The organism is Sciscionella marina DSM 45152 (assembly GCF_000379465.1).
Classification (GTDB): Bacteria; Actinomycetota; Actinomycetes; order Mycobacteriales; family Pseudonocardiaceae; genus Sciscionella; species Sciscionella marina.
Genome location: NZ_KB905400.1, coordinates 1 through 57,671 on the forward strand (window position 1 = coordinate 1; position 57,671 = coordinate 57,671).

Below are 57,671 nucleotides of genomic sequence, written 5' to 3' on the forward strand. Positions count from 1 at the left end.
AGAGATCGTTTCAAAATGATCGGCGTGTCGTTTTGGTTGGGGTTGAGCCATGTTGAGACCCTTTGCGGGTGATTACCGATCTTGTTCCGGACGAGTTGTGGGCGCGTGTCGAGCCGGTGCTGCCGCCAAGGTCGGTTCGCAGGCAACGGTTCCCGGGACGGTTACCAGTGGACGATCGGGCCGCGCTGGCCGGGATCGTGTTCGTGCTCAAGACCGGTATCACCTGGCAGCAGTTACCACGAGAGGTCTTCGGTTGTTCGGGGATCACGTGCTGGCGCAGGCTCCGGGAGTGGACGGACGCGGAGGTGTTCGACATCGTGCACGAAATCCTGCTCGACCACCTGCGCGCACTGGATGTGCTCGAGTTGGAGACTGCAGTGGTAGACGGTTCGCATGTGCGGGCGTTAAAGGGGGCGACGCTGTCGGGGCCGTCTCCGGTTGACCGTGGACGCCCCGGATCGAAGCACCACCTGATCACCGACGGCACCGGCATTCCGCTCGCAGTTACACTGACCGGCGGCAACGTTCACGATAGTACCCAACTGTTCCCACTCATGGATCAGCTTCCGGTCATTCGAGGGAAACGCGGTAACCCATTTACCCGGCCCCGATGGCTGTTCGCCGACCGCGGCTACGATTCCGACCCCCACCGCGCGAGGCTCCGGAACCGAGGAATCATCCCGAAAATCGCGCGCCGCAACACCAAACACGGCTCCGGACTCGGCAAACACCGCTGGGTCGTCGAACGCGGATTCGCCTGGCTACACCAATACAAACGCCTCCGCACCCGCTACGAACGCCGAGCCGACATCCACTACAGCCTCCTCAAACTCGCCTGCGTCCTCATCTGCCACCGAACACTCACGACATCATTTTGAAACCATCTCTCAGTAGTTTCGCGGGAATCATGGCACTGACATAAGCGCAAGCCAGATTCGTCGGACCGGGTTCCCTACAGCCCCACACCGCGAAGACGCGCCGAATGACGGCCGCGACGTCGTGATTTCACCGGGCCGCTCGTGCCGTGGCAAATCCGCAGGCGCTCCAGCTGGCGGTTCGCCACGGCAATCCGGTACCACCCCAATCGGCCAGAACCAATCAACCGAAGGATCCGAACGATGAACACCGCCGCACAGGTCACCGTGGCGATACGGAGCACCGGTGGGCTTGCCATCTACGGCACCTTCGACGCCCGTGACGACGCGGCCCTCACCGGCGAATGGCTGATCGGAAACGGGAACCTGGCGTTCGCGGTTGGACTCCACCGACCCGACGTCGATCCCACTACCGCCCGCGCGATCGTTGATGTCACCGGAGAAGTCATCGAACTACCTGGACGCGTCGCGCTCACACTCACCGACACGGAACCCGTGATTCCCAATCATGGCAAGGCAGTCGTGTCCCTGCTACTCCGGCGACCGGCACGGTGTCTGGCGTTGTTCATCGGACCATTCGCGACCGCCATCCAGGCGCAAGCCTGGATCCAACCATCGACCCCTCGTGTCACCGGGGACGAAGAGGGAACCGCGATCCACATCCACCCGTTACAGCATCCCGGCGTGATCGTCCCAACACAGCGCTCCCGCCCGGTTTCTGGATCCGCTACCCGTGGATACACGCGTGGCACGGACGGGCAGAATGCAACACGATGATCTCCCCCGCATGACCCTCGGCGCACGACGTCGAGTGTCTACACCGGACATTGCGCGAGCAGTGATCGCTACCTACCGTGCCCCGCAATGGACCGCACCGTTACCCGGCTCGCCCGGAGTGCTCCGACACTGCCGACACGACTGCGAGCTACGAATCCGCACCCACGACGGCACAGTATGCTTCGTTACGTTCCATGCCATCCTCGAACCTCGCACGCCACGCCCAACACCAGCGCCGACCGCACGCACCCGCCGCCGACGGGACGGCGCCGGAACCCGCTGGCCTACCACATGGCGCGAACTACGCGCCCGGCTCCGCGCGGCCGGATGCCAGCCCTACAAGCGCGGTAAACACTGGCACGCCGACCTCCCCGACGGGGTCACCTACACCTTCGCCAGCACCGCCTCCGACCATCGCGCCCTACGCAACGCCGCGCACGATCTCGCCGCCCACGGCGTCGACACCCGCCGTCCCAACGGCCGATAGCAGCGTCCGACTGCCCTGACCTGTCCTCACTTGACGCGTGGATCGCTGGTGGTGCCACACCAGGCAACACTCCGGGTGCAAGGGGTCGGTTACCGACGGCCCACGCAGTCAGAACGAGCGACCTTGGTCGAGCGGCCCGGGGCATTTCAGCCCCGGGCTCTCACAGAACCGTGCGTCGACTGAAATCGCAGTCGTTCACCCGATGGTGTAAGCCTAGTCTCCAGTGTCATATGGCCGGGTGATCACAGCGACAGTTTTGTCAGACCCCGCCGCTAGCATGCTCGCTCATGTCAACGCAACAAATCTCTCCGGCACTACGCGGTAATCTTCGCCCGGTTCGTCTCGGCATCGATGTGGGTACCTATGGCACCGGCTATGGCTGGACGATCCTCGACCCAGACGGTGGTGGTAGCGGTCAACGCGAAATCACGAAGAGGCGGAACTGGCCTGGCGCTCCGCAGGACGCGGTCAAGACACTGACTCGCCTGCTGCTGGATACCGAGGGCGAAGTGGTGGCGTTCGGATACGACGCGCAGCAGAAGGGTGAACTGCGCAACGCTGGCGGTAAAGACTCCGGGCTCCGTTTGGTGGAGAGCATCAAGATGCTGCTGGGGCGTACCCCCGACAAGGCCGTGGACACCACGGTCACGATGGGCCAGTACACTGACCTGCCCGAACGCTACCTTGCGTTGTTTCTCAAGCAGGTCTATCGGCTTGCCGTGACCGACATCGCCAGGGCCGGGTACCGCGAAGACCAGATCCAGGTCTGCATCACGGTGCCGGCTGTGTTCAGTGACCATCAGAAGCAACTGGTCCGCGAAGCGGCCTACGCCGCAGGAGTCTCCCAGGATAAAGGCGCCCTGATCCTGGCGCTGGAACCAGAGGCCGCGGCCCAGTACGCCCTCACCTCAGGCGTACGGGTCGGGACAGGCGTCGATGCTGTACCTGTGGACCTCACCGCGCCGGGCACGCGGTTCGTAGTTGTCGACTGTGGCGGAGGTACGATTGACATCACCGCCTACCGGCGCGACACCGACGGCATGACTGAGATCGGCAAGGTGCGCGGCGCATGGCGTGGCAGCGTGTACCTCAACATCGCATTCGAGAACCTAATCCTCAAGCCACGATTCGGAGGAGACAAGGCATACGCCAAATTGCTCGACCGGTGCCCGGCTGCGATCCGCAGCATGCGCGACGCCTGGGAACAAGCGAAACGTCACGTCACCGTCGACCATTCCGACCCCCTTTATCTGCAGATTCCGGCCGAGGTCGCGCATCACCTCAGCCCACGCACCAAGAAGAACCTCAAAGACCAGCAAGGCGGCCAAGCGACCCAGCTCATCGTCACCGCCGACGACATCCACGATGTCTTCGCTCACGTCATCCCACAAATCGTCGAACTGGTCGAGCAGCAACTCGTTTTTTTGATTGACGAGTTCGGTCAGCTAGAACAGCCGGAGAATGTCCTGCTCGTAGGCGGGTTCGCCGAATCGGACTATCTGCGACAAAGCCTCGTCGACCACTTCACCGGAAGGGCGACGATTCTGACCCCACCCGACCCCAGCGGCGCCGTCGTCGCAGGTGCCGTTCGCTTCGCCTGCGAACCAGATACCCGCGCTCGCCGCGTCCGATACTCCTATGGCGCCAGTGTCACCGATGATTTCGACATCTATGCCGGCCACCGCGAGGAGTACAAGATCTTCGTCGACGGTAAGCCTATGTGCCACAACATTTTCGCGTCATACGCGCGGGCCGGCGACATCGTACCAACTACACAGGAAGTGTCTGGGATCCACTTTCCTGTATACGATACTCAAACCGCCATCGACTTCGATGTGTACCGCTCGACATCACGAAACCCGGAATTTGTGACAGACCCGTCGTGTGAGTACATCGGGACCTTGCAGGTCAGCGTGAGAGACGTCGTGAAACTTGACATGGGACGCCGGGGCGTAGAGGTGCGCTTCAGGTTCGGAGAGACTGAGATCGATGTCTGGGCGTACGTCATCGAGACCGGCGAGGCCGTGCACGCGGAGTTCGACTTCGTCAAACTTGAAGCACTCGCGGTGTGACATACCTGCGAGACCTTTGGCGGCAGGACCGTCGCATTTACAGTCGCCTCCTCGGCTGCGCTTTACGTAGTGGCTAGGCTGACACGCCCCCGTGCCGCCAATTACAGGAGGCTGGGGGTGTGTGCACCTTTCCGCAGTACCTGACCAATAAATTGGATGCCTGTCACCTGCATCCGGAAGCTGTCATTCTTGCGCGGAAACTACAAGGGATCCTACTTCGACGGTCGTGAAGCTCCGTAGTAGTCGTCGCCGGGGTGGCGGTATGGGCTGATTTGCACGGGTTGGCGGTAGTCCGGGGCGTTGATCATTTTGCGGTTGCCGAGGTATAGGCCGACGTGGTGGATGTTGGTGTCGTTGCCGTAGTAGACGAGGTCTCCGGGCAGGAGTGGTTGTCCGGGCGGGACCGGGTGTCCGGTGTCGTGTTGGGCGCGCGCGGTGCGGGGGAGGTTGATTCCGGCGGCGTGGTAGGCGGCTTGGGTCAGACCGCTGCAATCGAATCCGGTGTCCCCGTGCTCAGGCCCGTTGCCGCCCCACACGTAGGGCAAGCCTCGTTGGCCGCAGGCGTAGTTGATGGCGGCCATCGCGGCGGGTGTGGGTGCTTGAATGTTGGCGCATGCCCCGGTTCCGGTGGTTGGTGTGCTGGTGCAGCGGGAACCGGACACGGCGGCGACGACGGTGTGGGCGGTTTTTTCGTGTTGTGCGTAGGCGTTCGGTGTTCCGGAGCGTTGCACGGCTTGGGCGGCGTCGTTGACGCTCATGTGCTGCCAGCCGGGTGTTGCCTTCAGGTGGCGGTAGAACTGGGTGGCGGCGTAGGTGGGGGTGGTGATCTGGTTTCGGGTGCCCCATCCCATGGAGGGGCGTTGCTGGAAAAGCCCGAGGCTGTCGCGGTCACCGTATTCGAGGTTGCGTAGCCCGGATTCTTGGATGGCGGTGGCGATCGCGACGACCCAGCCTTTCACGGGGATGTGGAGTTGTTTGCCGACGCCGATGATGAGGGCGGCGTTGTGGAGTTGTTCGGGACCGTAGCCGGGAACGCTGTGCTTCGGTTTGCCATCTGCGGGGGCGGTGTCGGTGGTCGTGCAGGTGAGGCTGCTGGTGGTGCTGGTGTTGGCGATGACGGGAGTGATGGTGGCGACGCTGGCGATGATGACCACGAAGATCGCGGCCACGAGCGCGGCGGCGCCGAGTCCGATTTTGAGGCCCATGGAGGGGTGTCTCCCTCGCTGCTGCTTGAGCGGTCAGGAGCGGGTTCTGGCGAGCCTGTTCGGGCTGGCCGGTGGCGGTATCGGGGTGGGAGCGGGCAGTCGGTAGGGCGAGGCGGTGCGTTCGCTGGTGCCGGCGGGTTCGGGCCCGCCGGGTTCGGTGCTCGCCGGTGGTGCCAGTGCGGGCCAGGAGTAGCGGAGGTCTTCGAGTGCGCACCGTGTCGCGGTGGCCCCGCCACCTCGTCGTGTGGTCAGGGGGAGCCAGACGGGTTGGGCCGGGCTGGGGTGCCGCGAGCGGGGATCGAAGAGTTCGGCGGCGGCGGTGGCCACCGGCACGGCCTCGGGGTGGTCGAGGTCGCGGTGAATGTGGGTCAGGGCGGTGCGCGCGCCGGTTTCTCGACGGGTGGTGGGAAGCCATACTAGGACCGGGGTCGCGATGCGGGTGGTTTCGGCCAGTCGTGCGTAAGCGAGGAGTTTGCGGCCGAGTTTGGTCAGGGATTCGGTGCCGGTGTCGTATTCGAGGAAGAACTCGAGCTCGTGCTCGCCGGTGTGCCAGCGTCCGTAGGCGTCGGGGATGACCAGATCGCCGAAGTGGCGTGCGCAGCGGGTTTCTGACCACCAGACGGTGAGTGCTTCCCGCCTGGCGGCGTGGGTGTTCTGGCGGGCGTGGGCGATCAGGGAGGTGAAGAAGTCGGCTACGCCGACGGTGTGAGTCAGGCGCTGGTTGTGGGCGATGGCCATGGCGCGGTCGTGGCGGTAGCCGAGGTCTTTGACTTCGAGGCCGTGTTCGGCGGCCAGGACCGCGGCACCAGCGGGACCGAGGACGTAGTGCATGGGCGCGGAGCCGAGTTGCTGGAAAGGTTGGAATCGCGACACGGCACGCCAGAGATAGAGCTCGCGCAAGCGTTGACGTGTCGAACGCCCCGACGGGAACGCGGCGTCGCGGATCTGACTGCTGGTCAGCACCCGGTGTTCGTGCAGCAGCGCGAGGATCCACTTGTCGCGCGCGGTCAACCGGGCCGCGAGAACAGCTTGGTAGTCGGCGGAATTCGCCGCCCGGGTGGTGGCGCGACCGGGCAGTGTTTGGCGCATCGTGTGCTGGCGTGTGGTGGTGGTGATCATGAGGTTCTCCATTCACCGGCTCTTCGGCATGCGACAGCGCGCGCCAGTTCGGCGCCGAGTCCTGCGACATCGGCTTGTAGTCGCGTGGGTGTGGTCAGGGACGGGCGCGGCGTGGATCGGTCTTGGGCGCGCGCGGACGAGGCCGGGCGGCGGGTGTGGGTGTGCCGGTGTTCGTTGCTGTGACTGTGTTTGGTTGTTGTGTGCGGCGTTTGTGGCGTAGGGCGGCGCGGATGTCGCGGGCACGCCCGGGAATTGGGTCGGGCAGGGGTGTGGTGGTCATGGTGAACGGTTCGGTTTCTTCGCCGTGCACCACGAGGCGTGTGGCGGTGGTGTAGGCGCCGAGGTGGGCGAGGTCGTGATCGGTCAGGCGTGGGGTGGTGTGGCGGGAGAGTTCGCGGGCGTCTTCGGGGCTGGCGTTGAAGAAGATCTTCGAGCGGGCGTTGGTGGAGATGCCTTCTTTGAGTTCGCGCGGGAGTTGTCCGAGGTGCTGGTGCGCGAGGGTCATGGCGACGCGGAATCCGCGGGCTTCGGCGAGCATGTCCTCGAGGGGGTAGGGGAGGTTGAGGAAGTTGTGGCATTCGTCGATCACCAGGGACGCGTCGGGGCGCAGGCGTTGCGCGATCGCGGCGCGGGCGGTGGTGGCCTGCCAGGTGCGGGCCACCACCAGGGAACCGACCAGGCGGGTGGTTTCCTCGCCGAGGGATCCTTTCGGGATCCGCACGAGGCAGATACCGCCGTTGTCGAGGACGTGGCGCATGTCCACGGTGGAGGTGCCGCCGGCGATGGCTTCCTTGACGAAGGGGCGGAGCAGGAACGCGCGAACTTTGTTCATCAGCGGCGAGATGACCTGGGAGCGGCTGGAGTCGGTAAGTTGGTCGTACCACTCCCAGAACCCGGTCAACACGGGATCGGTGAGCCCGGTGGTGATGCGGGACCGGAACGCTTCGTTGGCCAGGAGTTTCGGAATGTCGGCCAGAGTGGGCACACCCTCTTGCGCGCGCAGGGTCAGACAGGCCGCGCGCATGAGGTCGTCGGTGCGTGGTCCCCAGAACGCGGAGTACACGCGGCGAAACACCGAGACGAGGTTGTCGACCTCGCGGTCGGTTTCCCCGCCCTCGAGGGGATTCAAACAGGGTGGGCGGTGCCGGGAGTCGGCGTCGAAGAGCACCACGCGCTCCGCGGCGGCGCGGGGCAAGCGGTTGAGGATGTCGGTGACCAGGTCGCCTTTGGGGTCGATGAGCACGAGCCCGCGCCCAGCGGCGGCGTCGTCGAGGATCATGTTCCCGAGCAGGGTGGATTTCCCGCTCCCGGTGGCGCCCAGCACGTGCAGGTGATGCCGCGCGTCGGCGACGCGCAGTCCGATCGGGCGGGCGTGGCCGGTGTCGGTCGTCCCGAGGGGTTTGGCCTGGGGGCCGGGGGTGGCCACGCCGGGTGGCGGGGAGACCGCGCGGGCTCCGGCGCGTTCGACACCGGGGATTTCGGCGTCGGTAGGCAGGTGCGCGATCGCGGCCAGCTCCGGTACTGAGAGCAGGTCACCGTGATCGAACCGGCGTGAGGCCAGGGCGTGGGCGGGGTGGCGGAGGTGGCGTCGGGTGTAGTGGTTGTGTTCGGTGAACGCCGCGAAACTCGCGGCCAGGGCGTGCGCGCGGCCGCGGGCGGTGTCGCGGGCCCGGGTCAGCTCACCGGTGGACGCGTTCGCGGCGAGGTCGGTGGCCACGGCATAGCGCACGACGGTTTCGTATTGGGCGCCGCGTTGCTTGGTGACGATGGCCTTGTTCTGGGCTGCGTATTCCAGCGAGGTCTGCGGATCCTCGCTGATCCGCCGCGGATCCCGGGTTCTTCCGCCGCGGGCTGTGTTGGTGCCGGGGGTGAGTACGTCGAGGACCTGCCCAGCGAGGTGGGTCGAGGAACCGTGGTGGACCCGGCGCGCGGCGCGGCGGGCTTTCGCGACGCGCCGCCCGGTCACCGGGCGGGCCAGGATTTGCACGCAGGCGTGTTCGTCGCGGCCGAGCCCGATCGGGGCGCCGAGCAGCGCGCGGATCGGGTCGGCGTCGAACCCGGTCCGGATCGGGAGCGCCTCGCTGCGGGCCAGCCGTAGTTGCCCGCCGACGGTGATCCGTCGCCATTCGTCGGCCAAGCGCGGCAGCGGGGGCTTCGCGGGGGTGGTGCGGGTGTGCGCGCCGGGCCAGGCGGCTTCGACGGCACGCTCGACCAGCGTGGGGGGAATCACCGCGGGGACCCAGAATCCGAGGGTGACTCCGTGTTCGGAGAACACGTACTCGAACCCGAGGTGCGGTTGGCCGGCCAGGAGGCGTTTCCAGGACGGTCGCAGGAGACCGACGAGGTTGGACCACACCGCGGCCCCGCCTGCCGGGTCGACCGCGGGCGGGGCGAGCACGGCCGCATACCGCGCGTCAGCCTGCAATCGCTCTTGTCTGCGGGCTCGCCACCACCGGCGTCCGGCCACATAGCCGGTCAGGACAATCGCGGCCAGCGGAGCGAGGATCGGGCCCCACGTGGTGGCCCAGTCCTGTAACGCGAGCAGCAGGGCGTGGGTCGTGCCGCCAGGGTCACGCAGGTAGTCACCGATCCACCCCTGCCGGACCGTTGAGGTGCCGGTCGACATGCCGACCGTTCCCTTCGTCAGGACCAGAGCGCTGGGAGGGATCTGTTCAGGACTCATCGAGATCGACCTGCTCATCCGCGACGGCGAATTCGCCGTGTGTGGTGGGATTCGTGTTGGTGGGGCCGAGATCGATGTAGGCTTGCGTGAGTCCGGTCTCGGTCGCGGCGGGGTCGTGGTCGGCGAATCCGGCCAGTTCCGCCGGGTCGGTGGTGATCAGGAAGTTCTCTCCTGGTGAGGCCAGCGCCTGGAAGGCCACACGCTGTGTCCCCGAGGACAAGAGTCCTTGGCCGCGGTCCGCGGAGAGCAGGAATTGGCGTTCCCCGGCGGAGAGGTCGAAGGTCTCGGCGATCTCGTCGATCGCCTGGGGTGCTTGGCGTAGCAGTATTTGGGTGGCGGCGTTGGCGATGACGGCCTTGCCCAGTTCGCTACCGAGGACATCGGCGGTGTCCTGGGTGGCCACGGTGAGCCCGGCCCAGTGTTTGCGCGCGGCTTTGGCCATCCGGAACAGAAACCGTGCCCCTTCGGGCTGTTGCATCAACAGCCACGCCTCATCGACCACGACCAGCCGGGGGCGCCGGTGCGCGGGGGTGGACACCCGCCGCCACACGGCATCCAGGGTCAGCAGCGTGCCGATCGCTTTGGACTCGTCGGGCAGATCCCGCAGGGAGAACACCACCAGATGCCCGTCCGGGGTGGTCGTGGTCGGCCCGTCGAACAAATCCGCGAACGTCCCGTCCACGTAGGGATGCAGGCGCGCGGCCAGATCGGCGGCCACCGTGTCCCCGTGGTCGCCGGTGGCGGCGAGCACGTCGCGCAGATCGCGCAACAACGGAGCCGGGCGGGTCCAGGTGCGTGGATCGCTGGTGATCCCGGTTCTGGTGTAGGTGTCGATGATCGCGGTATCCAGTACCGCCCGTTCGGCGGCGGTGACCGGTGCGCCGAACAGGACCGCGAATACCGTGTGCAGGAACAGGACCCGCCGATTCAGCGCGTCATGCGGCGCGGTGCGCCGCCCGCTCGCCGTAACGTGGATGGGCAGGTCGAACGGGTTCAGGCGCACGCCTCCGGCACCGAGGTGTACGTAGGTGCCGCCGACCTGGGCGGCCAGGCGGGCGTATTCGTCTTCGGGGTCGATGATGAACGCCTGCACCCCCTCGGCCGCCCACCCACCACCAGCATCGGAATCATTGGTGCGGATGTGGCGGTAGAGGCTACGCAGGGTTTCGAGTTTGACCAGATACGACTTCCCAGACCCGGAACGCCCGAGGATCACGGAGTTGAAGTTGTCGCACGCGAAGCGGTCCCAGTGCACCAGCCCCGAGGAGCCGACGTTGTAGCCATACAGCACCCCCGCGGGTGCGGTGGCGCTCGGGTCCGTGGGTGGCAGATCCGGGGAGGTGAACGGATACGCCGCCGATACGGCTGCGGTGTCGAAGGTGCGTTTCAACCCCAGCGAATCAAGCCCGAGCGGCAAGGTGGAGACCCAGCCTTGCAGGGCGCGGTAGGTCGCGGGTTTCGCGTCGAGCAGCAGCGAGGCGCACAGCGACCGTAGCGCCGAGACTTCCTCGGCCAGGGTCTTCTCGTCCGGGGCATGCACAGTCAGGTAGAGCCCGAATTTGAACAGGCGCCCCTCACCGCGCGCGATCCGACGGGAGAGCTCGGCGGCGTCTTCGGCGGCGGCATCCAGATCCGGGTCGTCGAGACGATCCTCGCGGGCGTTGTGCCGACGCGAGGATTCCAGTTTCGCGCGCTGTTTCCGTAGACCGCTGGCCGCGGTCGCCGGATCCACCGGTGCCACGTGCACCGACACATCCAAACGGGCCGGGTAGGTCAACAGCGGTGCGAGCCAGCCGGGATACACCTCCTGTGGATAGCCGGTCACCCCGAACGAGGCGACCCATTCGTTGCCGACTTCCAGATGCCGGGTCCCGACCGCGAGCGAGTCCGGGGTGAACGCTCCCGCCGCATACGCGGAACGACTACGCGCCATGTCACTCACCTGCTCTCGAAACTGCTGTCGTCGTCGATTGCTTGCTGGGGACGGGTATGGGGTTTTTGGTCGGCGAGTTCGTCGTCGTAGTCCCAGTCGTCCTCATCCGAAAGCCACGGACCCGCCTGCGATCGCGGGGCAGATACGGTGTTGCGGGGCGTGTGGGGAGTCGCCCCGTGCTGGCGGGGTGAGTGAGCCGGGTCGGTGCCCGTTGCCCGAACACCCCCGCCGCCTGTGCTCGGCGACAACGGCTGTGTCGGGTCGGTGGGTTCGTCGCTGCCGTAGAGGTCGGTGAAGCTGGTGGTGCTGGTGACTACGTCGTCGGCGGCGGCCAGCCCCGCCGACGGGGGCAGAAAGGTGTCGGGGTTGCACGCGGTGGCCAGCACCCCGGTCGCGGCCGAGGCATCCAGGGCGGTGACCACGATCCCGGCCGGAGACAGGAGTTCGACGGCCTCCCCGAGGCGACGGAGGAGTCGTTGTTCGGCGGCCTGGCGCGCGTGCCCCTCGATCTCCTCGTCGCTGTGCTGGCGGCGACGTCGTTGCAACACGGCGGCCAGGCTGAAACCGTGCTGCCCGGTCATCCCGTCGCTGGGGCGCAGGTTTTCGCGCAGGACCAGCAGTACCTGCCGGCGCAGCAGATCGGTCTGAGCGGCGAGGTCGGCGAGGTAGTCGGCGTGATCGCGGGCGGCGGCTTCCAGCGCCGGGTGCGGCAGCCCACCGGCCCGGGCCCGGAGTTCGGCGATTTGTGGGGCCAGATCGAGGCGTTCGGCGCGGACCAGGATCTGCACCGGGGCGGTCAAACTGTGCAGGTAGCGGGCGAACGCGGCGACCAGTGCTTCCTGCTCGCCGGGGGTGCGCAGCGAAAAGTTCACCGTGGAGCACACGGCGATGACCGCGAGCCCATCCGCGCCGAGATCGACCACACCGGTGTGCGTGCTGGTGTCCTCGATCCCGGTCGCGGGCAACTCCAACGGCACCGGCGCCACCCCCTGGCTCACAGCTCGGTGGCCGCGCTGAATGGAGCCTTCGGCGGTCAGCCAGGACGGGGCGGGGCGCACCCCTTCTGGGGCGGCGACCCGATGCGCGGGGGCCAGGCGTTGGCGGATCGCGGCGAGTAGGAGCTTGTCCAACGGCAGTCCGTCACGCTGCCCGAGGGCCACGACAGTGGCCGCGATCCCGACCGGGATCGCCACGATCAGAAACACCGCCAGCGGCAGGAAAGGGCGGGTCGCGAGGTAGAACAGGTAGAGCACGACACCGGCGCTACCGAGGATCAGGAGTTGACGGGCGGTCAGCGGTCCCAGGACACGATCGGGGCGATCGACATCGGCGGGAATTCTCACGGGCGTGGTCACGGGTATCCCTCACTTCTTCCGGTTCCGGCGCGTGGGCAGATCCAGCGGCAGCGCCAACTGGCTCCCGGTCCGTTTCGCCGGACTCTGGGACGGTGGGCTCTGGGGTGGTGGGGTCGGTTTGGGTTGGCGCTTGACACCGAGGGGCAGCGGGTATTGGCCCGAGGCCAGCGGGCGGTTACCGCTGTAGGGATCCGGGGTGCGTTTGCGGGGTGCCCGGGCGGCGCGGCTGATCTGTCCGGACGGTGTGATCAGGCCCGGCCCGGTCTGCCGTGGCGACGGCGGTGGGGTTGGGGTGGCGAGCTCATCGGCCAGACTCGTCTGGGAGGGGCGTGGGGCCGCTGGGCGCAGCTGGATCGGCAGCATGCCGGTTTCGGGTGCGATCAACGCGTTCGGCATGCGCGCGGGTGGGCGCGCGTTGCGGTTGACCCGCCCATCCGGAGTCAACAAACCCTGTTGCGCGACCGGCTCGGCCCCACGCCGGTCGCGTGCGGCGAGGTCGTCGGCCAGGGACCTCCGCCCGACCCGGTCGGGGTCACGTCGCACCGGAAACGGGAGCCCCAGCTGATCGCGCGGCAATGCGTTCGGCAGGTCCCGCAGCGGCAGCGCGCGCGGGTTCGCGTCGACACGAGTCTTGTCTCCACTCCCGTGCGGGGTGAACAACGACAACTGCCCGGGCCCAGGACGGCGATCCGGCTGCACAGGAGAAGTCCGGTCGCTGAGGCGTTCCCCGCGCCGGAGGGGATGGCGGGTGCGGCGTAGCCGCATCGGGAACATGAACTGGTCCGCCCGGGTCGCTGGTGGATCCGCCGGCACACCGCCGTCGCGACCGCCACGATCGGACTGGACGGGTCGGCGCTTACGGGGTTTCGCTTTGCCCCGGGACTTGCCGCCGAGCAGCCCCATGGCTTTGTAGGCGATCGCGCCGCGCACCAGCGATCCCAGCATCGACCGGCCGCCTCCGCGCAGTGGTTGCAGGCACCAGAACGGGATCTTGATCAGCACCCAGATCAGCGCCAGACACAGCAGCAGATGCACCAGCCCACCACTGGATTGCCCGAACAACGGGACACCGCCGGGAGCGAAAAACAGGCGCAAGGCGGTCACCAGCGCCAGCGACTGTCCCAGCTGAATGGCCAGCACCCCACCGAAGGCTTTCCACCACATGCGTGCGATGCCCTCGGTGTGCGGGAGAGCGTGCCACATCAACACGATCGGGGCGGCGGCGATCAACAGGATCGTCACCATGACCCGCACGATGAACGTGACCAACAGGATCACGATCATGACCACCAACGCCAGCGCGATGAACACCAGCCACCAACTGCCGTTCGTAACCGCGTTGAGAATCATCAAGGCCATGGCCGCCGCGGCGGTGTGCGGATCGACCCCGCTCCCGGTGACCGCCAGCGCCAGCGCGTTGGCCATCTGGATGGCCTTCGTCGCCACGAACAGCGACAGCGCCCCGGCCAGAAACCCGACCGCGATACGCGGGCCGATCTCCTTGACGGTGTAGCGGGCCTGCATGGTTTCGAAGCTCATGATCAGGATCCCGGCGACGAGCACGATGATCCCGTACACCGCGACCAGAATGTGCCACATCTGCGTCCACATCTGGCCCAGAGCCGGCAACGAACCAGGTTCCGGTGTGGTCAACAGTGTCTGTCCGAGCAGACCCAGCAGCGGGTTGAGCGCGCCGATCACGAACGCCATGAACCAGCCGTTGACGCCCTGCCCGACACAGGCGGCCACGTTGGTGATCCCGCACTCGGTGCCGCGCGGATCGAACGACGAATCCGGCCCCCGACGGGTGTGGTCGGGCGGTGACGGGTCGAACGAGGGCGGATGCGGAATACAGTCCGGCCCGGCACACGGCGCAGGCGCGTCCGGCGCAGGTGGAGTCGCCGGTGGCGCCGAGGAAGACGGCGAAGGCGGTGGCGGTGTCTGGGGTGTGGCCGACGCGGACAGCGCGGACCCCATGGTCAAGGCCAGCAACGCGCCCGGCACCGCCAGACACACAGCGAGACGGCACCAGCGACATGCGAAAAGACCACGGGAGTGTGGGCGGGCGTGTGTGAGGGGCATGGTTCACACCCCGCCCACGATGTTCTTGAGGATCTCGACCACCAGCGGTGCCAGGGCGGCCAGACCGAAACCGATACCGGCGGCTTTGAACGCGCCCTTGGCTTTTTCGATCTCGCCGGGCTCCCCGGAAGCCATCAGATACCGCAGGCCCCCGATCGTGAGGAACACGACCGCAACCCCGGCGAGGATGCCCATGATCCAGTTGCGGATATTGCCCAGCACATCGTCGACCGACCGGGCGAGCGCGAACACCTGGACCGTCTCGGCATGCGCCGACACGCTCAACAACAACCCGAGCGCGACCAGCTCAAGCACCAGCCAAGCACGATGCTGGCGTCGTTTTTCGAATCGCCGTGTTCCCGATTCGGGTGTGCGGTGGTCGCGGTCGGGTGTGGTGCTCGAGCACGCAGCCACTCGGTTGGTGGTGCGCCGAACGCGGCTGCGAGCCAGGCGAGCAGGGCGTGTTCCTGGGCTTGCCGGTGGACGGGTCGCTGCGCGGCGACGGCTGTTCGACAGTGTCGGGTGGGGGTAGCGAGTCAGTCGCATGAGGGGGCCTCCTGGCTGGGCCTCACGGGCGTCGACGACCGGCGGGCGGGTCCGTGCGAGCGGTGCGGTGCTGGTCGTGCGGGCACTCGGGTCCCGCGCCCCCTAACTCCGGATTTCGGGCCGTCTGGATGCACCGGGCGCGGGAATTTCTGCGCCAGTTCCGGACTGGTGCGTGTCACGTTGCGTAGTCGCACCCGGTGCGTCGACGAGCGCCACGACAACGGGCGCACGACAGTGCCGGCCTGGTGTTCGCCCGCCTCGCGCGCTGGTGTTGGCGCGGTGTCCCCGCGGGAGTCGTCATCGTTGTCCGTACCGCGCTCGGCTAGATACGACGCCAGCTGAAGTTCGGCGCGATGTCGGGCCTTTTGAGCCGCCTTGTAACTCTGGCCACGCGCATGGGCGGCTTCGATCAGCGACAACTCGCCGAAACGGGTCGCCGAGATCAACGCGGCCTCCGCAGCCGTGATCACGCCCGCGCGCACGGCGGTCGCGAGCACGAGGTCGGGGTGACCGCTCGGGGGCTGTGGTGGCCGGGACCCGAAGTCGTTGACGTCATCGACCGGGGTGGCCGCGTCGAGCGCTTCCCGCAGCGCGGCGGCGCCCGTACGGTAGGCCGCCCACCGCAGGCGCACGAGGATTGCTGGCCGGTCCAGATCGATCTCGCCGAGCGCTTCGAGGAAACCGCTCAACACGGCGGCGTGGATCTCGTGCCAGTCGCCGCGCAACCGTTTGGTCAGCGAGGCCGCGACCGGCACCAGAACCGGTAGTGCGAGCCCGACACAGGCCACGGTCCAGGTGCGGCCCTCGGCGCGAGCGCGGACGATCAGATACGTCCACGTGGCATCACGGGTCGCTTGCGTGCAGTCCTTGTGCAGCAGGAGCGCCCCCAGCTCATCCACGGGCACTGGCCCGGACGGGAGCCCGGGGATCTCGCTGCCCTGGACGCACACGGGATGCGGCCCGGTCACCAGCCACTCGAAACTGGCGCCAGCGATATCGAACACGCCGTCCTCGCCCACGTATTCGGGAGTACGGCGAAACGCGAAAACCCGCGCGTCGGGATCGTTTTCCGACAGCGACAAATCCATGTCGACCACTCCTGGAAATGGCGGAATCAGTGCGGCCCCAAGAAAGCCATCCCGACCGCCCCAGAAAAGCCTCACAACCGCCCCGTTAGCGCCTCAACCTCGCCCCAACAGCGCACCCAACCCAGCCGCGGTCCCCACCGATGACCGTCGCGCCGATGACAGTGCATCCTCGAGTTTCACGAGTGCGAGACACCGCGCGACACCTGGTGAGCGGCGATGAAACGCCCCGCTCCAACGCCGACCGCAGGGGCCGTCTCACGTAACGAACGCGAGAACCTGACCTGGGACCACGCCGCGACCACAGGGCGTGGGAGCTCGTCGACCACGTCCGCGCGAAACCGGCCTCCCGCCCGTCGACGTGGAGCCCAGCGAATTCGCGTAAGGATGCTTCTCAGGCCACTAGCCAACGTTTGGCGTGGCCCGGCGGGACCGAGAAGTCGTCCAATTTTTTTCTGTTTCCGGGTGTCTCCAAACGGCCGATTTTCCGGAGTTAGGGGGTGACAGCAAAAGACAGCCGGATCTCCCGTCCGGTGACCGCCATTTGGGAGGCACCCATGGCCCAGCGCTCGCAGCCCTCGGCCGACCGTCCAGCCAACCGGCCGCAGGCCCGACGCGACACGACACGACCGCCCCGCACCCGCCGCGGTGGCGACCGCGCGCCGTATCCGGGAGCTCCGTTCCCGACCGCGCGCCCCGCACGAAACTCCCGTACCGCCACACCCGCACGCCAGCATCCGAACCGGGCACGAGCGACTCCTCGAACTGGTGCACCGAACCCGATCCCGGCCACCGTGTGGGCGACCGGCTCAGAACCGATCGATCCGCACGACCCGTGGCCCACACCGATCGTGCAGGCCGCGACAACCACCTTCACCGACCCCGCGGACCGGGTGCTGATCCTGCCCTGGCCCACCGTCGACAACACCCCCGACAACGACCCCGACCAGAGCACGACCACACCACCACAAAAGTCAACCATGGTTGACGCTCCGGTTGCTGCGTGCCGGGTCGTCACCGGTCTTGGTCGCAGCGCCGAGACCGTGCAACCCGACCCGCATCGGGTTGCTCCCCGGCGGTCGCCGCGGCCGTTCTGGGACGAGTTCATCGACGAATCCCCCGCGCAGGCTCCCGGTGTACCGGCACCCCGGAGGCAGTCCCTCACCGAGGAGCACGCCGCCTCGGATCACGCGGTCACCGCAGCGACCGCGAACAACGCGGACGGTGCGGAGTTGGTCCTCACCTCACTCCCGAGTACCGGCGGATGCGAAGGCTCGGCGGATCGGATCGCGCGCGCCGCGGCGCGGTTGCTGCGCTTCGGCGGGATCCTCGCGGTCTATACCCACAGTGACTGGAATCAAGGCCGGCTGACGGACCCGACCGGCCCGATGATCGCCGCCGCGCAGAACGCCGACCTGCTCTACCTCCAGCACATCGTCACCCTGCTCACCCCCGTCCACAACGGAGCGCTCGCTCCCGCCGCCCCGCCACCCGGAGACGACGAGCAGACCCGCTTGGTCCACCGCGCCCAGGTCCGCGGACTGCCCGTACCGCACGTGCGCACGCACGGAGACCTGTTGGTCTTCGCTCAAGCCCACCCCCACCCCGCCACACCGGGCACACCCCAGTGACCCCTCCGCGCCCGCGCGCCAGCGCACTGGCCACCGCGCCCACTCCGCCACCCATCCCATCCAGTCCGTCGAAACGTGCGAAAGACAGGTGCCCCATGCCGCACACCCCAACCCCCGCATCGGCCACGAACACCACAGCACCGGCGAACACCGGAACCGGTATCGCGGCCGAGTTCGCCGGAGACGACACGCCCACCGTGCGCATCCCGCAGACCACCAAGACCAACGCCGGTTCCCCGGGCGCCGATACCACCCGCACCGGCCAGTTCGACGGTGGCGACCCGGTCGCACCGATAACCGCGACCACCCATCCCGATGGGCTGCCGGGCTCGGTGTGGGCGACCGCGCAAACCTCCCCGACCGCGCAACGTAAAGGTCGTTATGTCTCGGACTCGACCGCGCACCCGGCCAAGATGCTGCCCGCCGTCGCCGCGCACGCGATCACCCACTACACCCGGCCCGGCGATCTCGTGTTCGACCCTATGGCGGGATCCGGTACGACCCTGGTCGAGGCAATCGACGCGGGACGCCGCGCGGTCGGGATCGAGTACGAACCGCACTGGGTCCGCGTCGCGCAAGCCAACCTCGAGCTCGCGCGCGAACGCGGCCATGGGCACGACGGCCAGGTGTTCACCGGCGACGCCCGCCACCTCGAAACCCTGCTGCCCGCCTACTATCACCAGCAGGTGGCGTTGGTGGTGACCTCTCCTCCGTATGGGCCCTCGGTCCACGGGCAGGTCTCTACCGCCGGCACCGACTCACATGACGGGAAAGTGCATAAGTTCCACCACCGCTACGGCTCCAGTCTGGATCGCGGCAACCTCGCCAACGTCGGCCACCACCGTCTGCTCGCGGGATTCACCCGCATCCTCACCGGCTGCGCCACGGTGCTGCGCCCGGGCGGGCACGTCGTGATCACCGCCCGGCCCTGGCGCGAACATTCCGAACTGATCGATCTGCCCAGCCAGATCATCGCCTGCGGCCACCGGGCCGGACTCATCCCCGTCGAACGCTGCGTCGCGCTGCTGGCCCGCGCCGCCGACACCGACCTCGTCGCGCGCGGTTCCTTTTTTCAACGGGAGTTCATCCGCAAACAACGCGAACAAGGCTTACCGCTGCACCTGATCGCCCACGAAGACGTGATCTGCCTCCGCAAACCACTCCACCCCCACCCACCCCACCAACCCCGCCACTTCGCCCCGCCGGACAAGCTGCCGCGCCTGACGCACGTGCCCGGCAGGGGGTGGCAGGCATGAGCGCCCTCGTGCATTGCCGCGACTGCGGCTGGGAAGCCCGCTACCGCCGTGCCGCCGCCGCGCACCGTGCCGTGACCCGGCACCGCTGCCCGCACCCCGACGACCACGCCACGCGCCAGGCGCGGACACGGGAGGCCCAGCATGTCCACTAAACCAACCCCCTCCAACAGCAGCGAAACCGAGGCAGCCGAGGCCCTGCGGTTCGTGTCGAGCGAGGGACCGGTGATCGGGTCACTGTGCACCGGGGTGGCCGGGCTCGACCTCGGCGTCAGCGCCGTGCTCGGTGGCCGGATCGCCTGGTACTGCGAACCCGACCCGCACGCCGCCACCATCCTGGACGCTCGACTGCCCGGCATCGCCAACCTCGGCGACCTGCGCGCCGTGGACTTCGCCTCCGTTGAACCGGTCGAGGTACTCACCGCCGGGTTTCCGTGTCAGGACATTTCCGCGGCCGGTCGGCGCGCGGGCATCGAGAAAGGTGTACGAAGTGGACTCTGGCACAGCATCCTGGACGCCATTCGCCTACTACGACCCGCGCTCATCGTCGTGGAAAACGTCGCCGCACTGCGCTGGCGCAACGGCGGACTCGACCGCGTACTCGCGGGGCTGGCCGAAACAGGGTATGACGCGATCTGGCGTTGCCTACCAGCCGCCGACATCGGAGCAGCCCACCGCCGAGAACGCGTCTTCCTCTGCGCCGTCCCCCGAACGGCCACGAAAGCGCCAGACATCGACTGCACCGGCACGCAACGACAACCCCGGCGATCCGGCACCATGCCGGACGGTCGAGGACGGGTTGGACCGCAACGACGTCGTCAACCCGAACGCACCAGCAATGCAGCTGTTGCCGACGCCGACCGCGGCGGACTCCCGGTCGGCAGCGATCCAAACCGTGCAGAAACCGGGCCGCCCGATCCCAGCCGGGTGCGTGACCCTGACCGACATGGTGCGCCTGCTACCGACGCCGACCGCCTAGGACGCGAAAAGCTGCACCCGCCACACCCACGACTGCGGCGCCTCCCTGCCCGACCGCGCACGCGCACTGACCACACGCCCGACGTCACCGAGGACTCCCGCCCGCACAGCACCACACATCCGGGCACGAACGAAGAAGTCCTAGCCACCGGTGCTCGGCCAAGCGCAACGCTGCTGCCGACACCGACCGCGCACGATGGCTCGTCCAACGGAATCTCCGCCGCATCACGACAAGGCGGCCCATCGCTGCTCGACACACTGCGGCTGCTGCCGACACCCCGGGCGACAGATGGCACGAAAGGCTGCCCGGCACAGCGCGGCTCCAAGGGTGATCTGATGCTGCCCTCGGTCGTCATCGCCGTCACCGCACCCAACACCGCCACGCCGAAGAGCTCAGCGACGCGGAAGAGGGGTGTACAACCGTGACGACGCATCGGCACACCGAGTTGGTGGACTGGGGCGACTATGCCGCCGCGGTGCACCGCTGGGAACGCATCACCGGCCGCCAGGCGCCGTACCCGACCCAGCCCGGGCGACATGGACGGCCCGTTCTCTCGCCAGCGTTCGTGGAATGGCTCATGGGCCTACCACCCGGATGGGCCACCCACCCGCAACTCGGCCTACCGCGAACCGCCTAGCTACGGGCGCTGGGTAACGCCGTCATGCCAGCCCAAGCCCGCCACGCCGTGAGGTTGTTGCTCGACGACCTGGCCCTGCTCGGCGATTCTCCGCCGCGCCAACGCTCGGGCGATAGGTCCAACCGTCGAAGGCACAGCCACAGCTTCAGTCGGCCACACCACGAAGACACCGCGCGCAGTGCTCGAGCTCGCCACCCGGGCTCGACGGTTCGCCCCACCGCGACACGGACCCGGACGTCACGCCCTTCGACCCGTCCAGCACGCCCCGGGACCACGAGGCGCTGAACGAATTGCGAGTCACCGCACCTGTCCGTGGCTGGGGTGCCATGCGCCATCCATCTGATCCACACCGAAAGCGGACCATGCCAGGCGCACCAGTCGTATGAAATCGCCGAAAACCCGTACCGGTAGTAAAGGTCCACATCCGACTGCCCGAACCGGATGCGCGGCTGCCGGGACCTTGAATACCCGCCTTCCGTTTCAACCAGGCGAACGCTCTGAAAGTCGAGACACGACATGGCAAACAAGCACAACAAGAAGTCCAAGCTCACGGAGAAACTCCTCCACACGCCCAAAGAAGCCGCTGACATGCTCTCCATCCGAGAGTCGTGGTTGCGGCGCAAAGCAGGCCAACGCAAGATCTCGTGTACCTATGTCGGTAAGCACCTGCGTTTCTCGGACGCCGATCTCAAGTCACTCGTCAACTCGGGGGAGGGGCGCCAGACCTCGCGTACGCGAAGGATACGACGCTAGTAGCCCACCCGAGTCAAACGCCTCATCCGTAGAGTTTTCTCAGGTTTCCTGGTTGCTCTCCGGTGACACGCGAGCGTCCATAGACGACAGCGTCGTCCCACCTTGCCCACCACACCGATCGGAAGGGGTTCACCGTGGCGTGGCCCGAGCCCACCGGCAACAACAGCTGGCGTGTCCGGTACCGGCGTACCGACGACACGATCGGATCCATCCCTGGCTTCAGCACCCGAAAAGAAGCCGAAGACTACATCGCCGACATGGGAAGCGAACAACGCAAAGGCACCTGGATCGACCCAGCAGGCGGCAAAACCCTTGTCGAAGACTGGAGCCTTCCCTGGCTCGAATCGCTCGACATCGACCGGCGGACCGAAGATAACTACCGCAGCATCATCACCAACCACATCGACCCGAAATGGGGAAAACACTCCCTCGACCAGCTGTCGAACCTCAAAATACGTGCCTGGGAAAAACACCTCCTCGCCAACGGTCTTGCCACAGCCACGGTCAATAGCATCATCAAATGCTTCTCTCTGCTCCTTGATGATGCCGTCGATGAGAAACTGATCGCGACCAATTCGATCCAACGACGTCGACGCGGCAAACGCCGCCGCACCCGGCGCGCCCCCCGTAAAGTCTGGCCTTACCCGAGCGAAGTCCTCGACATCGCCGACCAGATTGCCTACTACTACGGTCCAGCCGGAGCAGCCCTGGTCGTCCACGCAGCCTGGACCGGCGCCCGCTGGGGCGAAAACGTCGGCCTCCAACGCATCAACACCCATCTGTTCGACGATGACACCGGACACATGACCGTCGATCCTGAAATCGGTGCGCTCCACGAACTCGACGACGGACGGCTCTACCTCGGGCCACCCAAAACCGAAGAGTCCGCGCGGACCATCAGCTACCCGCCTTTCCTCGTCAGGCTGCTACGTGCACATCTGCAATCGCACACACACCGGCATGTGTTCACCACCCCACAACACACCCTTCACCGGCGCAGCAACTTCCGTCGCCGCGCCTTCCGACCGTGCGTTGAAGGGAACCCGCACGTCACCAACCCGGAGCTGCGCGTGCAACCAGTCAAATCGGGGTTGACCTTCCACGGCCTCCGCCACGGGCACAAGACCTGGTTGATCGAGGATGGGGTACCCGAGATAGCCCAAGCCCTGCGACTCGGCCACGTGTTGCCCGACAAAGTCCAACAGACCTACTCCCACGTCGCCAACACCGTCGAGCAACGCCTGCTCGACGTCCTCCAAACGCGCTGGGAGAAAGCCGTCGCCAGCAGCGCCACTCCGGACGAATACACGGCTTGGCGCGCGAACGCATGACGCTGTCGATGCCGTGTTAGAGCGGGTTTCCTAGTGCCGAACTGGAACGCACCTCCTCGTCCGGGGCGTGTCAGACGATCTGACACTCCCGGCACACAGGGGCCGCTCCTGCTCGGCATCGACACCCTGCGTGCCTGGATATAGTCCCGGTCGTCTCCACCGGGATCGTGGAAGCCATCCGCCAGCTGCACCTGGCCCGGGCTAGCGTGGTCAAGGCTCGTACCAGTGCTCTGAACCAACTCCGCGAACTGGTCATCACCGCGCCGACGGCAGTCCGTGAGTCGCTGACTGCGAAAACCCTAGCCAGCAAAGCCAGCCAAGCCGTCGACTGGCGGCCGACCGGCACCGGATCCATGACCCGGTACAGGCTGCCACGCTCGCGCTACGCAGCATCGCTCGTCATGTCGGCTACTTCGCCGAAGAGGTCACGGCACTCGACGAGCACCTCACAGGCTTGGTACGCCAAGCTGCGCCGCGCACGCTCACCCTGCTTGGGATCGGACCCGTCCATACCGCGCAGCGACTGATCACGGCCGGCCAGAACATCGACCTGCTCCACAGCGACGCGGCATCCGCCCGCGTCTGCGCAGCCGCTCCGACCCCCGCCTTCTCCGGCAAAACCACCTGCCACCGGCTCAACCCCTTCGGCGATCGCGACGCCGACCGCACACTGCACCTGATCACCGTGGTCCGTCTGCGCTACTGTATCCGAACCCGCGCCTACGCAGACCGCCGGAACATCGAGGGACTATCCAAACGCGAGATCATCCGCTGCATCAAGCGCTACCTAGCCCGCGAGCTATACCACGCACTCCGCACCGCCCGGATGGTCCCGGATTGCTCGATCTACGTGAGTACCTTCCCCTCGGCCGTCTTCGAATTGCTTCGGTTCTACACTGAGCCAGAGTGGAGAGTCAAGGAGGTCTAGCGATCGTGTGCCTTGAACAAGTGACTGAAATGCCAGTGCGGGTCGCCGATGCAGATAGCCAACAGTTCCAGTCGGCAAGTGCGCCGCGTGGGTGACCGGTGAGGACCCCTGGATCAAGCCGTGACACCACGTGGCCGCTCATTCGCGAGGCGGGCGTTGAGCTGCTGTACGACCATGGCTACGAGAACATGAACACCCGCCAACTGGCCCACAAGGTGGGTATGAAGCCAGGTTCCTTATACTATTACTTTGACAGTAAAGAAGCGTTCCTTCATCGCGTGGTCATGGAGCTTCTTCAGGATATCGTCGATGACCTCGATGCACAGCTCGAAGGTGTCCAGAGCCCGGCGACGCGGCTAAAGCTGTATATCGAGACACTTGTCAAATGGCATGTTGACAACCACAAGGAGTCTTTTATTGCCCGAATGGAGGTCCGCAGCTTTTCGCCGGAGAAGTTTGAGACCTACATGGACCTGCGCGATCGCTTCGATTCAGCGCTAGACGACATCCTGGTCGCCGGTTACGAGGAAGGGATGTTCGTCCGGGATCCTGAGCACCTCATTCGCATCTCGGTGCTCACGATGATCACGGGTATCACTGTGTGGTTTCGCCCCGACGGCTCGTCGGGGCGAAAGGAACTGACCGCCTTCTACACCGATATCGTGCAGCGCATGGTCAGTTCGCGTGATCTCCGATCGGGCCCTGTTAGAGACAGCGACAACTTATGCACTCGGCCCGATCCGGAGGGACCACTCAGTCAAGCGCGTCGGCCGTCAGGCACCCGTAAACGTTGAGATCGGTCCTGTGCACGGTCGCGAAGTCGCCGTCGGTGAATCTCCACGGGACAGGACCGGACTACACCGGGGAGGCTCGCATTCAATCCGGGAGTAACCCGGAATCGCCGACTCGCTTGACTCTGGCTTCAGCGAGATCGGCAACACCGAATGCACAATGCTGCCTGGCCTCGTTGCGCATACTGCTGTATATCTCCGATCGCTGGCTCGTCACTTGAGCACAGGCTGGCTTTGCCAGCGCCGTGAAAGAGGGCAAGAGGCGCGAAGGTACGAGCCCGCGCTGTTGACCGGCGTCCATCGACTGCGCGAGGAGCGGTTTGGCCGAGCGTTCGCTGTCGCTTCCCGCCGAGGGGATCTGCCTTGTCAGCGCTGCTAAGCCTCTTTTTCTGTTGTAACGACCTGATCGCCGCAGCGATATGGGTTGCGTTTGGGCCGCCGTAGGCGGCCTCCTGTGTACAACAGGCGCTCGGCCGTGCCGACTGGGGAGTGCGCCCATTTGAAGCTCCCCTTCGTCGAGTTCCCCTGAGCGTGATCTCGGTACGCCGAGCATGGCCGTTCCCCGGCGAGGACGGTGGCACATCATCATCTCGCGACTGCAAAACGACCCTCGGCGTGAAGAGCGCGTCTTGTTACTGGCGGACCCAGAGAGCCATCCGCCCGTACCGGAGCGATCGTATCTCGGTGAAATAGCGGATGTCTGTCGGCGGCGAGTACTGGCTGATGTCGGTCAGCAATCACCTCCGGATCGACCTGTCGTGCACGGACGTATCGCCGCACGTTCGAGTCTTCGTTCGTGGCGAGTTGTGAAGCGAAGTCTGTCCCTTCCAAGTCGACGTGGAGTTTACTACCGTGCCATGATAGTGCTGCGCTATTCTAGCGTTAGTTTGATTCATGGCAAGGAGAGTGTATGTACCAGGCTTGCACGCACATCGCGTTGGAGGGCGCAGCGGCCAGCGGCTCGACTCGGAGCTGCCAGAAGCGCAAGATGCCCGGATCTCGAAGGCAAGTTCGTCGCCGATCTCGGGCTGCAAAAACGCGAATGGCGTGTGGGCGCCGGCTCGGCCCAAGTCGGCAGGCTCACTAGCGCTCCGGAACTGTGAAGAGCGGTAAGAAGCCCACGGCAAGAACCTTGGCGGTGCGCCGCTACTACGAAGAAAGAGGTACGCCATGAACCTGACTATGTTGCTTGAGATGGCCGTGTCCGGCTTTGGGGAGCGCACAGTGGTGGGAAACGCTTCTGGCGGCTTCACTCCAGCCCAACTAAAGGAGATGGCGCTCACCGGGGCTGCGTCCATAGCGGATGGCGGCCATGACGCTGTCGCTTACCTTGCCACGAATGGCCCCGCGTTCCCGGTCGCCATGTTCGCTGCGTCGTACGCGGGAGTTCCGCTGGTGCCGATGAACTATAGGCTCGGAGCTGAGCAGCTCACCCGGCAACTCGATAAGCACGCACGGGCACTACTCATCGCCGACGGTCCGGTGCGGATGGCTCTGGAAAACGATGGCCGTGATTTCTCCACACCGGAAGAGTGGCTCGAGCGCACGTCCCGGGTAGATCAGGACGCCGGGGCGCCGGCCGACGCCGGGGAATCATCGCCCGCGGTCGTGATTTACACGAGCGGGACGACCTCCGCGCCCAAGGGGGTGCTTCTGCGTCACCACAACCTGGTGTCTTACGTGTTGTCGTCGGTAGACTTCGGGTCCGCGGCCGCGGACGAAGCGGCCCTGGTGAGTGTGCCGCCTTACCACATCGCAGCAGTCGCCAACGTTATCTCCAACCTCTACGCCGGACGGCGGACGGTCATCCTTGATCAGTTCAATGCGGATGAGTGGCTAATCGCGGCGCGTCGCGAAGGGGTGACCAACGCACTCGTTGTACCGACGATGCTGTCCCGCATCCTCGACTATGGAACCGACCTGTCGATCCCGACGCTGCGCACCCTTGCCTACGGTGGCGCGCCTATGCCGCGTTCAGTGATACTGCGAGCCTTAGAGACATGGCCCCGAGTCGGCTTCGTCAACGCGTACGGTCTCACCGAGACCAGCTCGACCATAGCCGTCCTTAGCCCGGAAGATCACCGCGCGGCACAATCGAGTTCGGACCCTACCGTCCGAGCACGGTTGTCCTCGGTGGGAAGGGCCATTCCCGGACTGGACTTGCGCATCTTCGGGGCCGACGGAACGGAGGTCAGCGCGGGTGAGCTCGGGCGCGTATGCGTGCGCGGCGACCAGGTTTCTGCGGAATACGCTGAAACCGGCAGGGTTGTGGACGGTGGCGGCTACTTCGACACGCGTGACCAGGGCTATGTCGATGAGGAAGGATATCTCTTCGTCATCGGCCGCGCGGATGACACGATCATCCGCGGAGGGGAGAATATTGCGCCCGCGGAGATCGAGGATGTGCTGTCGCGCCACCCTGCCGTGCTTGATGTCGCCGTGGTCGGCGTCCCGGATGACGAATGGGGGCAGCGTCTCGAAGCAGCGGTAGTGCTGCGGGATGGTCAGCATATTGACCTCAGTGATCTTCGCGGCTTTGCCCGGAGGGCCCTCCGATCGAGCAAGACTCCCGAGCGATTCGTCTGCTGGGATGCGCTACCCAGGACAGAGACCGGCAAGCTCGTCCGACGCGAAGTGCTGAACAGACTTTTGGGCGAGCCAGGGGTTTCACGGGTTGAGTGAAGTGTGACCCGCTACACGCGCTCGTGTGCTAATCTAACTATCGACCGAATGAATGGTGGTCGACCCCGACCCGTGGGTCGCATGCATGGCAAAGAGGGCATCATGGGACGCAAGAGCGGCGTGTTTTTCGTCAACCAGCGCAAAGTTCCGGCCTATCCGGACGGAACGAAAACAGTCGACCAGATGTGCGTCTCTTATGACCTTCTGTCAGAGGTCGCGAGTGGACGGGTGCCGATCGTGCTGCTCCCCGGCGGTTTCCATACCAGCGTGTGTTACGACGAAACCCCGGACGGCCGTCCGGGCTGGAAGAGCTACCTCCCAGAACGAGGGTTCTCGGTCTACCTTCCCGAACCCGTGGGGCATGGACGATCTGGCTTTGATCACGCCCTCATTGATAAGGCGCATTATGAGAACAAGGCTGAATTGCTGCCACCGATCCTCTCGTTCAGCCAGGAGGTCGCTTGGGGCGTCTTCCGGTTCGGACCGTCGTATCCGGACTTCCATCCGGGCACTCAGTTTCCGCAGGACGCGATCGATCACTACTGGGCGCAGCTGGTGCCGAACGCCGAGGTGTTTCAGGCCGACCCGAACGGGGTGACGGTCGACGCCCTGGGGCTGCTCCTCAAACGCATCGGGCCGGCTGTTTTGGTTGGGCACTCACAATCCGGCCGCCATGTGGTACCAGCGGCGATGCGGTACCCAGACCTGGTCCGGGGGGTCATCAACCTGGAGCCAGCATGTGGAGCCTACGGCGATCCGGCCTCTCCGCCGCCACTGTCGCTGCCCGATATCGCCTATGAGGACGGACTCGACGATCTGGCGAAGGTTCCGTTCCTCTTCGTCTGGGGAGACAACCTCGCCGAAGCCCCATTCTGGGAGAGCCAGATCGCGTGGGTCGAGGAGTTCTCGACCAACGTCACTAAGGCGGGCGGCGATGTCTCGCAACTTTCCTTGCCGGAGGTTGGCGAGCCGGGAAACACTCACTTGATGATGCTGGAACTCAACAACCTCGCGATCGCTGACCTGCTTGTCCATTGGATCGAGTCTCATGTGGAGTGTACACGCTAGCATCGATCCGTTGCCTGCGCGGAAGTCAAGACGTCGTGGCTCAACGCCAGCCCGGAATTTGTGCGAGATCTTGCGTGAGGCTCTAGGGAACGCCCGAACACGGGACAGCCTCGCCCGCCACCGGGACGACCCTAACCCAGTAAGTGGTCGAAACTCGGATCAGGCAAGGTCGATTGATGCGAAGTGCAGTCATTGTGGACATTGTACGGATGGCGAATGAAAGGACGGAATACGTCATAGTAAATGATAGTAGAGAGCAAAAAGGATCAAGAAAAGGGGTAGTGACTGATGGTATGTGCGCATCGCGCCGGTCGTGCAAGGCTGGGAGGTATCCTTGCTCTGTCGGTAGCATTATTCTGTACGGTACTAACCAATTCCGCCGCGTATGCAACTGGAGCATCAAGCGGCAAGTGTAACGAGGTCAAGGTTCCTGTTACAGTTGCAGGCCTGAAGGGAACCATCGACGGCACGCTGTGCGTGCCCGAAGGGGCCTCGACATTGCAAATTCTCGTGCCTGGTCATACCTTCAACAGGAAAATGTGGGACGTATCGTATAAGTCGGATACGTATTCCTATGTTGACCACGCGAACAAGTCTGGATACGCGACGTTAGCGATAGACCGTTTGGGTACCGGCACATCGTTCCGACCACCTAGCCCATTGGTCACTTATGAGAGCAGTGTGGACACGGTGCACGCAGTCGTGGAAGCGGCGAAGCACGGAAATTTTGGTAGGCAGCTATCAAAGATCGTCCTTGTCGGGCACAGCATGGGGTCCGGGATTGTGTATGGTGAAGCCGGAAAGTATAAGGATATTAATGGATTAGTTATTCTGGGTGGTGGCCATGAAGATGACTTAGACTATATGCTGCGATTTTATGTCCCCCTGGTTCGGCCGGCAGAGCTAGACCCAAAGTTTGCCGGGAAAGGGTATGACCCAGGATATATTACTACAATCGACCACAGCGTCTTTGTGAATAAGGCAAATATTGATCCGGCGCTTCTTCATCTTAACGAAACTGAATTCAAAAGCGTAGACAGTCTGATAGCTCTTCTAACATATTTTAAAGAGTTTCCCGTCAATCGAACGATGTTGAACTTGTCGAAGCGTATCAATGTACCGAGTATCACGATCAATGGTTCTGAAGATCCCTTCTTCTGTCGAGGTGCCAGTATGCTTCCGCATATTACCGATGGTGTGAATCCCTTGCAGGCGCCTGACTGCAGTTCTGGCGAAGCGCTAGCGAACTTCGAACGACCGTTCTTCGGACCGAATGCGGTCGTGAGGGCGCAAGTGGTGCCGAATGCTGGCCATGGAGTGACGATCGAACGGACGGCTCCTAAATTCTATCGAGCCGCCACGCGGTTCCTCGATCAGTATGTGGGCAGTTAAGAGAATATGGCCTATTTGGAACGGGCAATGCCGAAGCACGATTGCGTCGAGTCTGACACGGCGTGTGCTACGCTGGTAAACGATGCGCCAAGGAGGCAGTACGGCCGAAATTACGATTATCGGTCATCTCGATTGGAAGTGCGCGTTACGTGGAATGTTCCGTGAGGTGGACGGTGGCCCCATCTGAGTAACTTCGCGGGGTTCTGCTTGTTGTTCAAGGAACTGGCCAGCGGCGTGAACCCTAGTTGATCATGGACGCACCCATTGGTCGATATTCCTCTTGCGGCAGAAGGAAGATCGGTCCAAGGGCGACGTGATCAGTGTGCATGATGTCTATTGGGTGCAGGCGTTCGGGAACCTGAATTGGTCCCGGCAGGAGCTCTCCGATTGCCTAGCTGCGCGAGCGGATGGGCTGTTCGAGTTGGCGGACGCGGTGTTGTGTACCGGTGGGAGAGGCCGGTCGTTGGTCGGGGTGTCCCTGGCGCCGGAGCATCGGCGTGGGAACGGCGGCTTGTACGACCCGATCAACAACGGCCGGATCGACCGCGGACGACGCTGTCCGGACTTTCGTTCACCCAAGCTGGCGACGGGCGGCTGATGCTGGCGGTGATGTCTGCCCGTGGCTGCGGCCCAGGGAGGTAACCTGTCCGGATCGCTCGTTCTGTCACACATACGGGCGAGGTATCGACGAGCACCACATGATCCCTGGCTTGCCGTATTCCGTCGTCGTAGCTCTGGGGTCCGGTCGAACCTCGTGGACGGCAGTGCTTGACGCGACCCTGCTGCTGCCCGGCGCCGACGTCGCCGCGGTGACCACCGAACAGATCCGCGACGTCGTCGAACGGCTCATTGCCGCAGGCCAGTGGCAGGCTGGTGACTTGGATGTGCTTGTGGTCCTCGACGCGATCCTTCCGAGGGAACTGAAATCTCCGCACGTTCCGATGACTCAGAGTCACCTCCAGTGTGCGGGTGGCGTGAAATGCCTGGGCTGGAGTCATCCAGCTTCAGTAGAACGCGCTACTCGATGGCATCGATAAGGCCCCAGTCAAAGGCGGTTGTGACGTCCAGTGGACGCCCGGTGAGGGCGAGAAACAGCGTGCGCCAACGACCGATGCGGCGCGCGATGCTGACCGTGCCACCGGCGCCGGGAATCAAGCCCATGCCGACTTCCGGAAGCCGAAACACAGTGCCGGGTCGTGCGATGACAGTTCCGGCGAAGGCAGGCAGTTCGATCCCCGCGCCGACGCAGGTGCCATGCACGTGGACCTCGGTTCGGTCGGCCAGTTGGTATAGCAGTCGGCCTGCCCCTGCGCGGGTGCGCACCAGGTGCGCGGTTGTTAGGTCGGGGGTTGCGCCGAACTCGTCGAGATCGCCCCCTGCGCAGAAAGAAGGGCCCGCGCCGTCGAGGACCACTCGGGCGATCGTGGAGTCGAGCGAGACGAGCTGCAGTGCTTCGACGAGGGCGTCCCGGACGTCGCGGCCGTAGGCATTGCGCCGCTCGGGCCGGTTGAGCGTGATCAGGAGGCGCTCTCCGGCGCGGTGTACAAGCACCGGCGGCTCCGGCGCCGGTGGTGGAAGTGGGCGGGGTCCCCGGAGTGCCAACCAGCGGGCGAACTCGGTACCGCTGAGCAGTGTCGAGTACGCGAACGACTCCAGGTCAAGCGCCGCTGAGACGTCAAGTCTTGTCGCGCGCAGCACCTGGGCCAACACTAGCGCGGCTTGCGGGTTCGCCTTGGCCGCCGAATGCAACAACTCGGCGTCCGCCCAGGGGTCCGCGCACCCCACGACTTGCGCACCGATCACGCCGTCCTGCGGCACCAAGGTCACGTCCAGTGCAACCGCCATCTGGCTATTGACGGCTCCCGGCTCGCGGGTCGAGACACCGACGCGGAGCCGGTCGGCAGGAGGCGGCGCCAGGGTTGCCTGGCTGTCGAGGTCTACCATGACCAGCGGCTCGATGAGCCCACCGTCGTTGTCGAGCAAAGGTCGTTCCATCGGATCGAACAGCTGTGGCAGCACGGTATAAGTCTACTCAACAAGCGCTTGGTCGCAGACTTTGCCGCGGCAGACAGTCGTCATAACCAGTCCGGCATCCGGCGCAGCCAGTGCTTCGGCCAGAGGCACGGTGAGCAGGCACAGATCCGCCGGTGCCCCGGCGGCGACTCGGCGCGGCGGGCCAGCCGGGGCGGTCAGAGGTGCTAGCAGGCCGTCGAGAACGCGGCGTGGCGACACTCGTTCATCCTGTCCCAGTTCGCGGGTCGCCGCTGCTGCGAGAATCCGCCAGGGATCCTCGCTTGCGAACGGCGCGTCGCTGCTGGGCGCCACCGACACCCCGGCAGCGAGCAGGCTCGCGTACCGGTAGAGGTCACCGTGCTCGGCTTCGGGGATGTCGGCCCGGTACTCGGGTCCGCGTTCGGCGACGAACCCGGGCTGGGTCACCACCACCGGTCCGACCTCGGCCAGTAGCGGCAGCGCATCCGCGGCCACGACCGCTGCGTGTTCGATCCGGTCCCCCGACACCGTGCCAACCTCACGGAGCACGGCAAGCGCGACGATGAGCGATTCTCGGGTCACCGCGTGGATGGCCACCGCCCGGCCTGCGGCGTGTGCTCGGGTGATCTCGGCATGCAGAGCGTCCCAGCGCGGTGGTTCGTGGTCCGGGGGAAGGATCTTGTGCGGGCCCAGCGTCACGCCGTCCGGCAGCCGAGTGTCGGTCGGCACGCCCAGCAACTGCAGTCGCTGAGGCAAGCCTGAGCCCGTCAGCAGCGCGACAGCTTCCGGCGACAGGTTCGGGGTCGCGTCGGTGACGCCCGTAATGCCCAGTGACAGCAGGCGTCGTCCCGCTGCCGCAAGGTCTGGTGGTGCTTGTTTTCCCATGCGCTCATGCAGGAGCCCGTCTGCCCGCCACAGCTGGCCGTCATCGTGCTCGGCGAGTAGACCGAGTTCGGTGAGTGCCCGCGTGTTAAGCGTCCACAACGCCCCGCCCCGGTGCTGTACCCGCACCGGCCGATCGGGGACCAGCTGGTCGAGCATGTGCCGATCGAGCACTCCTGCCACCCGCTCGTGATAACCGATCCCACGCACCCACGATCCAGAGGCTGCATGGAGCGCGCGAGCCAGCTCATCGAGGCCGCTGACCTCGGGCGGCCCGCAGCGCACTGATCCAGCGGCCGCGGCTAGCGACATCAGGTGTAGATGGTGGTCGTGCAGGCCGGGCAGCAAGGCGCCACCCAGCGCGTCCAACACAGCCTCTGTGGGCTCCGGACGTAACTCACCGCTCTCGGTGACTATCTCCCCGCGAATGCGGACGTCGACAATATGACCGTCGACCTCTGCGCGCCGGATCAGAATTCCCGTCATTGCACACCAAGCTCGGCCAGTACCCGTGCCGTATGCGCCCCCAGTTGCGGGGCAACACCCGCGGGTAGGCGGGCGAAAGGTTCCGCTATATCGAGATCGCCGCCGGGCTCTGCGCGTGTATCCAGTACGGCCGCGACCTGCTCACGAAGAGCTAGATCCGCCAGCCACCGGCCACCGGCCATCCGGCACGCTACTGCGACCAGCGCTGCGTTTACGCCGGTCATCGGGTCGGCGACGGCGTCGCCGCACGGCGCCGGAATCCCGGTCTCCGGATCGAAGGCGAGCAAACCGGCCGCCAGGGCCGTGTCGTCCCCGAATCCGACGGCGTTGGCCCACGGACCCGTCCGTCCATAGGCGGTGATACTCAGCCAACACTTGTCCTCGGCGCGCTTCAGCGAATCCTCAGCATTGATGCCCATCTGCCGCAACGCCCGAGGCCGGGACGCCTCGATCACCACGTCTGCTGCATCCACTAAGGCGGTCAGCGCGGCGCGTCCCTCGGGGGTGGCGAAGTCCAGCGCTACCGATTCTTGCCCAGCATGCAGCAGATCAAAGAAGTCGCGCGGACCGAACCTGGCCCCGTCCGGTCGGTGCACGCTCTCCACTTTCACCACCCGTGCCCCCAAGGAAGTGAGTATGTGTCCGCACAGCGGCCCCGCCCACAACGCCGATAGATCCACGACCAGCGTCGGCGGCAATTCCCATCGGCGCGGCCGTGCCTGGCCGCTGAGTACGAACGGCCGCACCTCATCAGCCTGCCCACGGGCGACCAACTGCTCGTCATGCCCGGCGGGTAGCGCCGCCGCGGGCAGGCCCAACAGTCGCGCTCGCTCAGCGAGCTCCCTGGCGCCATGTCGCGCAACGCCCGCTTTGAGAGCCGGTGCCGGATCCTCCAGCCAGGCCGGAAGCAGCTCGCGGTCCGATTCCCGAGCCAGGTTCACCCCGAGCCAGCCGTCAGCGGCCCGTAGCACCCGAAACGCTCCGCCCGCCGACTGCGGCGCGCCTCGCCGCAGACCCGCGAACGCCGCCCGCTCAGACAACACCCGCACATCGGGTAAAGCCGCGTCCCGCCCGCCGACGCGGACAAGCAAGCCCGTCGCCAGCAGAGCGCCCTGCACCGCACTCGCCACATGGCACGGCGCCCTTAACGGCGGGCCATCCAGGCGCCCGGTCAGTGCCATCGCGCCCGACGCCGCCCATGCTGCCGCCTCGCCCGCGCGTTCGGCATGACAGCTGACGGTGGCCCCCAGCCAAGACAACATTCGCGCGGCATGCCAAGCGGCGGGGCCATCTCCGGCCACAGGCAGACACAAGCCCGACAGCGGTCCTGCCGTCGCATCCCGGTCGATGGGCTGCCTCCTACGAACAAGATCCGGATCACAGCTCTGGACATGGTAGTCCCACTACACTTCGCAGGTAGCAGGCGTGTGAGGAAACACAAGATCGCCCCGCTGGCCTGTTCTTCCCTGACCGACAAACATCCAATCCCGCATACACTTGACACTCGAGAGCCATGCACCTGCGCCGCGCCGGCGTCGGCGATGCCGGCAATCGCCGTGTGTCTGGATCATAAAGACGCCCGTTCACGCAGATTCACCCCCATACTGGTCTCAAACCCAAAGACAGGCCCCGGACCCCACCACGTCATGCCACCGGACGCTACCCACCTGCGGATGCTCCGTGCCTTCCTGGGAAGGTTATGAGGCCTCTCGTTATCCGGGCAGTGACTCCGACAGTTCCCTTTGTCTGACGGATCCGCTGCGCTCCTCGGGGTATCGGCGACGTCGAGACGACACCCTTTATCCAGATTCCAGATAACAACACGTCGATATTCGCACATGACCGATCCTCATGCGCTCGAACTGGTAGCCGTCGAACGCCTGCACAACGATGAAGCCGAGGGACCCGCTCGCTGCCAACGCGACTTGGGTCATGCCGCGTTTCGGATCGTCACGGCGAACCATGTGCAGATGTTCTCAGGTTACCCCGCATTCCAGCGCACTCAGGCTGATGAGCAGTCCAAAGCCGCTGCGGCACAGCCTGTACAGCTTATCGGAGCGCAGGCAAGCCCGGACCATCCGTCACATGAGCAGTCGGTTCCGCGTCTATCGGCATACCCATAGCGGCGGGAAGATCATCTACTTGTCGTCGGCCCATCCACGACCGTCTCCGCGTCTCGCGGCGTATGTCACACCCGCGAATGTGACGTCATTCGCCCCTCCTCGTTCCGGATCAGCTCCGGCACGTCTCGGTCATCGTCTATTCCAGACGCGCCTGGAGTTCGACTCCCCTTAGTAAATACTGTTTGATCTCAGTAAATTCGAGAATCCCCTCAGTGCCACCTTCACGTCCCCAACCAGACTGCTTGACACCGCCGAACGGCTCAGTAAGGCAAACGCCAGCCTGGTTGACGGCCACCGACCCGGAGCGCACTCGCCGGGCCAGATCGAGAGCCGTTTTCTCATCACCGCCGTAAACTGATCCGGCGAGCCCAAATTCCGTCCCGTTCGCGATTCGAACAGCGTCGTCGACGGTGTCATAAGGAATGACGACAATGATCGGTCCGAATACCTCGTGTTGAGCGATATCCATCGTCTCATCTACATCTACGAGGAGCGTCGGTTCGAAGAAGTAGCCTTTTTCGAGATGGGGAGGCCGACGTCCGCCCGTGGCAATCTTCGCGCCCTGTTTTATGGCGCCCTCGAGCATATTCTGAACCCGACCGAGTGCCCGCACGTTGCCCAGTGGACCCATGTCGTTCGACGGGTCGAAGGGATCGCCGACTGAGATCGATTCGAATGCCTCCACGAGTTTGGAGACAATGTCATCGTAGCGCGACCGTGGAGCGAGAATGCGGGAGAGAGCAACGCAGCTCTGCGCTAACCCTCCGATGCTATTGGGAACCAGGGTTGACATCACCTCGTCCAGATCAACGTCGTCCATGATGATCGCGGGGGATTTTCCTCCAAGCTCCAGAGCGGTTCGCGCTAGACGCTTCGACGTACGCCCGACTACCTCGACTGCCGCGGGTATGCCGCCGGTCATGTGAACCATGTCGATGCCCTTATGCTCGACGAGGTAACGACTTGTCTCTAGGTCTACGGGCAGCGCACTGACCACGCCGGCCGGGAATCCCGAGATGCGGGCGGCCTCGGCCACTAGCCGAGCTGTGAGTTGGGAGTCTGGCGCGAATTTCATGATGACGGGGCAACCGGCGAGCAGGCCCGGGATGACCTTCATGCCTTGCTGTATCACGGGACCGTTGTAAGTGAGGACGGCCAGAACAGTTCCTATGGGGATCCGCTCGAGGAGCACCTTGCTCGTGGGTGTTTCACGAATCTCCTCCCAGGGCAAATCAGGAGCGAGCTCAATCGCTCTCTCCCAGATAAGTCGACCGGCACTGCCATTGATAGTTTCGCCGTGCAGCAGAGGGAACCCGGATTCGAAGGTCCAGGCTCGGTTCAGATCGGGCAGCCGCGCGACGAGTTCCTCACCGAACCGGGCGCAGACGGATGCGCGTTCCGCTGGGGCCATCCGAGGCCATGGGCCGGTGTCGAATGCTTCGCGTGCCGCCGCAACCGCGGCATCGGCGTCAGCAATAGAAGCCAGTGGAACGCTGGCGATGGTCTCCTCGGTTGAGGGCATCACCACGTCCCAGGTATCGACGCCGGATCCGGCCACCCAGTCACCAGCGATGAACAGTTTGTCGAGGCCTGGGATATCAATGTCCAGTGTGCGCTGTTTCGTCATTTGTGTCTCCCTCAAACATGGCCATAAGCACGTTTCTGTCAGCGGATAATGAAACCCGCATCCACCGGAAGCTGTACGCCGGTCACATATTTGGCGCCATCGCTCACCAGCCAGGCGATGGCATCGGAAACGTCCTTGGGCTCAAGCGAATCGACTGGAAGTGCGTTGGTCATCATCGCCTCCATCCACGGGGAGTCGCCTTCGGAGATGAGCCTTTCTATGGCGTCGTTCTGTGTCATGCCGCTAGCGACGCCGGTAGGGTGAATCGTGTTGACTCGGATGGAATGGGGAGCGAGTTCTAGGGCGAACACCTGCATGAGAGCCACGAGCCCCCGTTTGGCCGCGCTGTAAGCCTGGACACCCGCATTGGGAGTCCCGGTTCCCTTGATGCCGGTTGTCGAACTCGTCATCACGATTGATCCACCGCGACCACCGTTGACGAGTGCGGGAATCGTCGCTCTGCAGGTATTCCAGACCCCTGTGAGGTTCACATCGATGATGTCTTTCCACTCGGTAGCAGGATCGTCCTCGTGGAATCTGACAATTCCTGCGTTCGCCAGAACGATATCGATGCGACCGAACTCTGCAAGACCCGCGTCCACGACCTTCTGCAACGCAGGTTGATCACGGACATCGCCGACCTCGGCCAGGATTCGCCCTCCTTCGGCCTCCACCAATCGCGCAGTCTCCTCAAGGTCGGACAATGATGAATTAGGATATTCCATCGAGGGGATGTTCTGACAGATATCTACTCCAATGATATCCACACCTTCACGCGCCAGCCGCAAAGCGTGAGAGCGCCCCTGACCACGGGCAACACCCGTGATGAAAGCAACCTTTCCCGACAAATCCGATGCCATCTGGTTATTCCTCTCGATTGTCCCGTTTCTCGACGAACATAACTCCGCACCTGCGAACGGAACGCGCTACTCGACGTAGGCGAACGAGCACTGGCTTGAGCCGACTCAAGAATTAATCTGTCGTTCGATAGTTATCTTAGTCACCAGGTAGCACAGCTGCAAGCCCTCCTTCTGTATTATCAAACTCCTCAAAGGAACAACATCTGGCGCGGCGCAGTTGAAACTGGGAGCGGAGAACTGGCTTGGGCATGGGTCTCGACGTTTCATACGCGGCAGGTGAAGCTATCGTTTCCGAGCTATGCTGCGCCACAGCTTGACCAGCTGTGGCGCCGAAATTATTTTTCAGAGTCGACAGCGTTGAAAGTAATGTGCTGACGTAATCGGCCACCGAACTGGAATCAAGATTCCCCATAACAGGTCTTAGATATCCTGAGTCCCGTGCGACCAGCCTTTTGCTGCGTCAAATAAACTCAGGAGTAGGGGAACTGGGTGTTCGCCGCGGTGCGGAAAGTGTGTTGGTCGTCCGGGTGTACGCAACCAGATGGGCTGCACCCTCATTTTCGGTCCCATCCAAGCCGTCTGGTCAGTCCTAGGCTCCGCGGTAGCTGTTTGCGGCTTAGTTAGTCCGATGAAGGAAGCTTCTTCGCATCCTTTTGGACAAGCGGAGTTCCGCCCACCGACAGTATCCCGTTGCCGCCCTTGATGACTAGGAGCTCGACGCCTGTTGTGTCGTCGGCGTAGCGCTTGCCTAGCAGCACTTCGCCGGCGAAGCGGGGGTCAACTGGTGATGCGGGTGTGGATCGCTCGGCGGCGTCGACGAGGGGCGCTCCGCCGCACCGGAGATCCAGATCGGCGTTACTCGGTGCTTGCACGACCATCACGACGGTGTCGCTGACTCCGCTCGCAAGCTTGCTTCCTGTCCGAACTCGCATTGCGTACTCCCGTCTTTTGTCGCATCGCCTTTCCATCTAGAGAATGCTTGTCGGCGATGATGGTTGGTGGAACGTCATAATGTGACGGCTGCTTGTCGCAACTGTTTGATCTCAGTCCGCGATAAGCCCGATTCGAGGAGGATCTCTTCCGAATGCTGACCGAAGGTCGGGGCCGCCACCTGAACAGCCGCGGGTTCTTGTGAGAACGTCCACGCGGGACCTACCGAGCGTACGGTTCCGGCGCTCGGGTGCTCGACGTCTTGGAGGGCGTCGATCGCGGCCACCTGCGGATGGCCGACCAGTGTCGCGTAGTCGGAGAAAGGGACGGCGTCGCCTCGTACGGAGTGCACCAGGGAAATCACGTCCTGGACGCCGAGGCCCTTCTCCCGAAATGCACGCTCCCAGATGTCCTTGACCTCCGGTGCGTATCTGCCAATGCTTGTGGCCATGCGGCCGAAGTCCGCGAACCGTGGATCTTCCAGGTACTCCAGCATGTCCAGCTCGATAAGCAGACGATCCCAGTCCTCGCTATCGCCACGGCGCAGGCCCCAGAACACCCGTCCGTCTGTCGTCTCATAGCCGCGTTCGGGAGCTTTCGTGTAGCCCTCGTTGAAGACTCCGAACCAGTCGTCAGGATTGCTCATGCAGGTCCAGAGCAGTCCACGGATGTGCAGCAGCGAACCCAACATGCTGACGCACACTCGTTGTCCGGGCCCCCCTCGCGCCCGGTGGAGGAGAGCTGCCACGACTGCCTGAACGGCGAAGATGCCGGTGTTCATGGCGGCGATGTCCGTTCCGACTCGTACAGGCTCCTCGAAGGTCACGCCCAGTGAGTTCACATAGTCCGACATCGCCTGGACCACAAGCTCCGATCCGGGAAGATCCGCCATCGGCCCTTCCTCACCGAACGGGCTGATCGAGCAATAGACGATGTCGGGGTTGGTCGCGGTCATCGCGTCATAGTCCAAATGTCGCGGGAGCCGAGGCGACCAGTCGACGAGCACCACATCGGAGTTTCCCACTAGCCGATCGAGCACCTTCTGGCCGACGTCCAGGGAACGGTCCAGGGCGAGGCTCCGCTTGTTCCTGTTCAGCGCCATGAAAAGTGCGCTCTCTCCGTTGATATCCGGCCCGAGGAAGCGCGTCATGTCGCCTTCGAGCGGCTCGACTTTCACAACCGCGGCTCCGGCGTCCCCAAGTCTCATCGCTGTGAAGGGGCCGGTCACGCCCTGCGTTAGGTCGAGCACTCGGTAGCCGTCCAACGCGCCCGTCACTGCTGGCACCCATCGTGAACGCCGTTTTCGGAGGCGCCGAGAGCGGCCAGCACCTCGTCGGTGTGCTCCCCCTTCAGACCGCCGGACCGGTAGCTCCGGGCCGGAGTGCGCCCGAATGTCCACGGAAGCCCCTCCACCAGCACTCGCCCCCAGTGCGGGGTGTCGAGCTCCTGAACATAGCGGTTGGCGAGAACCTGGCGGTCACTCTGGACATCCTCGAACGACAGAGCCCGTCCCGCGGGGATTGCGCCGCGCCGGAACTGGAGGAGCCACCAGGTCAACGGCTTGGCGCCGAAAGCGGGGCGCAGCACGTCCTGGAGCGACTCGAGATGGGCGAGCCGAGCGCGATTAGTGGCGAACCGCGGGTCTTCTGCAAGCCCTTTGACTCTCAGCAGCTCGCAGAATCGCGCCCACTGGCCCTCCGATAGTACCGACACGAAGACGTACTTGCCGTCCTGGCAGCGGAAGGCCTGGTCGGGGGCGTGTGTGCTGCTCGCGCTGCCCCGTGGTGGTGGCTGCACACCTGTGGCGTGATACTCCGCGAGCCTTGTGGACTGGAGCGCCATGGCCGCCGCGAGCATCGAGATCTGGATCTTCTGCCCGCGACCCGTGTGTTCCCGGGATAGCAGAGCCATCAGGATAGCTTCGGCCATCATGCTGGCGGTGGTGATGTCGAGGTGCGCCATGTATCTGAGCATCTCGCCGTCGGTGCCGGGCGAACCTGTGACGCTGCACCATCCGCAGAATGCCTGCACGAACGGATCAGCACCCGCCTCGTCCGCCATACGGCCTGAATTGCCGTAGGCCGAGGCTGAGGCGTAGACCAAACGCGGGTTGAAGGCCGAGAGTTCGTCGTAGCCGAGCCCGAGGCGCGCAGCCGTTCCGGGGCGCATGTTTTCCATGAACACGTCCGCGGTGCGTATCAGGTCGAGCGCGCGTTGGTACCCCGCTGGATCCTTCAAGTCCAGTGTGACATGTCGCTTGTTTAGATTGGCCGACACATAGAGAGCGGCCGTGCCGTTGATGTGCGGGTCCACGAAGTGTGCGGGCTCGCCAGCGGGGTCCTCGACCTTTATGACCTCTGCGCCGAGAACGGCCAGTTGCTTGGACGCCCACGGCGCGACGGCGAACAGCCCTAACTCGATGACGCGAATGCCGTCCAGCGGTAGTGGACCGCTGCTGTCGGGCGGTGCTGCTTGCTGCCGGGGAGCCATATCAACGCCATCCTCGAAACGGCTGCGCCTGGACCGGCGCCGGTATGTAGTGGATGTCGATGTGGCGGGACTTGAGTAGCCACTTGCCTTCGTACGGTTCCAAGGTGTCGTCGTAGCGTCCCGCCATCGTACGCACGATTCCAGTGAAGTCGAGTGAATCCGCATCGAAGTGACAGGTGGAAGTCGCGACGCCGTCGACGATCTCGATATAGGGTTCATAGATCTTGTGACGGGTGTAGCGGAAATGGCCTTCCCTCTTGCCCAGGTACTTGTGGTACCAATCCACGATCGCTTGGCGTCCAACCCATCGCTCGCGCTGGAAGGAGTTGGTGAACACGGCGTCGGGGTGGAACAAATGGCTGACGTCCGGGGTCTTGCCCGCCTGCATCGCTTGATCGACCACGTGGCAGTAGCCGCTCACGATCTGTCGCACCTGTTCGTAGTCGTCCATAAGTGTTCCCTTTCCAGAGTCGACGGGGTTTAGACGGCTGCTTCCTGCTGGACTATCGCCCAATTGGCGGCGCCCACCTTGAGCCGCCTGAAGCTTGCCAACCTCTATTCGCTGATGTCGATACGCACAACGTCGCCTCGGTAGGAGTTTTCATAGTGGGCAGTTGGCTGCCGCACTCACCGTAGGTTCGCGCCATCTCACCCATGCCTTCCTTCCCTCGATTCGATGGAACAAGGGGGTACCTGTGACAAGAAATTAATCTATCGATCGCTTGTTTGTTAGTCAAGGGAGGCTGGGCCCAGCATGGCCGGGTGTCTCCTCGTCCAACGCCGTCTCGGGCGCGTTCTTCATAGACAGCTTCAACTGCCCGTCAGGCCTGGTCAAAGGCAAACCCTGCTCGCGAGCTGAGCCGCCATCGCCGCCGCAGCGGACTGCTCCGGCGAGAATCGCCGGCCCCGCTCCTTCTTCTTCGATGCGCTCGCAGCATCAGCTGTCGTCACTATCCGTGCTCATTCCAGCGGACTTCACGCCCGGTGCGTCGGGTCAGAACCGCCGATCGTGAAACAGTCCCAATTGGGGTGGTCGAAGGTCGGCAATCTGCATTAGGAGATGTTTTGGTGATGACGACGCGCGGTCGGCTTCGGCGTTGTGATCGAGGTGCTGGTGCGCCAGTAGGGGCGCGGTCTTTCATATTCACTGGGCAGGCGACAGGTGCCCCGGCATCTCGTGTTCGGTGATCTCGAGGACGGGATGCACCAGAGCCTTGAGGGAGGGGGTTGCCGCTCGAAGATATGGTGATCTTGGAGCCCAACGCGGAGGGCGGATTACCTCGCTGTCGTTAATCGATTGGAACAGACGAGCGCACCGCCGGGCATTGAGGCGGGACTGAGTTTCACACGGGACGCGTGCCTCGACGGCTGCGGCTAGCCATCTTGACCGGGTACTCATCCAGCGGCTGATCTAACTACTTGCTCCTGAAAAGTAGACAGGGATTGGGTTGGTGACCTGGGGTGATGTCGGTGCGTCTCTACTGGTGGATGGTCGAGTGGCGGGATCATGATCGAGAATCCTGGTGGTTGGGAACCGAGGCCAGATGCTGCGCACCATCGCTGACGAGCCGACGTCCTGGGACTCCGTGCTGCCGGAGGAGTTGCTCACGCTGCCGCATGAACCACCGCGCTATGTGCGGGCCAGCAAGGGGTCGATCGTGGACGCGGTCGAGCCGCGGATCCGGGCGCTGTTGGCGGCGTTCCCGGACATGCCGACCAGCGTGATCATGGAACGGGGTGGCTGGGACCGGGGTAAGACCGTGTTCTTCGAACGCGTGCAGCAGTTGCGGCTGGTGTATCGGCCATCGGTCAGGAAGGGTGTTGAGATCTTTCGTCACACATTGACCTTGAACACTCTCATCCCACACCTCCACCTGCGGCACGCCTCACACGGTCTTCACGGAATCATTAATCTAGCTGAATAGGAGACTGATTTGCTTGCAGTACAGTTTGACAAACCGGGATCTACCGACGCGCTGCTGCTGAACGAAGTCCCTGAGCCACGCCCAGGTCCGGGAGAAGTTGTCATCGAGTTCGAAGCGTCGACGATCAATCCGGCTGACTTGAAAATTCGGAGTGGATTCATTGCTCCTCGTGCCGGCTCTGCGCCGTTCACACTGGGATACGATGTCGTCGGAGTCGTCGTGAGAAACGGTCCGGGCGCACAACGTTACCGCATTGGTACCCGGGTCTTCGGCATGTCGGCGTTGGCGCTGACCGGGCGAGGGACCTGGTCGGATCTTGTGTGCCTCCCCGAAAACTCGATCGCGCGGGCGCCGGAAGACGTCGCCCCGGCAGTCGTGGCCCAACTGCCCTTGGCGGGACTGACCGCATATCAGGCAGTCCAGGTTCTCGATCTGTCCCCCCGAACAGGCGTTCTCGTGACGGGTGCGGCGGGGGCGATCGGCCGACTGGCGGTCCAGTTCCTTCGCCAACAGGGCATGAGTGTCCATGCGCTTGTCCGAAATGACGCGCAGGTCGCGGCGCTGCCTGCCGGGCAGGTGGTTCAAGTGCACATCGGGATAGCGCCGGATCTCGCTGTCGACGGTGTGCTCGACACGGTCGGTGCCGATTTCTCGAAAGTATTGCGCCCAGGAGGCTACTATGTTGGCTTGGTCCCAGGGTGCTTGCCGTCCAGGACGGCTCCTTCCATGTCGGGTAAGAAGTCCAAGGTGATCGTCACTCGCGAATCAGGCGAGATGCTAGACGAGCTGGCCCGGATGGTCGAGCGTGCGGAACTGGCGCTTCCTGAGCCGAAGGTCTTCTCCTTCAAAGAGATCCACCGAGCGCACGAAGAGTACGAGAAGAAATCCGGTCAACGTATCGCGATCGTGCGCTGAACGGAGCTCTCCGCAACGTCACTGCCGACCGCCGAGGGCCGGGGCACGCTCGTTGGCGAACCAGGCCGCGAGTTGACTCCGAGAACGGAAGCCAGTCTTGACCAGCGCTCGCTCTACATGACCTTCGACGGTGCGCCGAGAGATCACTAGCGACTGGGCGATCTCCTTGTTGGTCATTCCGTTGACGATCAGCTGGATGACTTCGCGCTCACGGCGGGTTAACAAGCCTTCGGGTGCCGAGGGACTCTCAGCGTTGCCAGTCGCAGCGTCGACGGTGAGCACATAGGCGATGGCCCGTTCGCGGTCGAGTGACTCTCCGGAAGCCAGGTCCTTGTCGAAATTTGGGCCACCCCGTGCCTTCCGAGCGATTCGCTCGTAGCGTTCACGCGTTTCCGTCAAAGTCACATCGCCGAAGAGCGGCGAGCTGCCTAACTCGCCGCAGAGGCCGTGTCCGATGCCCAAGAAGAGCGCGACGCGCCGGTGGTCGCCCGTCTCCGCGGCGAGCCATGCCAAAAGCTCTACACAAGCCGCCGTGCCGAGCCAGTCGCGCAGGGATCGCTTGAGCTCGATCGCTTCGCGCAAGATCTGCGCCGCGTCGTCGAAATCACCCGTCGACCATGCGATGAGACCTCGAGTCCACAGCGCCCAGGAGGTAGCGAATCGTTCGTCTCGTCGGCGGCCGAGCGCAATCGCGGTTGTCGCGTGGTCGAGCGCCTTATCGGTTTCGCCGAGGACACAGTGGACGAAGGCGAGTTGGGCACTACACAGAACGGTGAGGACATCGTCGTGTCCCACCTTCTCGTGGCCCTGCACCGCTGTAACCAGGAGATCTCGGGCAGCCTCGAGGTCACCCCGGATCTGTTCAGCGGTCCCCTGGAACTGCAGTGCTCGCGCACGGCCGTGGTCGTCTCCGATGCGCTCGGTCACGTCGAGGCACTCGCGGAGATGATTGTCCGCGACTTCGGCGTCTCCCTGTACCGCCGCGTACCACCCGACGGCCCAGAGCGCCTTCGCTCGGTCCTGACTCGGTTCCGGGTTCAGGTCGAGCGCGCGGCCAAGCCAGTGGCGGCCGTCGCGCAGATGCCCGCTTGCGTTCCAGAAGAACCACAAGGAGCAAGCCATGCGCAAGCCGGTGGCGTACTCGTCCTCCGATGTGAAGCAGAAATCGAGCGACGATCGGATGTTAGGCAAGTCCTCCTGGAGACGTTTGTTCCACACGACCTGTTGTTGGCCGCTGGTGTGCTTCTCGCCGAGGAGTACGACGCGGAGGTAGTGGTCGCGATGGCGTTGCTGCCACAGGTCGACGTCGTCGTGCTCGGCCAGTTTCGCCGCACCGAAGTGCTTGATGCTCTCGAGGAGCCGGTACCTCCTGTCCACTCCGCTGATCTGCACGGTGACAATGGACTTTTCAATCAACCTGGGAAAGTGTTCCAGTACGTCGAGGTCGTCCGCGGCGCTTTCGCTGATGCCCTGCACGTCACCGATGTCGAAACTGCCAGTGAACACCGACAAGCGTTCCCAGAGCGTGCGTTGCCCTGCGGTGCAGAGATCGTAACTCCACTCAAGGGTGCTTTGTAGGCTCTGGTGGCGATGGGGCCCCGCCCGGTTCCCTCTTGTGAGCATGTCGAAGACGGATTCGTGCCGGGCGAGGATCTGCGTGACCGGGACACTCCGCACCTGGAACGCGGCCAACTCGATGGCGAGTGGTATTCCGTCGAGTAGTTCACAGAGGTTGGCGACCGCGTCACGGGTCGGCTTGTCCATGACGAACTCGGGCTGGACCGCGGCGGCCCGCGCGGCGAACAAGTCTATGGCCTCGGAGCCTCGTCCCTCTCCTTCAGTCGTGCTTTGACTTTCCGCGGGGACCAGGGACAGGGGCGCGACGTCGAAAATGGTCTCCCCGAGCACGCCCAGCGGCTCCCTGCTGGTGGCGAGGATTCGCAGCTTCGGAGCGGAACACAGCAACTTGTGTGCCACGGTGCTGCACGCCTGAAGAACATGCTCGCAGTTGTCCAGCACAATGAGGGCATGGCGACGGGCGAGGCTCTCGTACAACGCGCTGTCGATCGGGCCCGTACCTACGCCGAGCGCGTCCGCTATGGCACCCGGTACCAGATCCTCTTCCTTGAGGGCGGCAAGGTCAATGAACCAGATGCCGTCGGGGTACATCCTTCGCAACTCCGCGGCCACCCGGCACGCCAGCCTGGTCTTCCCGACACCGCCAACACCGCTGAGGGTGACCAGCCGGGAGTCCGACAGGTGTTTCCGGATGGCATACACCTCGGTCCGGCGGCCGACGAAGCTCGTCAGCTCGGCAGGGAGGCGGTGGAGATCGGCGCCCGACTGTGCGGTTTCAACCATTGGACCTCCCGGCGGCATGTCGGGTCGGCTAGAGAGTGATGTGGCGGCGACCATGACGGTGCGTCCTTTCCCGCATCTCCGTCCTCCGTGCGTCCCTGCACCCTCAGGATGTGGAAGGTCTCGGCTCGGCCCAGTCGCTGCTCCCACGGCGAAGCCGCACCGAGGAGGGTATTCGGTGAATTCGTCGGCCTCTTCGGACGGGTACAGCCTCCGGGCGCGATACGGGACTCTTTGTCTTTAAGTGGCTGACCTGGGACTGCAGGTCCTGGAATGTGGTCGATATCATACGCGAGACCGATTGCGCTGACAAAATGACGGTGTGCGCGCGAATTCGTCGGATTCGCTGTCAGCCGTTGGCGTAGTTCGGCTCGCGTTGCTCGAGCGTCGCTCGCCGAGCCTCGAGCGAGTCGGGGTGAGACGAAAGCTCGCCCGTGAGTCCTTGCTCGAAGATGTAGCCGGGCTGCAGGTCCATGGTCTCGATCGCGTTCAGCGAGCGCTTGGCCATCTTGATCGCAGCCGCGCTGTGTCGGACGATGAGATCGGCGTGTGCGCGGGCACGGGCGTGCAGCTCGTCGGCGGGGACGACCTCGAGGACTCCGCCGAGCGCGGCGAGCCGCTGGACGCTGATCGGCTCGGCGGTGAGGTACATCCACCTGACCACCGGCTCGGGAACCAATCGTGCCAGGTGTCGGGCGCCGCCCATGATGCCAACGCTGACCTCCGGTGTGCCGAAGCGTGCGTTGTCGGCCGCGATGACGAAGTCGCACGACGCAGCTATCGCCAGCCCCGTACCGAGGGCCGCACCCTGGACGACGCCTATGACCGGCAGCGGACAATCCTGGATCGCGAAGAACGCCGACCGGACCTCGGCCATGCGCTCGTCGGAATTCTCGGGCGTTAGCGTGCCGAATTCGTGCAGGTCGTTGCCCGCGCAGAAATGCTTTCCTTCGCCCGCCAGGACGATGGCCTTCGCGCCCGGAAGATGACGGTCCGTTTCGGAGAACAGCTGTCGCAGCTCGCGGTACATCGCTTGCGACACTGAGTTCACCGGTGGTCGCGTGAGCGAGACGACGGCGATCGGACCTTTGCTCTTCAAAACCAGGAATTCGAATGTGCTCATGAACTCTCCTTATATGGTTGACGTGACTCGACCCAGAGCCCCTCTGCCTCGGCGAGGACCTTGTCGTTCAGGCGGACGGTTCCGCGCAGGATGCGCTTGCGCCCCTCGACCCATTCCACCCAGGCGTTACAGATGAGCTCGGTGGACACGGGGGTGAGGTGGCGGAAGTCGATGCGCAGGTACGCCGTACGGGCGATGGCACCCGCCGATGAGTAGTTCGCGAGACGCCCGAGAAGGTCGTCGAAGAATAGGCCGATGGCGCCGCCGTGTACCGCTGTCGTGCCAGCGAACCGCGGGCTGAACACAACTCGGCCGTTGATCTCGCGGTCGGTCTCGCCATGGACGTGGAGGGTCGGAACCAGACCGCGCTCTGAGGGCTGCAGCCGCGGGTTGTCGGGTGAATGGGCCGCGATGCCGGGGTCGTCGCGGAGGACTGGGAGCTTCTCCAGTTGCTTAGCGATCCGACCCGCTACCTGTCGGCCATCCTCGAGCAAGTCGGCGCCGGGTCGGGTGCGGGCGAGCGCGTCAAGGATCCGATTGAGCTCGGCGACGAGTCCCTCACTGGCCTGTCGTCCGGCGGCGCGCTGTGCATAATCGGTCATAGTTCGCGATTTCCCTGTCCGCAACTCGAATGAATCGATCGACTGCTTGATAAGCTGCTTATGGATGCTACTATGACGCATATTAACTAACAAGCGACCGATTAAAAACTGGAGGAGGCACAGTGGGCTTGCAACCGTCACCCGGCCGGCTCTTCGACGAGTTCCGGCTCCGCGGTACGCGGTTCAGGAACCGGTCCGCGGTGTCTCCAATGTGTCAGTATTCGGCCGTCGACGGTGTCGCGAACGACTACCACCTCGTCCACCTGGGCCGGTTCGCAATGGGGGGCTTCGGCCTGGTCATGACGGAGGCCGTCGCAATCTCGGCCGAAGGTCGGCTGACGTATGGCGACCTCGGCCTCTGGCGGGACGAGCAAGTCAGTCCGGTCCGGCGAATCGTCGAGGTCGTCCGCGACCACGGTGCCGTTTTCGGTATCCAGCTTGGCCACGCGGGGGCCAAGGCGTCGACGCTGCCACCGTGGGCGACGGAGGATGACCGACCCGTTGATGGCTCGTGGCAGCCACGTTCGGTCACTGACGAGCCGTACGCGCCAGGGTGGCTGACTCCGCAGGCCTTGACATCCGCCGAGCTGGACGCCCAGCTCGGCGAGTGGCGGGACGCCACACGCCGAGCGGTGTCGACCGGGGCCGATGTTCTCGAGATCCACATGGCGCACGGCTACCTGCTACACGCTTTCCTCTCGCCGATCAGCAACATCCGTACCGACGAGTTCGGCGGCGACCTGGAGAACCGGATGCGGTTCCCGCTGCAGGTCGCGCGAGCGGTCCGGGAAGAGTGGCCCGACGACCGCCCCCTGTTCGCCCGGCTCTCGGTCTTCGACAATGGCTACGAGGGCATCGATATGGAACAGACGGTTGAGTTCGCGACCAGGCTTGGCGCGCTCGGCGTTGATGCCATTGACTGCTCGTCGGGTGGCGTCGGCGGGAAGTACGTTCACCGGATCCGGCCCGGCTACCAAGTCACATGGGCCGGGGACGTTCGACATCGGACCGGGATTCCGACAGTCGCGGTGGGTCTGATCACCGACGCACACCAGGCGGACGACGTCGTTTCTGGTGGCTATGCCGACTTCGTGGCGATCGGACGGGAGTCGCTCGTCAACCCATCGTGGCCGGTCCAGGCTCGCGAACAACTGGGGCAGTTCGAGGCCGAGGACCGGTTCGACCTGCTCCCGGTGCAAAGCCGGTCGTGGATCGCGAAGCGGCACCGGCAACTGCAAAGGTCCATGGATCACCCGGCCCCGCCATCCGAACCCATCTCAGGTGAGGTGCCCGTAATAGCCGAGCGAATCGAGGAGCTGGCTGACCGGGCTCAGATCGTCGAGCTGGGGGCGAAGTACTGCAAGGGCGTCGACCAGGCCGATCAGGAAACCTTCCTCTCGATCTGGCACCCCGACGGCGAATATGTGATCGGCAGGCGGAAAGGCCGGTTCCGCGGCGCTGCCGAGTTGGCGCGTGCTCTGAGCTTCGTCCGTCAGAGCTACGTCAGTACGCACCACTGGACCACGAACCACGTCATCGAGCGGCTCGATCCAGACAACGCACAGGCGACGAGCGACTCGTTGGCCATCTGCGTCGACGCCGACGGCCGGCCCGCCCTGGTGTCGTCGACCTACGATGACTTGTACGTGCGGGTCGGTGCGACCTGGAAGCTGCGCAGGCGGGTCGTGCGACGCCGGTTCGTCTCGGATGCGATGAATCTGGCCCTGGTTCAGCCGCCGGCGCCGGATATCGAGGCGTGAGCAGCGGGCGGTCAGGGCGCCGCGCGTGACGCATCCATTAATGTCAGCACACGGCATCAGGATCGTGGCTGCAGCGTCGGTGAAGGGGAAGCCGTGAGAGTCGTAGGATCGAATCGCGACGAAACATGGGGCCGCATCAGGACCGCTGGAGTGGACCTGCTGTTCCGTCACGGCTACGAGGCGATGAACACGCGGCAGCTGGCTGAAGCGGCAGGGCTGAAGCCGGGCTCGCTGTACTACTACTTCAAGAGCAAGGAGGAGTTCCTCTACCGCTTGCTCGTGGATCTCCTCGGGGAGATCGTCGCCGACCTGGACGAGGCCTTGGAGGCGCTCCGTGACGCCACGGCCGCGCAGCAGCTCGACGCCTTCGTGCGAACCCTCGTCAAATGGCATGTCCAGCGCCGTGAAGAGACCTTCATTGCGAGCATCGAGACCCGCTCACTCTCTCACGACCGGCATGAGTCGTACATGGAGTTGCGCGACCGGTTCGACGCCATGCTGGGGGAGATTCTCGATCGCGGAATCACCGAGGGGATATTCACCCTGCCCCGTGAGCGCATCGCTCGCAACGCGATCATGTCGGCACTCACCGCGATCAGCGGTTGGTACGACCCGCGCGGTCCGCTCGGGCTCGAGGCCATCACCGAAGAGTTCTTGCTCCTCACGCGCCGGCTTGTCGGAATGTCCGCGGAATCCCCGCGAGAAGCGGAGCGGCTCGGAAAGGCCGGGATGAACGGCGGCAGGTCACACTCCCGCCGCGTTTAGCTGTGACCGCCAGGGCTCCGGTTTGCGCACCTTCATGCATGTCGCCAGCACCACGGGCGTTCTGCAGCGGGTAGTCATCTGATGGGCGGGACGCAGCGTCAGCGTGTCGCACTCCCCATCAAGGCGGTCACCGTCAGCGTGTCGGGCACGTAGACGGTCACGGGGCCGGGCATGTCGGCTTACTCGGCTGCGTGATGGGCAGGCCCAAATCGGCCCTACCCAGGACGTTCCAGCCGGAAGTTCCTGCCTGGTTCGTTGTCACAGACGTCTCCGTCCGGAAAGTGCCTCAGGTCGGCTCGAGCCTCTAGATGGAGCGCAAAGAAGGGCGTTCAGAGGCTCTTGACCCCTGTTTCGGCCCCAGTGTACAGTTATAAATCAAGCGATCGTTCGAATCTGGATGGCGGGCAGACGATTTCAGCATGAACAAGGAGTCGCAACGATGGAGTTGAGGCAGCACGAGAATGTAGGTATGGGGTCCGCGCTGCGCACGACTGCCCCGGCCGATGCGAAGCGCTTCCGCGCCGAGGGTGATTGGCGCGACCGGACTTTCCTCGACGATTTTCTCGACAATGTGGCCGCGCTGCCAGACAAGGCCGCGGTCGTGTCGTATCGCAAGGGCGAGCCCCTTCCGACCACGATCACCTATGGCCAGCTTGGTGCGCTCGTCGACCGGTTCGCCGGCGGTCTGCTCGCGGCCGGTATCGGGTCCGGTGACGTGGTCGCGATACAGGTCGCCAACGGATGGGTCGGACCGGCGCTCGCGTTCGCGACCATGCGAGTCGGTGCCGTGCCGAACCCCATCCCGATCATCTACCGCGAACACGAGCTGCGCTTCATGCTTGAGCACGCCGGGACCAAAGCCTACTTCGTACCTCAGCAGTTCCGCGGATACGACTTCGCCACGATGGCGCGCAAGCTCCAGAGCGAGATCCCCACGCTCGAACACCTGTACTTCGTGGACTCCGAAGCGGGCTTCGACCCCGAGATCGACTTCGTCGCTCAGTTCGTCGAGCCCAAACGAGAACTCGACCCAGGTCTGGGTGAGCGGCTGCAAAGCTTGCGACCGACTGCGGACGACATTGCGATGCTCGTCTACACCTCGGGCACGACCGGTACTCCCAAGGGTGCCGTACACACCCACAACACCGCCTGGTCGGGATACCGGAACGCCATCACCCAGGCACTCGATCTGACCGCCTCGGACGTTACCTTCATGGCGTCGACGCTCGGGCACCTCACCGGCTTCATCCACGGCATGCTTGTTCCGCTGTCGATGGGGCAGAAGGTCGTTTACCAGGACCTCTGGGACGTCGAGGGCATGCTGGACATGATGGATGTCGAAGGTCTCACGTGGACACTGTCATCGACCACGTTCGCGCTCGACATGGTGGAGGCTCAGCGCAAGCGAGCGCAGACACCGGCGAGCAAGCTGAGGGCGTTCGCCTGCGGAGGCGCGTCGATCCCACCCGGTGTTGCCGTCGCCATGGACGAATTGTTTTCGACGAGTCTCGTCCCGCTGTGGGGCTGTTCGGAGACGGGGATCGCCAGCATTCACCGGATCGGGGCGAGCGTCGCGACGCTGGACGTCAGCGACGGTTTTCCTGTCACGTGGCAAGAAACGCGGGTCGTCGACACCGACGGTGTTCCGGTTCCGGACGGCACCGTCGGCGACCTCCAGGTCCGCGGCCCCGGCGTGTTCGTCGGCTACTTCGGGCGCCCTGATCTGACGGAAGCCGCGTTCACGGCCGACGGCTGGTATGACACCGGCGACCTCGGGCGGGTCACCGGTGACGGCGCGATCCGCATCGAGGGCCGCAGCAAAGACATCATCATCCGAGGGGGACAGAACATCTCCCCGGAGGAGATCGAAAAAGCCCTGTACACACACCCAAACGTGCAAGACGTCGCGGTCGTTGCCTACCCCGACGACCGACTCGGTGAACGAGTTTGTGCCGTGATCGTCGCCGAGGGCGAGGCTCCGACGCTCGAAGATGTCGTCGCGCACGTCGAACGGGCCGGTATGGCGAAGCCATTCTGGCCGCAGAAGATCGTGGTGGTCAAGGATCTGCCGCGAACGCCGTCGGGCAAGGTACAGAAGTTCGTCCTCCGGGAGCGCCTCGCCAAGGCAGCGGTCGCCAGTCCAGGAAGGGCAGGATAGTGCGGCACGAGGCACCGAATGGTCCCGCTTACATCTCCGGGGTTTCCCAGGTGATCGTGGGTCGCGGCGTCGCGGCTCCGCCTTACATGAAACTGCTGGCTGACGCCGCGCGTGATGCCGTCACAGACGCCGGCCTGGAACCCTCGGCCATCGACGGCCTCGTGCTGTCCTCCTCGATCCCGCAGCCGTTCGTGTGCAACCCGGCGGAGCTGGCAGAGTACCTGGGTCTCGGAACGGCTTACGCTGTGATGGCTCCCTACGGCGGCCGCCCAGGGACGGACGTCATCAACATCGCGCGGTCGGCGATCGACGCGGGCCTGGCGTCCAACGTACTCGTGCTGTCGGCGGACAACTTCGCCACGACGCTGGGGCTGGAAGGCGCGATCGAGCTGTACATGGACAGCTTCGACAAGACCTATGAGAGGCCGTTCGGGCCGCTCATCCCCACAGCGTTCGCGATGATGGCAGCTCGCCACATGCACGACTACGGCACCACGCCCGAACAGCTGGCAGCGCCGGCAGTGACCATCCGGCGCCATGGGCTCCTCAACCCGGACACCGAAGTCCGCGGGAAACTGACCGTCGCCTCGGTGGTGGAGGACGTGGTGGTCAGCACCCCGTTGACCCGCTCGATGCTTGCGCTGATCTCCACCGGCGGCGCCCAGGGTTTCGTGGTCACCGGGCAGCCGCGCGGCGACCGGGCGGTGGAAGTCAAGGGCTACGGCGAAGCGGCGGCCTTCTTCAGCCTCACACAGGCCGACAACGTGGTGCGGTTCGCCCACATCACGACGGCCGCTCAGCGTGCGGTCGCCCAAGCCGGTATCACCCTGGACGACGTCGACTTCGTCGAGTTCTACGACCCGGCGACGATCGTCCCACTCGTCCTCCTCGAAGACATCGGGTTCTGTGCCAAGGGCGAGGCGGGAGCGTTCGTCGCGGACGGCATGACCGACCTCGGCGGGAAGCTGCCGATGAACACCCACGGCGGCACGCTCGCTTTCCGCCACCCCGGCATGGGTGCCGCACTGGACTCGGTCATCGAGGCAGTGGCCCAGCTGCGCGGAGAGGCCGGTGCCCGGCAGGTCGAAGGTGCCGAGATCGGCTTGGTCCACGGTCAGGGGAGCTGGCTGGCCAACAACGGTTTCCTGATTCTGGGGAGGGCACGATGAGCCGCGAATCCATCCCCGTCGATCCGGCTGTGGACGTGGACGCGTTCTTTTGGGAAGAATGCGCGCGCCGGATCTTCTGGCTCCAGCAGTGCGCCGACTGCGACCAATGGCAGTACTATCCGCGTGCCCTGTGCTCGCACTGCTGGTCGACCGAACTCGTGTGGCGCCGTCCCTCTGGGAAGGCAGTTCTCAAGACTTTCAGCGTCGTGCAGCGTGGCAGCGGCGGCTTCGCCGCCCTTGCGCCCTACGTGGTCGCTCTCGTCGAACTCGCCGAAGGCCCGACGATGATGACGAACGTCGTCGGAATCGACCCCGCGCAGATCACAATCGGGATGGATCTTCGCCTCGATTTCGAGGAACGCAACGAACGCACCGTCCCGGTCTTCCGGCCGGGGCAGGGGACGTCATGACACCCCCTGTGTTCACCTTGAGGTCAAGATCAGGCTGCGGTCTGCTGCTCGGTGCGCGTGTCACCCCATTCGGCGAGGATCTGGGCGGCATTGACCGTGCCGGCGCGGGGGAAGGCCTGGAAGAGCGGGCCGTCGGGGTGGGCAGCCATCTTCTCGGCGATGGCACGGGCGAGGTCCTTGATCGCCGTGTTGAGCGCGGTGATCACTCCCAACTGGGCCAGGACGGCGGCCTGCGCGCCTTCGATCAAGTCGGGGTTGGTTGTGTCGGCCGGCGCCGAGCACAGGCGAGCCAGCAGCACGGCGGCGGGTTTCTTGCCGGAGTGGCCCTGTTTGGCGCAGAACGCCGCGAGGCGCTTCTCGGTCAGCGAGGCGGCGGTCGGATACTTGGTCAGGAAGGCCAGAGAGGTCGCGCAGAACAGGCTAGCGAAGATGGTCTTGGCGCCGGACCAATGCGCATCCACGAGCTCGCCCCGAGTGCGCGTCACCGCCCCCAATGCCTTGGTGTTTCCCGAATAGCGGACCGCTGGGCGGAGCCTGTGGATACGCACTCGCAGGTAGTCAGCGAGCACCGCCGCGTCGCCGGGGTCGGGCTTGGCGCCGGGGAGCACCTCGGGCTCGCGCCACGTTTTGATCGCGTTCGGCTTGACCGGCATCACGTGATGTCCGGCCTCCAACAGCGTGTCCACGAGGTGCTCGTCCGGGCGCTCGATCGCCACCGGCATCCGGTCTGCCTCGCCGACCCTGCCCAACCTTCCGGCCAGCTTGGCGAACCCGGCAGCGGTGTGCTCAACAGTGAACGCCGTGACCTGGCGCCCAGTCTGATCCAGCACGCATACCACGTGCTCGACCGCGGCCCAATCGATCCCGACGAAGAACAACGGTTCATCTTCCAGCGACAACCCTGTCGCCTCTCTGGTCGCATCGTGGGGATGGAGCCAGGCGCAAGCGAGGGAACCGACAATCGAGTGATCACTAACCGGCGCTCTACGGAGCGTCCCTCTGTCATCAATCAACGGTTCCAGGAAAGCCGGGGGCGACAGTGTCATGAAAGCCCACCAAGGGTGACCACCAAAGGCGGTCACCCCGGTTTCCGCCCAATTTCTACCACAAGCCCCATCCAAGGACTCGCACGGAAGAGGGTGCACTAGTGACCAGCAGGGTCCTGATCACCGGCGCGAGCGCCGGTCTCGGGGAAGGGATGGCCCGGCTCTTCGCTTCGCGAGGCGCGGACCTCGCGATCGCCGCCCGCCGACTAGACCAGCTTGAGGCGCTTCGCGACGAGCTCGAATCGCGGTATCCCGGCCAGAAAGTCGTGCCGGTCCGCATGGACATCACCGATTCCGAGTCCGTGTTCGCGGCGTTCGACCACGCCGAATCCGCGCTGGGCGGCCTCGACCGTCTGGTGATCAACGCCGGACTCGGCAAGGGGTCCCGGCTGGGGGCAGGACGGTTCGATGCCAATCGGGACACCGCGATCACCAACTTCGTCGGCGGCATCGCACAGTGCGAGGCCGCGATGCGCGTGCTTTACCGGCAAGAGCACGGCCAGCTCGTCGTCATGGCTTCAGTCGTGGCGGTCCGCGGAATGGCCGGCCCGATGAACGTCTACGCCGCGTCGAAGGCCGCCCTCGTCCGACTGGCCGAAGGTATCCGCAGCGATGTCCAAGCGAAGGGACTGCCGATCAAGGTCACGACCCTGCGCCCCGGCTACATCGACTCGGAGATGCAGGCGCGGGCTGGGCGACAGCACCGGTTGATGATCGACAGCGAGCGCGGATGCCGCGTTCTGGTCGACGCGATCGAGCGGGAGGCAAAGGACGTCTGCGTGCCACGGTGGCCGTGGGCGCCGTTCTCGGCCGGTCTCCGTTATTTGCCCTCGAGCATGGTGCGACGCATCGTCTGATGCAAATCTTCTTCGGAGGTGAAAGGAAGTGGGCGGGATGGCCTACGAATTCGTGACGCTTGAGCGCATCGGCGCTACGGGTGTCGTGACGATCGACAACCCACCAGTCAACGCGCTCCACCCTGACGTGGCAGACGAGATCGAGCATGCCGCCCAGGAGGTCGAGGCGGACTTGGCCTTGCGGTCCATGGTTCTCACCGGCACCGGTCGCTGTTTCGTGGGGGGCGGTGACATCAGGTATTTCACCGAGATCGACAGCGCGGGCGCCGCGGCCATGGCCTTGCGCGTGCAGCGCATGCAGAAGTACCTGTTCGACCTGCGAGTGCCGGTGATTGTCGCCGTGAACGGTCACGCTCTGGGCGGCGGCCTGGAACTCCTGCTCGCGTGCGACATCGCGGTGGCAGAGGAGCAAGCCAAGATCGGCGTCACCGAGGTGCGGCTCGGGCTGATCCCCGGTGCCGGCGGCACCCAAATGTTGTTTTCCGCTTTGCCGGTCGGGACTGCGAAGCGACTGTTGTTCACCGGCGACCGACTGGGAGCGAGCGAGGCCCACGAACTCGGTCTTATCGACCAGGTGTGCTCGACCGGCCAATCCCTGAAAGCGGCACTCGCGATCGCCGAGCGGATCAACTCGGCAGGCCCGCTCGCGGTCGAAGCGGCCAAACGGTCGGCCAATTACCAGCTGCGGCACTCCTTGGATGCCGGTCATCGGCGAGAAGTTGAAATCTTCTCCGCGCTGTTCGAAACCACCGACCATCGCGAAGGGATCTCCTCGTTCCTTGAGGGACTCGAACCCAACTACGAGCGTCATTAACGGAGGCCGATCATGATCGAATCTCGCCGGACCGCGCTGGTCACTGGCGGCGGTGGAGGACTCGGTGCGGCAATCTGTCGGCGTCTCGCCGAAGACGGGCTGCACGTCTGCGTCGTCGACATCGCCGCCGAGAACGTGAAGTCCGTAGCCGACGCCTTGGTGGCGGACGTGCTCAGCGCGTCGGCTCACGTCTGTGACGTCACCTCGTCGGCCGAGTTGGACACACTCGCGGGTGAGATTATCCAGCGGTTCGGTGACGTGAGTATCCTGGTAAATTTGGCGGGTGCGGTGCGTAATGCCGTGCTCTCCAAGGTCACCGACGACGATTTCGACGTCGTCCTGACTACACACCTCGTCGCCACGATGCGCACCGTGCGGGCGTTCGCGCCGGGCATGAAGCGCCAAGCGTACGGGCGCATCGTCAATACGAGTTCGATCGCGGCGCGAGGGACCGTGGCCGGCATCAGCTACAGCGCGGCCAAGGGTGGTATCGAAGGCCTGACCCGATCGGCCGCCATCGAACTCGCTCCGCACGGCGTGACCGTGAACTGCATCGAGCCGGGCGTCGTGGCGACCGGCATGTTCCTCTCCACGCCGAAGGAATTCCAGGACGCGCAGGTGTCCCGCATCCCGGCGCGCCGTGCGGGTACCCCCGACGAGATCGCCGCCTGCGTCTCGTTCCTGGCCTCGTCCGATTCGAGCTATGTCAACGGTC

The 57,671-nt window shown here is 64.6% G+C and carries 46 protein-coding genes (1 of these 46 running past the window's edge); 25 read left to right on the forward strand and 21 right to left on the reverse strand.

The annotated features are described in order from the left end of the window. Window positions 1-68: 68 nt before the first annotated feature. From A37U_RS0123680 to A37U_RS0123690, 3 genes are all read left to right on the forward strand, one after another. On the forward strand, window positions 69-878 hold the full coding sequence (locus tag A37U_RS0123680) for an IS5 family transposase (protein ID WP_026197533.1): 810 nt from the start codon (window positions 69-71) through the stop codon (window positions 876-878). A gap of 240 nt (window positions 879-1,118) precedes the next feature. Next, the gene (locus A37U_RS0123685) at window positions 1,119-1,652 is read left to right on the forward strand and encodes a hypothetical protein (RefSeq protein ID WP_020499155.1); all 534 of its coding nucleotides are present in this window, start codon (window positions 1,119-1,121) and stop codon (window positions 1,650-1,652) included. A 774-nt stretch (window positions 1,653-2,426) separates the two neighbouring features. After that, complete coding sequence (locus A37U_RS0123690) at window positions 2,427-4,211, forward strand: Hsp70 family protein (protein ID WP_157182997.1); 1,785 nt, start codon at window positions 2,427-2,429, stop codon at window positions 4,209-4,211. Between the two features lie 212 nt (window positions 4,212-4,423). Here the strand turns inward: A37U_RS0123690 and A37U_RS0123695 are convergent, their stop codons facing one another. From A37U_RS0123695 to A37U_RS0123730, 8 genes are all read right to left on the reverse strand, one after another. Continuing rightward, window positions 4,424-5,416, reverse strand: a complete 993-nt coding sequence (locus A37U_RS0123695) for a C40 family peptidase (protein WP_020499157.1) — start codon at window positions 5,414-5,416, stop codon at window positions 4,424-4,426. Window positions 5,417-5,449: 33 nt separating this feature from the next. Beyond that, on the reverse strand, window positions 5,450-6,535 hold the full coding sequence (locus A37U_RS0123700) for a replication-relaxation family protein (protein WP_040588641.1): 1,086 nt from the start codon (window positions 6,533-6,535) through the stop codon (window positions 5,450-5,452). Window positions 6,536-6,629: 94 nt separating this feature from the next. Beyond that, window positions 6,630-9,161, reverse strand: a complete 2,532-nt coding sequence (locus A37U_RS0123705; protein ID WP_020499159.1) for a DUF8128 domain-containing protein — start codon at window positions 9,159-9,161, stop codon at window positions 6,630-6,632. A gap of 46 nt (window positions 9,162-9,207) precedes the next feature. Then, entirely contained in the window at window positions 9,208-11,151 is a 1,944-nt protein-coding gene (locus A37U_RS0123710; RefSeq protein ID WP_020499160.1) for a VirB4 family type IV secretion system protein, read from the reverse strand. A gap of 5 nt (window positions 11,152-11,156) precedes the next feature. Next, window positions 11,157-12,506, reverse strand: a complete 1,350-nt coding sequence (locus tag A37U_RS0123715; protein WP_157182998.1) for a PrgI family protein — start codon at window positions 12,504-12,506, stop codon at window positions 11,157-11,159. Window positions 12,507-12,515: 9 nt separating this feature from the next. Continuing rightward, window positions 12,516-14,255: an ABC transporter permease gene (locus A37U_RS0123720; protein ID WP_020499162.1), complete on the reverse strand. Its 1,740-nt coding sequence runs from the start codon at window positions 14,253-14,255 to the stop codon at window positions 12,516-12,518. Between the two features lie 336 nt (window positions 14,256-14,591). Further along, entirely contained in the window at window positions 14,592-14,903 is a 312-nt protein-coding gene (locus A37U_RS54990; RefSeq protein ID WP_020499163.1) for a pilin, read from the reverse strand. A 221-nt stretch (window positions 14,904-15,124) separates the two neighbouring features. Continuing rightward, on the reverse strand, window positions 15,125-16,222 hold the full coding sequence (locus tag A37U_RS0123730; RefSeq protein ID WP_020499164.1) for a hypothetical protein: 1,098 nt from the start codon (window positions 16,220-16,222) through the stop codon (window positions 15,125-15,127). Window positions 16,223-17,070: 848 nt separating this feature from the next. Between A37U_RS0123730 and A37U_RS53860 the strand changes: the two genes are divergently transcribed. The 12 genes from A37U_RS53860 (at window position 17,071) to A37U_RS55000 (ending at window position 30,262) form a co-directional block, all read left to right on the forward strand. Next, entirely contained in the window at window positions 17,071-17,850 is a 780-nt protein-coding gene (locus A37U_RS53860) for a hypothetical protein (protein ID WP_240437663.1), read from the forward strand. Between the two features lie 95 nt (window positions 17,851-17,945). Then, window positions 17,946-19,106: a TRM11 family SAM-dependent methyltransferase gene (locus A37U_RS44970; protein ID WP_020499166.1), complete on the forward strand. Its 1,161-nt coding sequence runs from the start codon at window positions 17,946-17,948 to the stop codon at window positions 19,104-19,106. 141 nt (window positions 19,107-19,247) lie between these two features. Next, a complete protein-coding gene (locus A37U_RS49150) occupies window positions 19,248-20,507 on the forward strand; it encodes a DNA cytosine methyltransferase (protein ID WP_020499167.1) in 1,260 nt (419 codons plus the stop codon). Further along, a complete protein-coding gene (locus A37U_RS48515) occupies window positions 20,504-20,719 on the forward strand; it encodes a hypothetical protein (RefSeq protein ID WP_020499168.1) in 216 nt (71 codons plus the stop codon). The genes A37U_RS49150 and A37U_RS48515 overlap by 4 nt, the downstream gene beginning before the upstream one ends. 516 nt (window positions 20,720-21,235) lie before the next feature. Next, on the forward strand, window positions 21,236-21,472 hold the full coding sequence (locus A37U_RS54995; RefSeq protein ID WP_086010821.1) for a helix-turn-helix domain-containing protein: 237 nt from the start codon (window positions 21,236-21,238) through the stop codon (window positions 21,470-21,472). A gap of 134 nt (window positions 21,473-21,606) precedes the next feature. Then, entirely contained in the window at window positions 21,607-22,803 is a 1,197-nt protein-coding gene (locus tag A37U_RS44985; RefSeq protein WP_020499169.1) for a tyrosine-type recombinase/integrase, read from the forward strand. A 454-nt stretch (window positions 22,804-23,257) separates the two neighbouring features. Beyond that, window positions 23,258-23,731 carry a transposase gene (locus tag A37U_RS44990; protein WP_020499170.1) on the forward strand — a complete coding sequence of 158 codons (474 nt, stop codon included), beginning with the start codon at window positions 23,258-23,260 and terminating at the stop codon, window positions 23,729-23,731. Window positions 23,732-23,829: 98 nt separating this feature from the next. Further along, window positions 23,830-24,525, forward strand: a complete 696-nt coding sequence (locus tag A37U_RS44995; RefSeq protein ID WP_020499171.1) for a TetR/AcrR family transcriptional regulator — start codon at window positions 23,830-23,832, stop codon at window positions 24,523-24,525. Window positions 24,526-25,692: 1,167 nt separating this feature from the next. Next, window positions 25,693-27,204 carry a class I adenylate-forming enzyme family protein gene (locus A37U_RS0123775; RefSeq protein WP_020499173.1) on the forward strand — a complete coding sequence of 504 codons (1,512 nt, stop codon included), beginning with the start codon at window positions 25,693-25,695 and terminating at the stop codon, window positions 27,202-27,204. A 102-nt stretch (window positions 27,205-27,306) separates the two neighbouring features. Beyond that, window positions 27,307-28,272, forward strand: a complete 966-nt coding sequence (locus A37U_RS0123780) for an alpha/beta fold hydrolase (protein ID WP_157182999.1) — start codon at window positions 27,307-27,309, stop codon at window positions 28,270-28,272. Between the two features lie 288 nt (window positions 28,273-28,560). Beyond that, on the forward strand, window positions 28,561-29,664 hold the full coding sequence (locus A37U_RS50020; RefSeq protein ID WP_083933791.1) for an alpha/beta fold hydrolase: 1,104 nt from the start codon (window positions 28,561-28,563) through the stop codon (window positions 29,662-29,664). A gap of 340 nt (window positions 29,665-30,004) precedes the next feature. Then, a complete protein-coding gene (locus A37U_RS55000) occupies window positions 30,005-30,262 on the forward strand; it encodes a transposase (RefSeq protein WP_420806257.1) in 258 nt (85 codons plus the stop codon). A 419-nt stretch (window positions 30,263-30,681) separates the two neighbouring features. On the opposite strand, the gene A37U_RS0123790 is transcribed toward A37U_RS55000, so the two are convergent. The 9 genes from A37U_RS0123790 to A37U_RS0123830 form a co-directional block, all read right to left on the reverse strand. Next, a complete protein-coding gene (locus A37U_RS0123790; RefSeq protein WP_020499175.1) occupies window positions 30,682-31,683 on the reverse strand; it encodes an enoyl-CoA hydratase/isomerase family protein in 1,002 nt (333 codons plus the stop codon). Between the two features lie 9 nt (window positions 31,684-31,692). Continuing rightward, window positions 31,693-33,024 (reverse strand): amidohydrolase family protein, encoded by a 1,332-nt coding sequence (locus tag A37U_RS45005; protein WP_040588634.1) that lies wholly within the window; start codon window positions 33,022-33,024, stop codon window positions 31,693-31,695. Then, window positions 33,021-34,205, reverse strand: a complete 1,185-nt coding sequence (locus A37U_RS0123800; RefSeq protein ID WP_240437664.1) for a CoA transferase — start codon at window positions 34,203-34,205, stop codon at window positions 33,021-33,023. The genes A37U_RS45005 and A37U_RS0123800 overlap by 4 nt, the downstream gene beginning before the upstream one ends. Window positions 34,206-35,283: 1,078 nt before the next feature. Then, complete coding sequence (locus tag A37U_RS0123810; RefSeq protein WP_020499179.1) at window positions 35,284-36,774, reverse strand: aldehyde dehydrogenase family protein; 1,491 nt, start codon at window positions 36,772-36,774, stop codon at window positions 35,284-35,286. Window positions 36,775-36,812: 38 nt separating this feature from the next. After that, window positions 36,813-37,634 (reverse strand): mycofactocin-coupled SDR family oxidoreductase, encoded by an 822-nt coding sequence (locus A37U_RS0123815; RefSeq protein ID WP_026197537.1) that lies wholly within the window; start codon window positions 37,632-37,634, stop codon window positions 36,813-36,815. A gap of 620 nt (window positions 37,635-38,254) precedes the next feature. Beyond that, on the reverse strand, window positions 38,255-38,566 hold the full coding sequence (locus A37U_RS50025; RefSeq protein ID WP_083933794.1) for a hypothetical protein: 312 nt from the start codon (window positions 38,564-38,566) through the stop codon (window positions 38,255-38,257). Between the two features lie 74 nt (window positions 38,567-38,640). Beyond that, window positions 38,641-39,840 (reverse strand): CaiB/BaiF CoA transferase family protein, encoded by a 1,200-nt coding sequence (locus tag A37U_RS0123820; RefSeq protein WP_020499182.1) that lies wholly within the window; start codon window positions 39,838-39,840, stop codon window positions 38,641-38,643. Then, window positions 39,837-41,054, reverse strand: a complete 1,218-nt coding sequence (locus tag A37U_RS45010) for a CaiB/BaiF CoA transferase family protein (RefSeq protein ID WP_020499183.1) — start codon at window positions 41,052-41,054, stop codon at window positions 39,837-39,839. The genes A37U_RS0123820 and A37U_RS45010 overlap by 4 nt, the downstream gene beginning before the upstream one ends. A 1-nt stretch (window position 41,055) precedes the next feature. Beyond that, window positions 41,056-41,505, reverse strand: coding sequence for a nuclear transport factor 2 family protein (locus tag A37U_RS0123830; protein WP_020499184.1), 450 nt, complete (start codon window positions 41,503-41,505; stop codon window positions 41,056-41,058). A 1,093-nt stretch (window positions 41,506-42,598) separates the two neighbouring features. On the opposite strand from A37U_RS0123830, the gene A37U_RS55005 reads away from it, so the two are divergent. Next, window positions 42,599-42,979 (forward strand): hypothetical protein, encoded by a 381-nt coding sequence (locus A37U_RS55005; RefSeq protein WP_020499185.1) that lies wholly within the window; start codon window positions 42,599-42,601, stop codon window positions 42,977-42,979. A gap of 9 nt (window positions 42,980-42,988) precedes the next feature. Continuing rightward, complete coding sequence (locus A37U_RS0123840) at window positions 42,989-43,894, forward strand: NADP-dependent oxidoreductase (protein WP_026197538.1); 906 nt, start codon at window positions 42,989-42,991, stop codon at window positions 43,892-43,894. Between the two features lie 18 nt (window positions 43,895-43,912). Here the strand turns inward: A37U_RS0123840 and A37U_RS0123845 are convergent, their stop codons facing one another. The 3 genes from A37U_RS0123845 to A37U_RS0123855 all read right to left on the reverse strand — a co-directional run bounded on the left by A37U_RS0123845 (window position 43,913) and on the right by A37U_RS0123855 (window position 47,977). Further along, on the reverse strand, window positions 43,913-46,255 hold the full coding sequence (locus A37U_RS0123845) for an ATP-binding protein (RefSeq protein ID WP_020499187.1): 2,343 nt from the start codon (window positions 46,253-46,255) through the stop codon (window positions 43,913-43,915). A gap of 346 nt (window positions 46,256-46,601) precedes the next feature. Continuing rightward, window positions 46,602-47,375 (reverse strand): enoyl-CoA hydratase/isomerase family protein, encoded by a 774-nt coding sequence (locus A37U_RS0123850; RefSeq protein ID WP_020499188.1) that lies wholly within the window; start codon window positions 47,373-47,375, stop codon window positions 46,602-46,604. Then, window positions 47,372-47,977, reverse strand: coding sequence for a hotdog family protein (locus A37U_RS0123855; protein WP_020499189.1), 606 nt, complete (start codon window positions 47,975-47,977; stop codon window positions 47,372-47,374). Before A37U_RS0123855 ends, A37U_RS0123850 begins: the two co-directional genes overlap by 4 nt. A 122-nt stretch (window positions 47,978-48,099) precedes the next feature. On the opposite strand from A37U_RS0123855, the gene A37U_RS45015 reads away from it, so the two are divergent. From A37U_RS45015 to A37U_RS0123880, 5 genes are all read left to right on the forward strand, one after another. Continuing rightward, on the forward strand, window positions 48,100-49,737 hold the full coding sequence (locus A37U_RS45015; RefSeq protein ID WP_086010822.1) for an oxidoreductase: 1,638 nt from the start codon (window positions 48,100-48,102) through the stop codon (window positions 49,735-49,737). A 93-nt stretch (window positions 49,738-49,830) separates the two neighbouring features. Then, window positions 49,831-50,502, forward strand: coding sequence for a TetR/AcrR family transcriptional regulator (locus A37U_RS0123865; protein WP_157183000.1), 672 nt, complete (start codon window positions 49,831-49,833; stop codon window positions 50,500-50,502). Window positions 50,503-50,941: 439 nt separating this feature from the next. Continuing rightward, window positions 50,942-52,660, forward strand: coding sequence for an AMP-binding protein (locus A37U_RS45020; RefSeq protein ID WP_157183001.1), 1,719 nt, complete (start codon window positions 50,942-50,944; stop codon window positions 52,658-52,660). A gap of 50 nt (window positions 52,661-52,710) precedes the next feature. Continuing rightward, entirely contained in the window at window positions 52,711-53,829 is a 1,119-nt protein-coding gene (locus tag A37U_RS0123875) for a thiolase family protein (RefSeq protein WP_205623004.1), read from the forward strand. Continuing rightward, entirely contained in the window at window positions 53,826-54,239 is a 414-nt protein-coding gene (locus A37U_RS0123880; protein WP_020499194.1) for a Zn-ribbon domain-containing OB-fold protein, read from the forward strand. The genes A37U_RS0123875 and A37U_RS0123880 overlap by 4 nt, the downstream gene beginning before the upstream one ends. Before the next feature lie 29 nt (window positions 54,240-54,268). Here A37U_RS0123880 and A37U_RS45025 read toward each other — a convergent pair whose 3' ends face one another. Then, on the reverse strand, window positions 54,269-55,138 hold the full coding sequence (locus A37U_RS45025) for an IS110 family transposase (RefSeq protein ID WP_020499195.1): 870 nt from the start codon (window positions 55,136-55,138) through the stop codon (window positions 54,269-54,271). A gap of 248 nt (window positions 55,139-55,386) precedes the next feature. Between A37U_RS45025 and A37U_RS0123890 the strand changes: the two genes are divergently transcribed. The 3 genes in view from A37U_RS0123890 to A37U_RS0123900 are tightly spaced (at most 37 nt apart) and all read left to right on the forward strand, a layout consistent with a single transcriptional unit that may run on beyond the window. Next, entirely contained in the window at window positions 55,387-56,142 is a 756-nt protein-coding gene (locus A37U_RS0123890; protein WP_020499196.1) for an SDR family oxidoreductase, read from the forward strand. Window positions 56,143-56,179: 37 nt separating this feature from the next. Next, window positions 56,180-56,956 carry an enoyl-CoA hydratase/isomerase family protein gene (locus A37U_RS0123895; RefSeq protein ID WP_020499197.1) on the forward strand — a complete coding sequence of 259 codons (777 nt, stop codon included), beginning with the start codon at window positions 56,180-56,182 and terminating at the stop codon, window positions 56,954-56,956. Window positions 56,957-56,968: 12 nt separating this feature from the next. Further along, a protein-coding gene (locus tag A37U_RS0123900) for an SDR family NAD(P)-dependent oxidoreductase (RefSeq protein WP_020499198.1) crosses the window boundary here: on the forward strand, window positions 56,969-57,671 show its 5' portion. It continues 47 nt past the right edge of the window; the window shows 703 of its 750 coding nt (coding positions 1-703); its start codon is at window positions 56,969-56,971; its stop codon lies off the right edge, out of view.

What these genes read in the sequence shown, in the direction of transcription:
- A37U_RS0123685 (WP_020499155.1), top strand. Translation starts at nt 1,119, where the DNA reads ATGAACACCGCCGCACAGGTCACCGTGGCGATACGGAGCACCGGTGGG.
- A37U_RS0123690 (WP_157182997.1), top strand. Translation starts at nt 2,427, where the DNA reads ATGTCAACGCAACAAATCTCTCCGGCACTACGCGGTAATCTTCGCCCG.
- A37U_RS0123695 (WP_020499157.1), bottom strand. Translation starts at nt 5,416, where the DNA reads ATGGGCCTCAAAATCGGACTCGGCGCCGCCGCGCTCGTGGCCGCGATC.
- A37U_RS0123700 (WP_040588641.1), bottom strand. Translation starts at nt 6,535, where the DNA reads ATGATCACCACCACCACACGCCAGCACACGATGCGCCAAACACTGCCC.
- A37U_RS0123705 (WP_020499159.1), bottom strand. Translation starts at nt 9,161, where the DNA reads ATGTCGACCGGCACCTCAACGGTCCGGCAGGGGTGGATCGGTGACTAC.
- A37U_RS0123710 (WP_020499160.1), bottom strand. Translation starts at nt 11,151, where the DNA reads ATGGCGCGTAGTCGTTCCGCGTATGCGGCGGGAGCGTTCACCCCGGAC.
- A37U_RS0123730 (WP_020499164.1), bottom strand. Translation starts at nt 16,222, where the DNA reads ATGGATTTGTCGCTGTCGGAAAACGATCCCGACGCGCGGGTTTTCGCG.
- A37U_RS44970 (WP_020499166.1), top strand. Translation starts at nt 17,946, where the DNA reads ATGCCGCACACCCCAACCCCCGCATCGGCCACGAACACCACAGCACCG.
- A37U_RS49150 (WP_020499167.1), top strand. Translation starts at nt 19,248, where the DNA reads ATGTCCACTAAACCAACCCCCTCCAACAGCAGCGAAACCGAGGCAGCC.
- A37U_RS54995 (WP_086010821.1), top strand. Translation starts at nt 21,236, where the DNA reads ATGGCAAACAAGCACAACAAGAAGTCCAAGCTCACGGAGAAACTCCTC.
- A37U_RS0123775 (WP_020499173.1), top strand. Translation starts at nt 25,693, where the DNA reads ATGAACCTGACTATGTTGCTTGAGATGGCCGTGTCCGGCTTTGGGGAG.
- A37U_RS0123780 (WP_157182999.1), top strand. Translation starts at nt 27,307, where the DNA reads ATGGGACGCAAGAGCGGCGTGTTTTTCGTCAACCAGCGCAAAGTTCCG.
- A37U_RS50020 (WP_083933791.1), top strand. Translation starts at nt 28,561, where the DNA reads ATGGTATGTGCGCATCGCGCCGGTCGTGCAAGGCTGGGAGGTATCCTT.
- A37U_RS45005 (WP_040588634.1), bottom strand. Translation starts at nt 33,024, where the DNA reads ATGACGGGAATTCTGATCCGGCGCGCAGAGGTCGACGGTCATATTGTC.
- A37U_RS0123800 (WP_240437664.1), bottom strand. Translation starts at nt 34,205, where the DNA reads ATGGCACTGACCGGGCGCCTGGATGGCCCGCCGTTAAGGGCGCCGTGC.
- A37U_RS0123810 (WP_020499179.1), bottom strand. Translation starts at nt 36,774, where the DNA reads ATGACGAAACAGCGCACACTGGACATTGATATCCCAGGCCTCGACAAA.
- A37U_RS0123815 (WP_026197537.1), bottom strand. Translation starts at nt 37,634, where the DNA reads ATGGCATCGGATTTGTCGGGAAAGGTTGCTTTCATCACGGGTGTTGCC.
- A37U_RS50025 (WP_083933794.1), bottom strand. Translation starts at nt 38,566, where the DNA reads ATGCGAGTTCGGACAGGAAGCAAGCTTGCGAGCGGAGTCAGCGACACC.
- A37U_RS45010 (WP_020499183.1), bottom strand. Translation starts at nt 41,054, where the DNA reads ATGGCTCCCCGGCAGCAAGCAGCACCGCCCGACAGCAGCGGTCCACTA.
- A37U_RS0123830 (WP_020499184.1), bottom strand. Translation starts at nt 41,505, where the DNA reads ATGGACGACTACGAACAGGTGCGACAGATCGTGAGCGGCTACTGCCAC.
- A37U_RS55005 (WP_020499185.1), top strand. Translation starts at nt 42,599, where the DNA reads ATGCTGCGCACCATCGCTGACGAGCCGACGTCCTGGGACTCCGTGCTG.
- A37U_RS0123845 (WP_020499187.1), bottom strand. Translation starts at nt 46,255, where the DNA reads ATGGTTGAAACCGCACAGTCGGGCGCCGATCTCCACCGCCTCCCTGCC.
- A37U_RS0123850 (WP_020499188.1), bottom strand. Translation starts at nt 47,375, where the DNA reads ATGAGCACATTCGAATTCCTGGTTTTGAAGAGCAAAGGTCCGATCGCC.
- A37U_RS0123855 (WP_020499189.1), bottom strand. Translation starts at nt 47,977, where the DNA reads ATGACCGATTATGCACAGCGCGCCGCCGGACGACAGGCCAGTGAGGGA.
- A37U_RS45020 (WP_157183001.1), top strand. Translation starts at nt 50,942, where the DNA reads ATGGAGTTGAGGCAGCACGAGAATGTAGGTATGGGGTCCGCGCTGCGC.
- A37U_RS0123880 (WP_020499194.1), top strand. Translation starts at nt 53,826, where the DNA reads ATGAGCCGCGAATCCATCCCCGTCGATCCGGCTGTGGACGTGGACGCG.
- A37U_RS0123895 (WP_020499197.1), top strand. Translation starts at nt 56,180, where the DNA reads ATGGCCTACGAATTCGTGACGCTTGAGCGCATCGGCGCTACGGGTGTC.